This is a genomic window from Mesorhizobium sp. 128a (genome assembly GCF_053848025.1).
This window is the reverse complement of sequence record NZ_JBSPKY010000032.1, coordinates 1-44,446: the sequence shown is the minus strand read 5'-3', so window position 1 is coordinate 44,446 and position 44,446 is coordinate 1. Positions and strand designations below refer to the sequence as shown.

48 protein-coding genes are annotated in these 44,446 nt (G+C 59.0%); 23 read left to right on the top strand and 25 right to left on the bottom strand.

The features are described 5' to 3' along the window. Positions 1-1,541 precede the first annotated feature (1,541 nt). Both ACWTU9_RS31025 and ACWTU9_RS31020 read left to right on the top strand, forming a co-directional pair. Entirely contained in the window at positions 1,542-1,763 is a 222-nt protein-coding gene (locus tag ACWTU9_RS31025; RefSeq protein WP_455861641.1) for a DUF768 domain-containing protein, read from the top strand. Beyond that, positions 1,764-2,057, top strand: coding sequence for a hypothetical protein (locus ACWTU9_RS31020; RefSeq protein WP_455861640.1), 294 nt, complete (start codon positions 1,764-1,766; stop codon positions 2,055-2,057). Between the two features lie 757 nt (positions 2,058-2,814). On the opposite strand, the gene ACWTU9_RS31015 is transcribed toward ACWTU9_RS31020, so the two are convergent. Both ACWTU9_RS31015 and ACWTU9_RS31010 read right to left on the bottom strand, forming a co-directional pair. Continuing rightward, positions 2,815-3,033 (bottom strand): hypothetical protein, encoded by a 219-nt coding sequence (locus tag ACWTU9_RS31015; RefSeq protein ID WP_454589210.1) that lies wholly within the window; start codon positions 3,031-3,033, stop codon positions 2,815-2,817. Then, positions 3,026-3,220: a hypothetical protein gene (locus ACWTU9_RS31010; RefSeq protein WP_455861639.1), complete on the bottom strand. Its 195-nt coding sequence runs from the start codon at positions 3,218-3,220 to the stop codon at positions 3,026-3,028. The genes ACWTU9_RS31015 and ACWTU9_RS31010 overlap by 8 nt, the downstream gene beginning before the upstream one ends. Positions 3,221-3,500: 280 nt before the next feature. Between ACWTU9_RS31010 and ACWTU9_RS31005 the strand changes: the two genes are divergently transcribed. From ACWTU9_RS31005 to ACWTU9_RS30995, 3 genes are all read left to right on the top strand, one after another. Continuing rightward, a complete protein-coding gene (locus ACWTU9_RS31005) occupies positions 3,501-3,731 on the top strand; it encodes a DUF6894 family protein (RefSeq protein ID WP_455861638.1) in 231 nt (76 codons plus the stop codon). 73 nt (positions 3,732-3,804) lie between these two features. After that, positions 3,805-4,533 carry a Crp/Fnr family transcriptional regulator gene (locus ACWTU9_RS31000; protein ID WP_455861637.1) on the top strand — a complete coding sequence of 243 codons (729 nt, stop codon included), beginning with the start codon at positions 3,805-3,807 and terminating at the stop codon, positions 4,531-4,533. A 55-nt stretch (positions 4,534-4,588) separates the two neighbouring features. Continuing rightward, positions 4,589-5,002, top strand: a complete 414-nt coding sequence (locus tag ACWTU9_RS30995; RefSeq protein ID WP_455861636.1) for a DUF768 domain-containing protein — start codon at positions 4,589-4,591, stop codon at positions 5,000-5,002. 209 nt (positions 5,003-5,211) lie between these two features. On the opposite strand, the gene ACWTU9_RS30990 is transcribed toward ACWTU9_RS30995, so the two are convergent. After that, complete coding sequence (locus ACWTU9_RS30990) at positions 5,212-5,883, bottom strand: hypothetical protein (RefSeq protein ID WP_455861635.1); 672 nt, start codon at positions 5,881-5,883, stop codon at positions 5,212-5,214. A gap of 587 nt (positions 5,884-6,470) precedes the next feature. On the opposite strand from ACWTU9_RS30990, the gene ACWTU9_RS30985 reads away from it, so the two are divergent. Next, a complete protein-coding gene (locus tag ACWTU9_RS30985) occupies positions 6,471-6,959 on the top strand; it encodes a DUF427 domain-containing protein (protein WP_455861634.1) in 489 nt (162 codons plus the stop codon). A gap of 319 nt (positions 6,960-7,278) precedes the next feature. Next, positions 7,279-9,303 carry a sensor histidine kinase gene (locus ACWTU9_RS30980; RefSeq protein ID WP_455861633.1) on the top strand — a complete coding sequence of 675 codons (2,025 nt, stop codon included), beginning with the start codon at positions 7,279-7,281 and terminating at the stop codon, positions 9,301-9,303. A 77-nt stretch (positions 9,304-9,380) separates the two neighbouring features. Here ACWTU9_RS30980 and ACWTU9_RS30975 read toward each other — a convergent pair whose 3' ends face one another. The 4 genes from ACWTU9_RS30975 to ACWTU9_RS30960 form a co-directional block, all read right to left on the bottom strand. Continuing rightward, the gene (locus tag ACWTU9_RS30975) at positions 9,381-9,725 is read right to left on the bottom strand and encodes a hypothetical protein (RefSeq protein ID WP_455861632.1); all 345 of its coding nucleotides are present in this window, start codon (positions 9,723-9,725) and stop codon (positions 9,381-9,383) included. Between the two features lie 158 nt (positions 9,726-9,883). Next, entirely contained in the window at positions 9,884-11,674 is a 1,791-nt protein-coding gene (locus ACWTU9_RS30970) for a PAS domain S-box protein (RefSeq protein WP_455861631.1), read from the bottom strand. Positions 11,675-11,777: 103 nt separating this feature from the next. Next, positions 11,778-12,650 (bottom strand): alpha/beta fold hydrolase, encoded by an 873-nt coding sequence (locus ACWTU9_RS30965; RefSeq protein ID WP_455861630.1) that lies wholly within the window; start codon positions 12,648-12,650, stop codon positions 11,778-11,780. A 225-nt stretch (positions 12,651-12,875) separates the two neighbouring features. Continuing rightward, positions 12,876-13,148, bottom strand: a complete 273-nt coding sequence (locus ACWTU9_RS30960) for a hypothetical protein (protein ID WP_455861629.1) — start codon at positions 13,146-13,148, stop codon at positions 12,876-12,878. A gap of 810 nt (positions 13,149-13,958) precedes the next feature. Between ACWTU9_RS30960 and ACWTU9_RS30955 the strand changes: the two genes are divergently transcribed. The 3 genes from ACWTU9_RS30955 (at position 13,959) to ACWTU9_RS30945 (ending at position 15,325) form a co-directional block, all read left to right on the top strand. Then, positions 13,959-14,354, top strand: a complete 396-nt coding sequence (locus ACWTU9_RS30955) for a hypothetical protein (RefSeq protein ID WP_455861628.1) — start codon at positions 13,959-13,961, stop codon at positions 14,352-14,354. A gap of 395 nt (positions 14,355-14,749) precedes the next feature. Then, on the top strand, positions 14,750-15,127 hold the full coding sequence (locus ACWTU9_RS30950) for a response regulator (RefSeq protein ID WP_455861627.1): 378 nt from the start codon (positions 14,750-14,752) through the stop codon (positions 15,125-15,127). A gap of 36 nt (positions 15,128-15,163) precedes the next feature. Continuing rightward, positions 15,164-15,325 carry a hypothetical protein gene (locus ACWTU9_RS30945; RefSeq protein WP_454589197.1) on the top strand — a complete coding sequence of 54 codons (162 nt, stop codon included), beginning with the start codon at positions 15,164-15,166 and terminating at the stop codon, positions 15,323-15,325. A gap of 21 nt (positions 15,326-15,346) precedes the next feature. Here ACWTU9_RS30945 and ACWTU9_RS30940 read toward each other — a convergent pair whose 3' ends face one another. Both ACWTU9_RS30940 and ACWTU9_RS30935 read right to left on the bottom strand, forming a co-directional pair. After that, a complete protein-coding gene (locus ACWTU9_RS30940) occupies positions 15,347-15,574 on the bottom strand; it encodes a hypothetical protein (protein WP_455861626.1) in 228 nt (75 codons plus the stop codon). A 128-nt stretch (positions 15,575-15,702) separates the two neighbouring features. Beyond that, entirely contained in the window at positions 15,703-15,927 is a 225-nt protein-coding gene (locus ACWTU9_RS30935; RefSeq protein WP_454589195.1) for a hypothetical protein, read from the bottom strand. A gap of 533 nt (positions 15,928-16,460) precedes the next feature. Here ACWTU9_RS30935 and ACWTU9_RS30930 point away from each other — a divergent pair. The 3 genes from ACWTU9_RS30930 (at position 16,461) to ACWTU9_RS30920 (ending at position 18,292) form a co-directional block, all read left to right on the top strand. Further along, a complete protein-coding gene (locus tag ACWTU9_RS30930) occupies positions 16,461-16,697 on the top strand; it encodes a hypothetical protein (protein ID WP_454589194.1) in 237 nt (78 codons plus the stop codon). A gap of 274 nt (positions 16,698-16,971) precedes the next feature. Beyond that, the gene (locus ACWTU9_RS30925) at positions 16,972-17,304 is read left to right on the top strand and encodes a DUF768 domain-containing protein (protein ID WP_455861625.1); all 333 of its coding nucleotides are present in this window, start codon (positions 16,972-16,974) and stop codon (positions 17,302-17,304) included. Next, positions 17,285-18,292 carry a hypothetical protein gene (locus ACWTU9_RS30920; protein WP_455861624.1) on the top strand — a complete coding sequence of 336 codons (1,008 nt, stop codon included), beginning with the start codon at positions 17,285-17,287 and terminating at the stop codon, positions 18,290-18,292. Before ACWTU9_RS30925 ends, ACWTU9_RS30920 begins: the two co-directional genes overlap by 20 nt. A gap of 249 nt (positions 18,293-18,541) precedes the next feature. On the opposite strand, the gene ACWTU9_RS30915 is transcribed toward ACWTU9_RS30920, so the two are convergent. The 3 genes from ACWTU9_RS30915 to ACWTU9_RS30905 form a co-directional block, all read right to left on the bottom strand. Further along, positions 18,542-18,772 (bottom strand): hypothetical protein, encoded by a 231-nt coding sequence (locus ACWTU9_RS30915; RefSeq protein WP_455861623.1) that lies wholly within the window; start codon positions 18,770-18,772, stop codon positions 18,542-18,544. Between the two features lie 375 nt (positions 18,773-19,147). Further along, a complete protein-coding gene (locus ACWTU9_RS30910; RefSeq protein WP_455861622.1) occupies positions 19,148-19,339 on the bottom strand; it encodes a hypothetical protein in 192 nt (63 codons plus the stop codon). Continuing rightward, a complete protein-coding gene (locus tag ACWTU9_RS30905) occupies positions 19,336-19,584 on the bottom strand; it encodes a hypothetical protein (protein ID WP_455861621.1) in 249 nt (82 codons plus the stop codon). Before ACWTU9_RS30905 ends, ACWTU9_RS30910 begins: the two co-directional genes overlap by 4 nt. Positions 19,585-19,902: 318 nt before the next feature. On the opposite strand from ACWTU9_RS30905, the gene ACWTU9_RS30900 reads away from it, so the two are divergent. Further along, positions 19,903-20,409, top strand: a complete 507-nt coding sequence (locus ACWTU9_RS30900) for a YciE/YciF ferroxidase family protein (protein ID WP_455861620.1) — start codon at positions 19,903-19,905, stop codon at positions 20,407-20,409. Positions 20,410-20,418: 9 nt separating this feature from the next. Further along, the gene (locus ACWTU9_RS30895; protein WP_455861619.1) at positions 20,419-21,975 is read left to right on the top strand and encodes an FAD-dependent oxidoreductase; all 1,557 of its coding nucleotides are present in this window, start codon (positions 20,419-20,421) and stop codon (positions 21,973-21,975) included. Positions 21,976-22,157: 182 nt separating this feature from the next. On the opposite strand, the gene ACWTU9_RS30890 is transcribed toward ACWTU9_RS30895, so the two are convergent. Further along, positions 22,158-25,301: a GAF domain-containing protein gene (locus ACWTU9_RS30890; protein WP_455861618.1), complete on the bottom strand. Its 3,144-nt coding sequence runs from the start codon at positions 25,299-25,301 to the stop codon at positions 22,158-22,160. A gap of 372 nt (positions 25,302-25,673) precedes the next feature. Here ACWTU9_RS30890 and ACWTU9_RS30885 point away from each other — a divergent pair, with 372 nt between their 5' ends. From ACWTU9_RS30885 to ACWTU9_RS30875, 3 genes are all read left to right on the top strand, one after another. Continuing rightward, on the top strand, positions 25,674-25,877 hold the full coding sequence (locus ACWTU9_RS30885; protein WP_454589186.1) for a hypothetical protein: 204 nt from the start codon (positions 25,674-25,676) through the stop codon (positions 25,875-25,877). A 157-nt stretch (positions 25,878-26,034) separates the two neighbouring features. Beyond that, positions 26,035-28,683, top strand: a complete 2,649-nt coding sequence (gene ligD / locus ACWTU9_RS30880) for a DNA ligase D (protein WP_455861617.1) — start codon at positions 26,035-26,037, stop codon at positions 28,681-28,683. After that, a complete protein-coding gene (locus ACWTU9_RS30875; protein ID WP_455861616.1) occupies positions 28,680-29,708 on the top strand; it encodes an ATP-dependent DNA ligase in 1,029 nt (342 codons plus the stop codon). Before ligD ends, ACWTU9_RS30875 begins: the two co-directional genes overlap by 4 nt. 563 nt (positions 29,709-30,271) lie before the next feature. Here ACWTU9_RS30875 and ACWTU9_RS30870 read toward each other — a convergent pair. From ACWTU9_RS30870 to ACWTU9_RS30855, 4 genes are all read right to left on the bottom strand, one after another. Further along, positions 30,272-30,598: a low affinity iron permease family protein gene (locus ACWTU9_RS30870; RefSeq protein WP_454589183.1), complete on the bottom strand. Its 327-nt coding sequence runs from the start codon at positions 30,596-30,598 to the stop codon at positions 30,272-30,274. A 66-nt stretch (positions 30,599-30,664) separates the two neighbouring features. After that, a complete protein-coding gene (locus ACWTU9_RS30865; protein WP_455861615.1) occupies positions 30,665-31,855 on the bottom strand; it encodes a glycosyltransferase family 4 protein in 1,191 nt (396 codons plus the stop codon). Then, complete coding sequence (locus ACWTU9_RS30860; protein ID WP_455861614.1) at positions 31,852-32,685, bottom strand: amidohydrolase family protein; 834 nt, start codon at positions 32,683-32,685, stop codon at positions 31,852-31,854. Before ACWTU9_RS30860 ends, ACWTU9_RS30865 begins: the two co-directional genes overlap by 4 nt. Positions 32,686-33,166: 481 nt before the next feature. After that, positions 33,167-33,862, bottom strand: coding sequence for a methyltransferase domain-containing protein (locus tag ACWTU9_RS30855; protein ID WP_455861613.1), 696 nt, complete (start codon positions 33,860-33,862; stop codon positions 33,167-33,169). A 161-nt stretch (positions 33,863-34,023) separates the two neighbouring features. On the opposite strand from ACWTU9_RS30855, the gene ACWTU9_RS30850 reads away from it, so the two are divergent. Continuing rightward, entirely contained in the window at positions 34,024-34,284 is a 261-nt protein-coding gene (locus ACWTU9_RS30850) for a hypothetical protein (RefSeq protein ID WP_455861612.1), read from the top strand. 171 nt (positions 34,285-34,455) lie between these two features. On the opposite strand, the gene ACWTU9_RS30845 is transcribed toward ACWTU9_RS30850, so the two are convergent. Further along, positions 34,456-34,770, bottom strand: coding sequence for a hypothetical protein (locus ACWTU9_RS30845; RefSeq protein WP_454589178.1), 315 nt, complete (start codon positions 34,768-34,770; stop codon positions 34,456-34,458). A gap of 222 nt (positions 34,771-34,992) precedes the next feature. Between ACWTU9_RS30845 and ACWTU9_RS30840 the strand changes: the two genes are divergently transcribed. Both ACWTU9_RS30840 and ACWTU9_RS30835 read left to right on the top strand, forming a co-directional pair. After that, a complete protein-coding gene (locus ACWTU9_RS30840; protein WP_455861611.1) occupies positions 34,993-35,298 on the top strand; it encodes a DUF982 domain-containing protein in 306 nt (101 codons plus the stop codon). An 18-nt stretch (positions 35,299-35,316) separates the two neighbouring features. Then, on the top strand, positions 35,317-35,610 hold the full coding sequence (locus ACWTU9_RS30835) for a DUF982 domain-containing protein (protein ID WP_455861610.1): 294 nt from the start codon (positions 35,317-35,319) through the stop codon (positions 35,608-35,610). Positions 35,611-35,771: 161 nt separating this feature from the next. Here the strand turns inward: ACWTU9_RS30835 and ACWTU9_RS30830 are convergent, their stop codons facing one another. The 3 genes from ACWTU9_RS30830 to ACWTU9_RS30820 are packed head-to-tail and all read right to left on the bottom strand — an operon-like array spanning position 35,772 to position 39,753. Further along, positions 35,772-37,457: a family 1 glycosylhydrolase gene (locus ACWTU9_RS30830; RefSeq protein WP_455861609.1), complete on the bottom strand. Its 1,686-nt coding sequence runs from the start codon at positions 37,455-37,457 to the stop codon at positions 35,772-35,774. Continuing rightward, the gene (gene glf / locus ACWTU9_RS30825) at positions 37,454-38,584 is read right to left on the bottom strand and encodes a UDP-galactopyranose mutase (protein WP_455861608.1); all 1,131 of its coding nucleotides are present in this window, start codon (positions 38,582-38,584) and stop codon (positions 37,454-37,456) included. The genes ACWTU9_RS30830 and glf overlap by 4 nt, the downstream gene beginning before the upstream one ends. A 2-nt stretch (positions 38,585-38,586) precedes the next feature. Then, entirely contained in the window at positions 38,587-39,753 is a 1,167-nt protein-coding gene (locus ACWTU9_RS30820; RefSeq protein WP_455861607.1) for a glycosyltransferase family 1 protein, read from the bottom strand. Positions 39,754-40,041: 288 nt separating this feature from the next. Here ACWTU9_RS30820 and ACWTU9_RS30815 point away from each other — a divergent pair, with 288 nt between their 5' ends. After that, complete coding sequence (locus ACWTU9_RS30815; RefSeq protein WP_455861606.1) at positions 40,042-40,965, top strand: hypothetical protein; 924 nt, start codon at positions 40,042-40,044, stop codon at positions 40,963-40,965. A 32-nt stretch (positions 40,966-40,997) separates the two neighbouring features. Here the strand turns inward: ACWTU9_RS30815 and ACWTU9_RS30810 are convergent, their stop codons facing one another. The 4 genes from ACWTU9_RS30810 to ACWTU9_RS30795 form a co-directional block, all read right to left on the bottom strand. Next, entirely contained in the window at positions 40,998-41,873 is an 876-nt protein-coding gene (locus tag ACWTU9_RS30810) for a hypothetical protein (protein WP_455861605.1), read from the bottom strand. Further along, a complete protein-coding gene (locus ACWTU9_RS30805) occupies positions 41,870-42,268 on the bottom strand; it encodes a phage holin family protein (RefSeq protein ID WP_455861604.1) in 399 nt (132 codons plus the stop codon). Before ACWTU9_RS30805 ends, ACWTU9_RS30810 begins: the two co-directional genes overlap by 4 nt. After that, positions 42,265-42,783: a hypothetical protein gene (locus ACWTU9_RS30800; protein ID WP_455861603.1), complete on the bottom strand. Its 519-nt coding sequence runs from the start codon at positions 42,781-42,783 to the stop codon at positions 42,265-42,267. Before ACWTU9_RS30800 ends, ACWTU9_RS30805 begins: the two co-directional genes overlap by 4 nt. A 454-nt stretch (positions 42,784-43,237) precedes the next feature. Continuing rightward, on the bottom strand, positions 43,238-43,537 hold the full coding sequence (locus ACWTU9_RS30795) for a helix-turn-helix domain-containing protein (protein WP_455861602.1): 300 nt from the start codon (positions 43,535-43,537) through the stop codon (positions 43,238-43,240). 287 nt (positions 43,538-43,824) lie between these two features. Here ACWTU9_RS30795 and ACWTU9_RS30790 point away from each other — a divergent pair, with 287 nt between their 5' ends. Continuing rightward, complete coding sequence (locus ACWTU9_RS30790) at positions 43,825-44,079, top strand: hypothetical protein (protein ID WP_455861601.1); 255 nt, start codon at positions 43,825-43,827, stop codon at positions 44,077-44,079. Positions 44,080-44,446 lie beyond the last annotated feature (367 nt).

Sequence of the window (44,446 nt, the reverse complement as noted above, 5' to 3'; positions counted from 1 at the left end):
GGCGCAAACGGGATCGCAACGCATGGTGAACGGGCGGTTACTATACACAGCTCAAGTCTTGACGCTGCGTGTAAAGCACTTGCACGGCGAGGAGGATTTGCGCCACGCTACGCTGCAGGATTTTCGCAGGAGGATTGACCCCTATTTGTGCTTCTCAACGAACGCTTTGCACGCCGGGGATAGCTGATCGATCATGCTTTGAAGATCACATTTGCCGATTGGCGTCATTGGGCAAAGCCGTTTGTAATCAGGTCTGCACTCTTTGCCTTGAAAACTCTTAAAAGCTTTTGACTCGGTTACCATGGTGTTCAAAAGTATTCCCGATAGTGCCACGCCAAGGCCGACCACAATGCTTGCTCATAGCCCTCTCCCTTTGTTGCCTCACAATATCATCGCCGACAAAGCGGCGAAGTAGGCAGGCGGCCCGACTGCCGAGCGAGCGGGGTTGCTGTTGGGGCACACGGCAGCCGGGCCATGCCGGAGTCCCTTCCGGCCGCTAATCATGTGCGTATATTAGCCGCAGCGCAAATACCATTTGGTATGAGAAACTCTTACGATAGCCGGCGGCGGCGCACCAACGCATCCTGCTCGCCAGCACCAAGCCGCACCACGTCGAACACCTATCGCGCAAGGCAAGCCAATGACGGACAAGCCCGCCCCACCGTATCACCCAGCGGCGCCCGCCACCAGCAGTCCGTCGCGTGCCCCCACGCGACGGACCTTTGATGAGAGCGGCTACATCCCTAAGGAATCGGCCGCTTGTATTTGTATTGTGAACTGCGGGTCGCGTTAGCCTAATGGCGTGATCGCGTAAGTCATGGCCCTAGTGGCGTCACCGTGCCTGTGCCGTTCCACTGGATGAACGCGGCAGCTAGGCGATATCTGCGGCTGCACGATGCGCCGAACTCCTATATGCTTAGCGGAACGCATGGGAGGGAAGGATGCGCGTCACAAGCCTGTTTTTCCTATCAGCCGGCCTTACGATGCCAATTGCAGCCTACGCTCAAGGCGAAGTCTCGGTCGACGAGGGTTGAAGGTATCCATCACCTGCGGGTGTCACGATTGCCATACCGAAGGCTACAGCGAAACAGAAGGCAAGATTGATCCTGAAAAGGCTTTGATGGGCAGCTCGGTCGGCTGGCGCGGTCCTTGGGGTACGACCTATGCGACCAATCTTCGGATAGATGCTTCGGCAATGACCGAGGGTGGGTTCGTAGGGATGCTGAAGCGCATTAGAACGTCTCCACCGATGCCCTGGTACAATCTTCGAGCGATGGAGGAGAGCGATATGAAATCGCTCTATCGATACATTAGGTCACTCGGCGAACACGGGAAGCCAGCCCAAGCCGCATTCGCTCTGATAAGGACCCGACGACGCCATACGTTCAACTTGTGCCACCGCAAATGCCGAAGAACTGACAAATCTGGCAGTATTGAACGTCATTGGCTGCAGCCATTCACCATTAGCGCCATCTCCGTTAAATCATCCCAAAATCAGAAGGGCGAAGGAACCTTAGTCCAGCGGCCGAGCTTAAACTTCCATGAGCACGCGCGGCATCAACTTCCTCGATAAATGGATCTCCAGCAAGATACCGGAGACGGCCGGCGCCGACGTCATTTCTGTCGGCGGACTCACGGCTCAATTGTTCGCTGACGCAAAGGCGGCCGGCATCAGCAGCGTCGAAATCGAGAAAGAGGTCAGCAGCGTCTACCAATCCATCCTCGATGCGATCGTGCACCACGTTGCCGGCTTGGCGGACTGAGTGGCCTTGCTCTATACCGACGAAATGGGAAAAGGCTGGACCTATCAAACGCAGATCGACGCCAAGATGAAGGTCACAGCGTACTGCCACGCATGCAATCACTCCAAAACGCTTGATCTCGCGATGCTGCGCGACCAGCTGGGCCCGGATGCCCCCGCAATGGCAGACGACATCATGCCAAAACTGCGGTGCGACAAGTGCGGATCAAAGAAGGTCGGCATGATCTATGCGCCAGACGCCGACAAGGTCTCTGGCATGGGCAAGAGCCTCTATTCGAAGGCGAAAGGAACCTAGTTTCGCGAGCGAGCTTAGTTCTCCATGAGCACATGCGGGCATGCCGGAATGAGCGAGCGAGCAACCAGATTTTTGCACCTTTGGATGGAGGCACAAAGCTTGCTCGACGGCGAAAGCTATAGCCAGGCGGAGATCAATGAACTGGCGAAGCACCTCGTGAGCGAGGCCGAGGCTGATGGCATTACTGACGTAGAGATTACCGAGGCATACCGGCGTCTTCACGCTATCCTAATGCGACGACACCATCTATTGCCGACGAAGCATTAGCGTTGAGAGGCTGAGAAAAAGCCGACGTCCCAATTGGTTTTGGGGGTGGGTAAGCGCGGGACGCCGCGGACGCGCTAGAGGGGGCGGAAACGCGCGCTGGTGGGGCCTATTTCCCCCGACGGAACCTATCGCCTTCTCACGCCTTCTTAGGAGGGCCGTCTCGGCCCACCTTGGAGGCGGGATTTGGTTAGCAGCGCGGGGGTAAGGCCATGCCGAGCGGGGTTTTAATTCCGGTTACTGTGACAATCGACGGGGTCAAGAAGACGTTCCCGTCGCTCACACATTTGGCGTCCATGTAGGTTCAAATCCGGCTGCGCCGGCTGCTTGGCGTACTCGCAACCCCGACCGACCAATTCAGGACTGGGTGGACAAGCGGCTCATGCGGAAAGTCAGCAGGGCAGACAATGTTGAGTAGTCCCTCTCAGGACGGCCTGTCGACCGGCCGTTTTCCCTTCGGCGACACATAGCTCTCGACCAGAGCTCTGCATTGCTAGTCCAGCCGCCAATGTCTATTCCGCATCTCCAGCGCCTGCAGGAATGCGTTGGCGGCAGCGTCGCAAGCAACCCTCGACGGTCCATTGACAAAAAGAAGAACCTCGGCAGCCCTCTCTGTCAGTCCGTACTTTTCGGCAAAGGCAGCGACTTCGTAGGGCATCTCACCTGGAATGCTGGAGTGGCGGGGCTTTTGGTTATAGCTGAAGTCACCCACCGCGGCTCTCCTTCGGCAGGCCCAAGCCCAATTGCTGACCCTCTGCGAACGCGCGTGCATAGGACTCGATTTCGAACGTGCTGACATGCGCCTTGCCATTACGCACAACACGGACGAACCACTCGCCTAGGTTTTCTGTAATCTCGACGGAATCGGGGCAGCCGGTATCCGGCTGAAACTCAACCATTTGCTTTCCTCCCTTGCACGGCGAAAGCACCTGAGTTGACTTTCAAGCGTCCGTTTGCCTCGATGGATGCGGACGACCATCGAGTCCTATCCTCAATGTCAGTGCGGGTCGTGATCATATGTTAGGGGGATGCTAAATTAGCGTGCATTCGCCCGCCGCCTCACATATGTTGTGGCCGCCGCTAAAAAAACGTGCGCCTATGGGCAATCATCGGCAACTCTTCGAGGCCCGCCGAGACAGCGAGACAAAGTGTGCTCCCGCCAATGTCGAGGAGCTGAGAATGTCACGTTATTTCTTCCATGTTTTGAACGGCAAGGCCCTTGTCGATGAAGTGGGCGTCGAACTGATCGACTTGAATGCCATGCGAAATGAAGCCATCCGCTCTTCCGGAGAGATGCTAAGCACGGGCCAACAGACGTGGGCCGGCGAGGCCTGGCAGATGGTCGTCACCGACGAAACCGAGACCGTGGTCTTTAGTGTCCGCTACTCGGTCGACCGACATGGCTTGTAGCAGCTCGAACGATCGTTCCGTGATTTGCCAGAGCGCAGCGTGAGCGCTAAACTTTGGCGTAGGGACCTCGGCGATGACCAACGCATTCGTCCGCAAGTTGATGGGCTTCGGGCCGCTGACTGACGCCGACAGGGCGTGGCTGGAGACAGTCACCAAATCGTCTTATGAAGTCGGGACCGACACCGACATTATTCGAGAAGGCGACAATCCGGACCGCGTTCACGTCATCCTCGAAGGCTTTGCTGCGCGCTACAAGGTCACGTTCGAGGGCAAGCGTCAGCTGTTTGCATACTTAATTCCAGGGGACTTTTGCGACCTGCATGTCGCCGTTCTGCGGCGCATGGACCATAGCATCGCAACACTTACGCCGTGCGTGGTTGCGACCCTTCCCACCGCCACCGTTGCGGAACTGACGGAGACGCGACCGGCTCTGGCGCGGGCCTTCTGGTGGTGCTCGCTGGTCGATGAGGCCATCCTGCGGGAGTGGTTGCTGAACATGGGTCAAAGGCCCGCGGCCCAGGGTCTTGCCCATCTCTTCTGCGAACTCCACGCTCGCTTAGAGGCGGTCGGGCTGACAGACGACGGCCATTTCGATCTGCCCGTTACACAGGTTGAACTGGCGGACACGATGGGGTTGTCATTTGTTCACGTCAACCGGAGTTTGGCGGAGCTTCGGAAACAAAACCTCGTCACCCTGCGGGACAACAAGATTGTGATCCCGCACGTAGGCCGGTTGAAAGCTTACGCCGGGTTCGACCCGAGCTATTTGCACATTCGCGTGCCTGCCGGAGGCGACGACTAGCCGCCGGTCCACACCTATGAAAATCCCCTCAATTCAAAAGGCGAAAGGAACCTAGTTGGGGCTGTTCGCTTATGAGCAGATGAGCACACGCGGGATCAACTTCTTTGACCGATGGATGGCTGAGCACCTGCCGAACGTAATAACGGACGATCCTGTCGCTGTGAGCGACCTCGCCGACGAAATGTTCGAGGCAGCCAAGCGTGAGGGCATCGCTGCCGCCGAGATCAACGGCGAAGTCGACAGCGTCTATGCGGTTATCTTCGAGGCGATGCTTCACCGGGATGGCAGTTCGCCCGAACCCGAACTCGCCGTTTTTGACATCATGGCCGGTCGGTTATCCCAGGAAGCAAACATCTCCAAGGAGCAGGCCAGCAATCTGATCGAGCGTATTGGCACCGATTGGGAATCGCTGCTGAACGAAGCCCATTTTATGAAAGAACTTGAAGGCCGACTGGGGAAGGATCCCTAAGCGCAGCCAAACCTGCGTTCGCTCCTGGCCGTCGCGATCGGGAAGGAATGGCGTGAAAGGGTCGAACGGGCGCGCGCATAGGTAGCTTCGATGGAACTAGAGCGCAGCCCGCCCCAGCTGTCGCCGGTTTTGGATACGCTTGCGACAAGCTGGCACTCTCTCAACGCTACGGTTGGCTTAGCCGGCTGAACGAGCGCATTGTGCGCGCACTAACGCTTGCGAAATAAAACCGGTACGACGTGGTGAAAAGCGGTTCCTTCATCGCGGTGTTCGCCACCGGTGATTGCTGCAAACCATGCTGCCGCAGCGCCCAACGCGGAGCCGGCAGCAGTCGCGAAACTAAATATGGCAGTTATGTGGGCCGAAAGGCGCACCATGCTTTCGTTGAGTTGCGCGTCAGCGGGATTGACCACGGCGGCCGCGCCGTGGGCGCCAATCATCGCCAAGAAAAACGCTGCTCCGAGGGTCGCTAGAGCCCAGACTGCGATACCGTGTATGCCATCGCGGAATTCGCTTTCACTTTCGTTGCTATCGCCCCAGCGCGTGCGCATTCGTCCAGCTACGTAACCACCGGCTGCGGAACTTGCTATGGCGACGATCACTACCCAAAGCCCTGCCACCAGCACATTCCAAGAGGCGCCACCGTTAGGAAGAGTTGGAGAACCCAGCGCCAAACCAGCGCTTGACCCAAATTGCAACAGAACCACCGAAATGGCGCAAGCGATGACGCTTCCGCCAAATATGCCTCCCCATTCAAGATAGGACGATGGCGCCACTTTTGGGCTCACTGCAACGCTTTCCGTTGGGTCTATTTTGGCCATGATCTTACCGAAGTCCAAAAAATGATAGAATGAACAAAACGACCACGACGAGGCCAACAAGATAGATTATTCCGTTCACGGCATCCTCCTCCTGATTGCGGACGTCAGACAACGTGTTCGTGATGTTTTGGTTGCAATAGCGGATAACCTTGTCCTGCCGAAATCTTCGTTCGAGTTCCGCGCGGCGGTCGCGCCAGTCGGATTCCGCGTCTTGCCGCCACAGGCCCTCTGCAGGCGCCTTAAGATCGTACGCCTTAAATCGGCTCGCCAGCTCCTCCTTGACCCGATCGAACGCCGTTGTCGGCTCGGGGAAGCAGCATCTGGATTAGGTGCATGCGGCACTCGCTGAACGCTGCGAAGTCGACTGCGTTCCATTGTGATCAACGGGGCGAGTAGGGGTGCCCATCTCCCTCCGCGCGGGTGGCGCTTACTACCCGTCAGTTCATCGTCAGCATCCTAAACTTGGACAGCCTTCGGCGAGCCAGCTTGCGAGCTGCCTCGCTGCCACTCGGCAACGAACGCCAGCGTCATCAGGTCAATTAGGCCGTCAGAGGTGCCGCACACCAATGGCGACGTCGGCGCGATCCGATGCATCCGCGATCAGTCGGCGTGCAGGTGCCGTACAACTTTGCCACCTATGATTTTTGATGGTGGAACCCGACCCGTTCGCCGCGCATTTCGTTTCCACGCGCCTCAACCAAGAACGGCAGGATAGCCAGGAGATTGAAATGGAACCTACCGCTGCGTCCTCGGACCATCGCCAACATTTCATCATTGAACCGTTTGTCGGAACCGTGACTGTGCGTTTTTCCGATGCGATTGTCGCCGCAACGGACCGAGCAAAAGTGCTTAAGGAGGATGGTAAGGAGCCGGTTTTCTACGTACCATTCGAGGACATCTACTTTGATCTGCTCGAGAAGACCAACACTGTGAAAAATTTCCCGCTCAAGGGGACCGCAGCCTTTTGGCGAGTACATGCTGTCGGGAGCGCGGCGGACGATTTCATGTGGGCGTTTGAAACTCCGGAGGTAAGCGCACTGGCCATTGCAGGCCACGGTGCATTCGATGCCCAAAAGTCGCGAATCGACGCCGAGCCCGCGCAGGACAAGCGTCATACACCGCACGTTCTCGAGTAAACCGGCCTGAAAGGACCCGTTGCTGATCGATGCGTGAGGCCCGTTCAGGCCGCTACTCCCGCTCAGAGTAGCGGCTTTCCGTCTGGAGGAACTCTCTGCCCGGAGAGCCAACGGAAACGCAGTGCACCAAGTCCCCGAGATCATTAGGCGGCGATTACGCCCATCGGCCGAGGCCGGTGGCGTTTACGCGGTCTGGCCATTGATGCCTGGCTGGCCCGGCATATGCACGTTTCGAAGCAGAACCTTCATTCGCAACATCTAAATCTTTACGTTTAGGCATCGGGGTCTATGTTCGGCTTGCCAATAGGGGGAAGGGGAAGTGCCTCGTCGATCAGCTCGAGCTCATCTGCTTGGTCTCATCGCGGCTGCCGTCCTGCCCGTCTGGCTGTTCGCGGCATACCTTCTGGTAGAGTATGCTCTGCATGAACAACGCCGCTTCGAACAGGATGCGCTGCAGACCGCGCGACAGGTTTCCCTTGTGGTCGAAGCGGAACTTGTCAATCTCCAGACGATTATCGACGGCCTGTCAAAATCGGCCGCTATCGCAAATGGCGATCTGAAGGCGTTCCACGATCAGGCGAGCCGCCTCGTTCAGAGCACCAGCGCGATTGTTTCATTGCGAGATACCGAAGGCAATCAACTCGCAAACACCAAAGTTGCTGTCGGCGGATATTTGCCACCGGTCAAGCCGATTGCGCGGCAGGACCATGAGCGGCTCAAGTCCGTCGGCGTCTTGGTAAGCGATGTGTTCGCAAACCAGAATTCCGATGGGTATCGCGTAGAGGTGGCAAGACGGGTGTTGGGACCGAACGGCAAGGAGTGGCTGCTCTCGATTTCTGTGCCGACGGCCCGCATCCGTGATGTCATGCTGGCGGCGGTCCCGGACGGCTGGACGGTAGGTGTGGGTGATCGCCGGCGCCATTACGTTGCGCGTTCCAAACAACACGATGAGATGACAGGCAAGCCAGGATTGCCTGAGTATGTGCAAAAGATCGTCGGCTCTTCTGGCAGTTTTAAGTCTCGCAACTTTTTTGGCACGACACTCCTTGCCGGTTATTACCGGTCGGCATATTCGGGCTGGTTTTATACAGCCAATGTGCCGCTTTCAGATGTGCAGGCACCTCTGTGGCGCTCGCTTGAGGCAATCGGCGGGATCGGCATTGCCGCGTTGCTGATTTCTCTCGCACTTGCCTACATCGTTGGGAAGCGGCTGACCGAGGCTACGATCGATCTCGCGGGCCGAGCCGATGCCCTCGGCGCCGGGAGAAAGGTCGAGCCGATGTCCACGACCGTTGCAGAGTTCGCGACTATTTCAAAGGCGATGGTCAAAGCCGAAAAAGCCATCGCGGAGCGGACGAGAGAGCTGGAGACCGTGTTGGAAACGGTGCCTGCGGCGGTCTGGTTCACTTACGATCCTCAAGCGCGGCAGGTGATCCGAAATCGATTTGCAGCCGAGCTGATGGGGCTGCCCACGAACGAGACCCGCAGATCCTTCGGCACACCCGATCTCGTCATCGACACCGTGGCGGTCAAGGAGGGTCGCACAATTTCCCGGGAAGATCGCCCTTTGAGTCGGGCCATGCGTGGCGAAACGATCGACAATCAGGAATTCACGTACACGCTTCCGTCCGGTATGCAGCGTCATTTGCTTACCAGTGCCCGTCCCATCCTCAGCCCCGGCGGCTCGATTATTGGAGCCGTGCAGATCAGCTTGGATATCTCGGAGCGGAAGCGTGGTGAGGAGCAACGCCAGCTGTTGGTCAATGAACTTAATCACCGGGTCAAAAACACGCTGGCGGTGGTGCAGTCGATTGCCACGCAGACTATCCGCAATGCCGCTGATCTGCCGGCGGCAGGAAAGACCCTAACAAGTCGATTGATCGCGCTGGCAAAGGCGCATGACGTCCTAACGCGCAAGGACTGGAGCGGTGCCGATCTCGCCGATCTAATTGTTAACTCGGTCCAGCCTCACGCCTCGCTTGATCGCTTTCATATCGGTGGAGAGGCTGTCTGGCTTGAACCCAACATCGCCCTTTCATTCGCGCTGGCACTTCACGAGCTTGCTACCAACGCCATCAAATATGGTGCCCTGTCGAACTCGACCGGTACGGTCCGGATAAGCTGGGAGACCGTGGATAGTGAGCAGGGGCCAATGCTGAAGCTTGAATGGCGTGAAACAGGCGGACCACCTGTAGGACCGGTGGTGCGCGAGGGTTTCGGCACTCGATTGCTGACACGGGTCTTCGAGAACGAGCGGATCGGCGGCGTGGTGCTGAGCTACGAGCCGTCGGGGTTGCTTTGCGTTTTTCGCGTGAGCATGTCTGGGCGCCGCCCGACAGAATAGGACCCCGCGTCTATTCGTTATCGCCGCCATAGCGGTTAGTTGTGTGAAAAGGAGAATGCGCTAATCTCCAGCGAGGCTTAACGTCGAATATGCGCGCTTCCTACCTCGCGAAACGCTGTCGTTTCTAGCCGGCCTCTCGCCCTTGCATTCACCGTTTCGTCGCCGTAAGCGAGAAAGACGACATCGGCCAACTCAGGCGTTGGCCGGATAACGATCAGCTTGCCGGCGGTCGGCAAGGCAACGACGTTTCCGGCTGCCCCCACGACCGCCGCGCGCGCAAGCGAATTCTTCTCGGTCCATGAGAAGCCAATGCGAGTTGCCCTTGGAATCCCTCGCGCGATATCCGGATCGCAAGGCGGAGATTTTACCAAGAATCTGCCCGTGGCATCCGTGACGGATTCCACAGGCACGATCAGCGTCACGCAGACCGGATCCATCATCATTCCACAGGCAACGGCGTTGACGGGCTACCTCGCCGCAAATACTCGACGTCAAGTTGGACCGCAGGCCGCAGCAATTTACACCGAGCCCCCTCTACGCCTGGGCGGAAGCGGTGACGGTCTACGGAGCCTTCCCATTCTTAACCCTCGGCGGCAATTGAGGCCTCCACCGCAGATAGTGGTGCTTCCAACGTCCACACGATTCCATGCTCGCCATAATCGAGATTACCTTTGCCCCCAACCGCTTCGGGAGCAACCCGCTTCAGCACCACAGTTCCAAACCCACCCTGACCAATGGCCTGGACCCTTGGGCCATCTGTTTCCTTCCAGGTAAGCTGGAACATCCGCTGAGTGCCCGACCCCAAGAGGTCCCATCTGACCGAAATCGCTCCATCATCTCCCGACAGCACCCCGTATTTGGCTGAATTGGTGGCCAGTTCGTGAAACGCGATCCCGAGATACTGTACCGCATTGGGATTAAGAATAACGGAGGGTCCAGACATGGAAATTCGGCCCTCATCGCCAAATGGTTTGGCCTGCGACAGCAGAAGTTCGAAAACGGTGACGCCCTTCCAGTCGCCCGTAACAAGCAAATCGTGCGAGCGTGACAGAGCCATGATCCTCTCACGAACCTGCCGTTCGAACATTGCTGGATTTTCGGCTCGTTTGTTGGTCTCCCTGATCATCGAGAGAATCACGGAATATTGGTTTTTGACCCGATGATTGACCTCGCGCATCAGCATCCGAATGCGATGCTCGCTCTCTTTCGCTGAGGTGATATCTCGGGCGATCTTCGACGCACCGATGATCTGACCGGCCGCGTTGCGCACAGGCGATATCGTCAGCGATATTGGGAAGAGGCTACCATCCTTTCGCTTCCTAACTGTTTCGAAGCTCTCGACCCGTTCGCCGCGGCGGATGCGTTCAATGATACGGGGTTCCTCGTCCTGAAGGTCATCCGGGATTAACATCGTCACGGATCGCCCGATGGCCTCCTCGGCGTTGTAGCCGAACAGCCGTTCGGCACCGTGATTCCAACTCGTGATGATCGTGTTCAGATCCTTGCTGACGATTGCGTCGAACGAGGATTCCACGATCGCTGACAGATGATGGCGGACCTCCTCGGCGCGCTGACGGTCGGTAAGGTCAAGCAGCATGTTGACCGCGCCAGTGAGATTGCCCGTCTCGTCTCGTATAGGAGTTGGATAGGGCTGGAAAGGGAAGAAGGACCCGTCTGGTCGTTGAGCTATCGCCCGCTGGTTGTGGACCGGCCGGTTCTCTTTAAGCGCAATCGCCATCGGGCATTCGTCATGCGGCAGTTCGTTGCCGTCGGGCGTAAACAGCTTGAATGTGACGCACCATTTGTCCTTGCCGATTTCGGGCTCCCGGCCTGCAAGGTCCGCAGCGGCGCGATTGTAATAGGTGATCGTCCCATGTGGGTCGGTGGTATAGACGGCGACTGGAAGCGCATCCAAAATCTGATGATAGGCATGGTCCTTGTGCCTCAACTCGCGGCGGGTTCGCTCCAGGTCGGTTACATCGACGGTGAAGCATCTGGTGTTGATCAGTTTGCCATCGCGGAAATTGCCACTTGACGTGATTTCGACGCTCTTGATCGACCCGTCGAAAGCTCTCAACCGCGCCGGATACCTAGCAATATTTTCCCCGCTGATGAGGCGGTCCAAAATATCTTCGATCACCTCCGCATCAGGATAGAACTCGGCAATGTGGCGGCCGACATATTCCTCCGCCGGGTAGCCAATCAGATCGAGTTCCGCCTTGTTGGCGTGCAGAATGATACCATCCGCGCTGACCAGATGGAGGGCAACGGCACCGTTCTCAAAGAAATCCCTATAATCAAAGTCCCGGCCGTTCTCAGAAGTTTCACAATCCTCAAAGGCGACAACGTTGCTCAGCGGTCGTTCGCTCATCCCAATCCCTTTTCAGCTAAACCTCTGCAAACGGAGGACGGGTAAATTCGTTCCATGGATCACCGGAGTGGACTTGAGCCTGCCCAAAACGGCGCCGCGGATCCTAAGCCAGTCTGGACTGACTACAAAAATCCCTTAAGGCCGCTGCGAGAGCGGCGGGATTTTCTTCGGCGATGTGGTGCCCGCTCTTGATTCCGTAGCCGCGTACTTCCCCGGCCCAGCGCTTCCAAATTGCTACTGGGTCCCCGTAGATCTGCTCGAGGTCGTCGTCGAGCGACCAGAGGCAGAGCATTGGACAGCGGACCTTTCGACCAGCCGCTCGATCCTCGCTGTCATGATGATGGTCAATCTTTATGCCAGCACGATAGTCCTCAACCATGCCATGGACTACATCGGGATCATGAAGGAGCGACATCAAATCGTCATAGGCCTCGCGTCCCATGAGCTCCGGTCGCAGGGTGCCGTACCAGGCCATAGGGTCGGCCAGTATGGCCCGTTCTGGTTTCTCGGGCTGCGCGAAGAAGAACCAGTGGAACCAGTCGCGGGCGAATTGCCAGTCAGTACGTTCCAGATGCTCAAGAACGGGCAGCCCGTCCACAACAATCAGCTTTCGCACCACCGTGGAATGATCCATTGCCATTCTGAAGGCGACTAGACTGCCACGATCATGCCCCGCGACGAAAAAGCCGTGATGGCCCAGCCGTTCCATCAGTTCCACCAGCGCAAGGGACTTCTCCCGCTTCGATGAAAACCTACTGTTCGGATCGTCTACCGGTTGGTAGGAGCGGCCGAATCCCGGAAGGTCGGGACATACGACGCGAAAGTCTGCGGATAGCAAGTCCGCAATCCGCCCCCAAGTCATGTGTGATCGGGGATGTCCATGGATGAGAAGTAGTGGCGGCCCAGAACCTCCATGCCGTACCCTGATCGGCCCGCGTTCAGTTTCAACTCTCTCAAGGACGAAATGTTCGAACATCTACGAGTCCTCAAAGGAGACCTAAACCGAGAAGGAAACTCTCGAGACCTGTAATGGTTCTGACTGCAGGCGATAGGCCAACCAAGCCACGCACATGAGATGCAGCCCGCGCACGCTTGCTCGCTCCAGATCGTCCCGAAGTCTATTGCGACGATCATCACGCCGTTTGGCTGAGCAGGGCGCTCGGCTTGATCCGGCGGCGATCGTTGCGCCTTAGAGCCATTTTCAATTCATCGTCAGCATCCTGATCCTGGACAGCCTTCGGCGAGCGAGCTTGCGAACTGCCTCAGTTAACTGACTGTTGAACCCCTCTGCGACAAAGGCCAACGTCATCAGGTCGACCAGGAAGTCGTCAAAGGCGCCTGCAATCACCGACGACGAGGGCGCGATCTGATGCTTCAAAGATCGAGCCTCTGACAAGGCGAACTGCGTTTCCCCTGAATCGATAAGGGCTTCAAGCCTATCGAACCCCTGCATTTCTAAATCCCGTTCCGCCACGCTGTCCTAACGCGATGGGCTGAAAAAAATTCCAATGGAAAGACAAAAAATATGTCTGACTCTTTCCCCAGTACTCGCGCATGAAGACCGAGGGTTAAGGGCGTCACACATCGCGTCTACTGAGGTCCGCTCGCTCCGGCGGGCGGGCTTTTTTCATGGCTCACGGGACCTGACGCGACGTGCGGCATTGAGGGTTGGGGGCGCGGATGAACAACCCTCCGACACTCCCGAAAAGCCTGCCGGGTACTCCAAACTCGGCAGGCTTTTTTATGCGCTCTGGAACCTGATATTCAACCGCTGGTTTTTTCGCTGCAGCAACCCCTCGCCGCGGCCAAGGGAATTCCTCTTGGCCGGCCCGCATCGCAACGCCAGCGGTGCGGGCCTCCTTCATATGCCCGCACGAGACATATTTGCCGGTTGCCTTGAACATCTCGACGCCGAAGCAATTCATTTGTTGCACTGGCCCGTTCAGTGCGATGACTCCATGAGGGCTCGGACAGGCGGGCATTTTGTAGATTTGGATATTTGTTGGCGTCGCGGAACAGGGGGGAGATCCGTAGGTTGATGTGAGGCAGCGGTTCGACGTCATACTCCTCCCGCTGTCGACTGGTCCGCAAGACAGTCGGACGGCCCGCGTTTCCCTCACCAGTGGCGCGGGCCGTCGTTTTTGCACGCTAGTTACCTTCGACCTAACAAATGTGGGCGACAGGCTGCCACCCTGCTCTATTGTTGCAGACATCGCTAGATATTGAACAGGGCTCTGGCGCTTGAGAGTTCCATTGTGCTCCCGCCCCAAAACGGGAGCTTTCGATGGCTCAGCGAATGGACGACCAAATTTCCGCCTTCGAGTTTTCAATAATAAAGGATTGTTTTCGACAGATGGTGAGCGAGGGCTTGCCTGAACATAGATGGGTTTACGCTGTTGAGGATCTGGTGGGCGCCATAACTGGCTCGAACGGCGCCGACCCGGAATTGATTGTCGCCATCCTCGGTGGAAAACCGAAGCAATTGAAGCGGCGTTTTTTCGACAAGGATAGACTTGACCGGGCCGATCGGGAGTCCCGGCACATCATGGATGCCGAGCGTATTTCAAGAGAGGCGAAGACCTTCCGATTGAGGGAACAGAGGCTCGCTTTCCAGGCATTACTGTCGCCAGCTGCGCACACGCTTCTGAAGTCCACGCGCAAAATGAAGCTTTCGCATTAGAGTGCCCGCTTCCCAAGCCCGTGATACTCATATTCGGTAGGTCGGCGACTGTCGCGGCCTTGGGGTAGCTCAGTTTTGCGTCACCTGATCCAGGCTGCCTCTCCCCTTCGCAAGGTGACCGTTCGGCGACTGGCGCGAGCCGCTGCTTCGAACGGCGTGTTGGCTTCGATCGTCTGTGTCGAGACGACCTCATCGAATTCAATCTCTTCAACGCGATACCGCTTCAAGTGCCCCCCGGGCAATGAACATATAACCAGGTGCTAAAATAGCAGTCGGCAGGGCGCGAAGACACTTGCCTGAAAGTGCAATGCGTCCCTATCTCATATGTGTTTGACAGGAGCGCCGTCAGTCCCTAGGCGCTGACGCAGCAGGTATCGGGGAGGCCCGTCTTTTCCATGAAAAGGCCCGTCGTTCTGATCGTCGAAGACGAACCAATGATCGCCCTGGATCTGGAGTTCGAGCTGGTCGAAGCTGGGTTTGCAATCTTCATTGCGACGTCTTGCAAAGAGGCTTCCGAGTTCCTCTCCGACTATTGCCCCGACATCGCCGTGCTCGACGTGCGCCTCACCGACGGCGAATGTACGGAGGTCGCTACAAAGCTCGCGGTACACGGCGTACCATTCATCGTCCACACTGCATTACTTACCGACGAGATCGACGAGGTCTTCCTGCAGGGCACGGTGGTCAAGAAACCTGGCGGCACCCCTGACCTCGTCGACATGGTCAATCGCATGCTGCCGCAATCGGCCTTTTCGCGCAAAAAGGGAACTTAAGGGGGTCTTGAGTGTTCCGAAAGATCGGAAACGCTGATGACCGACGAGCCCAAACCATTGGATCCAAAAGCCGAAATCGTTCGGAAATATGCGCGCGAGCTGGGGATCACCGAGGCCCAAGTACGAGACATAATTTCCCTGGTCGGCTACAACTATGCCTCGATCGCGCGAGAGGCTCGGATCATGAAAAAGGCCTGAGAGGCCTCCCCCGTTCAAGTATCATTGAGCACTGTCCAGCTTGTCCCGATGGCTTTGGCGTTCCGCTGCCTTCAGCACGGCGTCGATCAGATCGGCTGGGCAGATTTGGCCGGGATGCAGGTCGTTGAAGACTTCAGCCACCAATTTTGGAGCCAAGCTGGCCGGATACATATCGCGCATTTCCCGCACCACATTGGTGATCGTCAGGAAGTCATAGGCATTGGCTGAAACAGATGCGGGCTTGTTCACGTGCTTTCTCTCCCAGGACGGGCGAAAGCATGGTGACCGCTTCCAAGCGCCTCGTGCCGTGCTGGATCGAGGCGACTTCGCTAAGTTATACTCATGCGCATTGCGCGCAACACCAAATGAGGGTCGCTTTAGGATTTGATCCTCGGCGGCGGTGCCATTTCGGCTATCGTCGCGTAGTGGAAGACGCGGGACTGCGCCTCGTCGACGACCCGGAACCAATGTTGCTCTGTCGTTCTGACCACAAACGGTCCGGCAACGACGTTCCCCAATGCTAGAGAGGGCGTTTCCCCCTCGCTGGTATGATGCGAGACAGACTCGCCGTCTCTCATTTCGTCGATCTCGTATTTCGGCATGGAAGTCTCCGCCACTTCAAAATCAACTTCGCCACAGGAAGATTTGTTCCGAGCCAAAAGCATTTCGGGAATCCACGTTAGCGACACAGGCCTTGGGTAGGGGGGTGCCGGAGCCGCCAGCGCAGACGGTAGGGATTTTGCCGGAGCCGCCAGGAACCGCCCTCAGGTATGGGCTTCCATCGATAACGGCGCGGGTAGTTTAGCCTCGCCTGCCGCAGGCGTTGAAATTGGACATAAGCAGCTACCGCGTGGTCGCAACGAGACCGTGATGGCCCGTTGCTTCGCAGCAGGACTTCGGCCGCTTCCCGCGACAGGCTGTGCTTTTCCATGAAGATGATTTGATCAGCCGGTTCACATCCTTGTAGGCGGCTGAGCGGCTATGGCTGCTCGTCCAAGACCACGCCCCGCTTCCAAGGGCATGAAGAGACCGGCGACTCATTGGATAAAGCGGGGGGCATCGGGCGCGTAAAGCACTTGCGCGGCGAGGAGGATTTGCGCCACGCTTCGTTGCAGGATTTCGGGGAGGAAGAATAATGGCCGTTGCCAAGAAGGACCAGGAGCGCGTCACCTATGCCTGGATGTATGGCGTTCAGGCGAACAAGGACGGCAAGGAGCGCACGGTGCCTGAATACTGGCAGGAGTTCGCTGACGCTTGGCTGCAGGGGTTCGATGGTGAGCCCATCGGCGGCGCACTGAAGCCCGTCCGCGACACGATGGAAGCGGAGATCGACACCTCGTCTTTGGAGTCCGCCGAGCGGGCGCCTGAATGACTGGCAAAAACTGAAGCTGCAATCCAGATCGACGCCCAGATGGCGGCAACCGCGCTTTGCCGCATCTCCTAATGCCACCTCAGTGGGAGGCTGACGTGGCTTCTCTCCCGCTAGGGCGAAAGCTTGGTGCCCGCTCCCAAGCGTCCGTTTGCCTCGATTGGGTGCGGACGACCTGGCGACCGTATGCTCGTCTTCAGCGCCGGCAATCACATGTGTGAACCACCTAAATCAAAAGGCTACAGGAACCTAGTTTCGCGACTGAGCTTAAGCCTCCATGAGCACACGCTGCGTCAATTTCCTGGACAAGTGGATCCCAAACAACATCCCCGAGATGGCCACGGCTGATCGCGTTTCGGTGGACGAGCTTACCCACAAGGTCATTGCAGACGCCAGCCGGGTCGGCATCAAGCGCTCTGAGAACGACGAGGCGGTGTCGAGCCTGGACCGCGTCTTGGTCGATGCGATTGTGCCCGGAATGAGCAAGCGAGCGGTTAGATTTTTCCACCTTTGGAGGGAGCCCAAAAGCACCTCGTCACGGGGGCCGAGGCTGAATGCATTGGTGATGCAGAGATTGGCGGGGGATACAGGTGGATTCGCGCGAACTTAAGACCTCGACACCAGTTGATACTGACGAAGCACGAGCGAGGAGGCTGAGAAAACGCCCCTTGCAAGGGCTGGCCGGCACACGAGACCACTCTAAGGCCGATCGAGCGGCCGTTGCCGCCTTGCTAGATCGCACTACGGAAGCCGATGTGCTGACACGGCTTAGGCTGGAATCGCCGCTCCAAGAACTTGACGCTGAGATAGCTGCGGAAGGTAAAGTGCTGGCAGAGACACACGCGTCGGTGGCATTGCTTTTTGGCGGCGACCCGGTCTCTGGATCCAGGCGCGTTGAGGCAGAGTTCGGCGCAGGCGCTGTTGCGACCTTTCAAGACCTCGTCGCAAGAGTCCTTGCTAAAAACACCTCGGGCCTAGGTGGGAAAGGCGCTGTTGTGAACAAGGCCGCAGCTGCGATGCATATTACAAACGTCGTAACGGGCTCGTTCGGATTCCTCTTGGAAGAAGTTCGGGATCACGATCGGTTATCGGACACCAATCTCAAAGACGCTGTCGAGGAAGCTTCCAAGCTACTTGACGTTTTGGGGCAGGCGGACGAGGAGCGCTTCCAAGCCACGGTTGTAGAAGCGGACCAACGGATATTAGCGACCATGCGTTTGTTCTTCGAGCTAATGCGCCAGCACGGAGCGACTTTGCGGATGGTGGCTGGAGAGAATGAATACCAACTAGGAAGCCAGTCCGTTGCGCGCGGCGCCGAGAGGGCGAGTGGGACCTCTATCGAAGAGGACCAAGTAACTCTCAAAGGGCGGCTTTCGGGAGTTCTTCCAGGTGCCCATCAATTTGAATTTTGCGCGATCGCGGGGGAGGCTCTGAAAGGAAGGGTCGATCCGGCTCGGACAGCGGCTGATCTTGAGCGATGGAACAGAGAGCTCGTCGGGGTCGATGCGACGATGGTTGGGTCAGTAAAGCGGGTAATACGTCATGGCCAGGTCGCACGCGAAAACTATGTCCTTAAGGGCCTGACCCCCGCTGAATGACTCCGTTGCGGTTCAGTTGCTAACAAAACGGCTTGCAGGCCTCAAGCCACCGAGCCAACCTGCGCGAAGGTCAGTTCATCGCGAATGTGGCTTCCTCATCGTTCGTCCGGCCCAATCGTCCCCAGTTGATGCGCTTAGAAGAACACCTGGACCAGATTCGAAGCGACTTCCTCCGCGCGGCCGACGCCATGCACAAAACGTATCCGAGATTGACGGACTCGTGCAGAATTTCAGGGCCCAACTCGGCGTTTAGTGCGCGCGCTTGGTGGGCGTTCTCGACACACCGCCGTCGACGCGATCGAGGAAGGTGTGCAGCGCCACCATCAGCGTATTGGCGCCTTGCCGGCTGAGCACAAAGGATTTGGTGCCGTCCTCGGTTAGCAGGCCAACAAGACAAGCGCTTGGGCTGTCCTTGTTGTCTAGATCGATCGTAACCCCCCTGACGGCCGGAAGGATCTCGTGGTTCGGTTTTTTGGCCATTGGTTGTGCCTTCACAAAAAAGCGTTCGACGTCACCACGACGCTCGAAACAGAAATAGTGCGACGGCTCCCTTCGCGAAGGCCCGGCCCGCTTCTTTCTTGCGCCCTGTTCGCATATGTGTCCCGTTGGTCGCGCGCTCCCGCGCAGTCTGCGCTACGCCGTCGGTGAGCTTGATCGGTTTCACTCGATCACCCAAGGCTGATGGATTTTACAAGACGGCTTGGCTGAATGGCTTTCACCGCCTGTTAGAGCCGACCGCTCGCATCTCTTCTTCTCAAGGTGCCGGCGCAAATTGACGACCACCGGCCAGCCCCGCTACGCCGGCGCCGCCAGCCGGCAACGGGCATGGTGAACGCCGGTCAGTATCCACTGGGTTCACCTGAACGCGTACTTAGACACTGTACGATTTTTCTCGTCGGTGACGCGCACCCATTGCGCTTCGTCACGGCGAGCCTTGACTTCCCTCTTGGCCCCGACTGTCGCGGCCTCCCACGGCGAGTTGGCTATGACAGTGCATTGCCAAACCGGTGCATCGCCGGCCATCTCTTCAACCACATAGCTTTTCATCCGCTCTCAACTTCGGCGGCCCCTGCTTGTTCCTGACTGCCAAACTCGCGGAGATTGGCGGCAAGGGCTTCGAGCGCTTCTACGTCGCTTGCATACGATGCTGCATGATCCGGGTACCTCAGCTGTTGCTGGCGATAGAAGGCGATCCATTCTGGCAGATCGGCAATCGGGAACGTCCCTCGCCATTGGTCTTTCACGAGCGTGAAAGTCCCTGCCGCCGAATCATACGTCGCTGTCGTTTTCATGTCGCTTTATAAGCAGACATACGGGCGCCGCCAGTCATGGGCGGATTTGCGAAATGCTGCTGGGCCACACCGCTGGCAGCCACGCATGGTGGTCATTGCCTTTACAATCTCGCGCCTGCGCGCGGAGACTTCCCTCGATAAGGCGAGCCGGACATCGGCGCGACAAGCCGCAACGAAAGAAGACGACATTCGTTCCTGTGGCGTGGGCAGTCCAGCGGCGGTCAAGCTGGGCAGTCATCAAGCCGCCGGCGGCCGGAACGGACGGTCACGCTACGCGTTCTGCTCAGATCTTTCAGCAATCCAATTGGGGAGCGCGCCATGGGCCTGTTTACGAAGGACATCAAGACTATGGACGATTTGTTCCTGCACGTTCTGCAGGACATCTATTATGCGGAGCAGCAAATCCTGAAGGCGCTCCCCGACATGGTCGAAAAGGCAACCAACCGAGATCTGACGGCGGCTTTCAAAGCGCACCTCGATGAGACGGAAAAACACGTCCAACGTCTTGAGCAGGCCTTCGAGTTGATCGGCGAAAAGCCGAAGGGAACGACCTGCCCGGCGATCGATGGCATCATCAAGGAAGCCAACGAGATCGCCGGCGAGGTTGCCGAGAAGAAGGTGCTCGACGCCGCCTTGATCACCGCGGCGCAGGCCGTCGAACATTATGAAATCACTCGCTACGGAACTCTTATCGCCTGGGCGCAGGAGAGCGGAAAGGAGGCCGTCGCCCGGCTTCTCACCACGACACTCAATGAGGAAAAAGCAACCGACAAGAAGCTGACCGGGATAGCTGAGCGAAAGGTCAACGCGAAGGCCGCTGGCTAAGGTTTTTAGATGAACGCGCGTGGTGAACAAACCCGATCGCTCTGGATGAAGATCGACGTCTATCCTGATGCGCCGAAATTCTTGGGAAAACAGAGCTGCGATACTGTGATTATTGGATCCGGGATCGCCGGGCTGTCGGTCGCGTACGAGCTTGCCAGTATTGGGCAGAAGGTGATCGTTATCGATCGCGGTCCGATCGCCGGCGGTATGACATCGCGGACGACAGCGCATCTGGCGCCGATTTGCGATGACGGCCTGAGCGCGCTGATCAACCTGCGTGGCGAAGAGACCGCTGGGCTTTTCCAGGAAAGCCAGGAAGCTGCCGTCGCGCGCATCCAGCAGAATGTCGAAGAGCTGGCGATCGATTGCAATTTTCGACGGCTGGATGCCTTTCTTTTTCCCGCGATGGGGCTCGGGCCGAAAGAAGCCCGGGATCAGCGCAAGCAGGAATTCGATGCGGCGCGAAAGGTGAGAGCGGCTGCCGAGTTGGTGACGGGCGTGCCTCTGAAGGGTTTCGAAACGGCGCCTGTACTCCGTTATCCCAACCAGGCCACCTTCCACCCGCTTCGCTATCTCCGTGGCCTAGCCACGGCGATCCGCGACAAAGGCGGCCGCATGTTTGCCAACAGCCCCGTGATCTCCGTCGAGGAATTGCGGGAGGGCGGCGTGCGGGTCTCGACGGAGAATGGCGGTGTGATCGAAGCGGCATCGGCGGTGGTCGCCACGAATTCGCCAATCAACGCTGGCTTGCAACTTCACACCAAAATGTCCCCCTATCGCACTTATGCGATGGCATTGACCCTGCCGCGCGGCCATCTCCCGGATGCGCTGTTCTGGGACACCGGCGACCCCTATCATTACGTACGGATGAATCCAGGTCCGGGCTCCGTAGATTATCTTATCGCCGGTGGCGCCGATCACAAATCCGGCGAAGCCGATGATGGCGACATCCGCTTTGAGGCGATTGAGGCATGGATACGTTCCCTCGTTCCAACCCTAGGCAAAGAGGTGGCCCGCTGGTCCGGGCAGGTTCTCGACACGATCGATTATTGCGCCTTCATCGGCCTCAACCCCGGCAGCAGGTCTCTCTATGTGGTCACCGGCGACTCCGGACAGGGCATGACGCATGGCGCGCTTTCCGGCCTGCTCCTGAAGGATCTGATTTCCGATAAGCCAAACCCGTGGGCAGCGGTTTATGAGCCATCGCGAAAGACGCCCTCGGGTGTGATCAATTATGTTCGGGAAAATCTGTCGGCTGTCAAAAATCTCGCCGGCTACGGACTATCCGGCGATGTGAAGTCAACGGGTGAGCTTGAACCGGGCCAAGGCGGGATCCTTCGCGACGGCGTTCGCAAGATTGCCGCCTGTCGCGATCTCCACGGAAAGCTCCATCTTCATTCGGCCACCTGCACCCACTCGGGATGCGAAGTCGCCTGGAATTCTACCGAGCAGTGCTGGGATTGCTCATGCCATGGCTCACATTTTGCTCTGGATGGCACAGTCCTCAACGGGCCGGCGGTGCTTCCCCTAGCGTTGGTCGACAAGGCGGGGGCAAGGCAAGTGTGATGCCGGTCGTAAGGGGGAAGCACATGGTCGAGAAGGTCACCGGTTAGCGTTGGCCTCGAGCAACAATCTCGAGCGTCTGGTCAACACCTTCCACTTCAAGGATGATGGCCTCGTCACGCCTCGCATCGGGCATAATCGACTACCGAGGCCCATAAAGCTGCCCTTGCAGGTTTTCCGATTTTCTATTTATCTAAAACCTTGCGGATTTTTTCGGCCAGTTCGTCGATGGTGTAGGGCTTGGTCAGAAGTTCCGTTCCAAAATCAAGGGTTCCATTGTGGACGATCGCACTGCGCGTGTACCCCGTGGTGTAGAGTACTTTAAGCGATGGTTGGACCACCTTCACCTTATCTGCCAGTTCGCGTCCAGACATTTCCGGCATCACCACGTCGGTAAAAAGAAGGGATGGCACCGTGCCGCCTTCCAGCGCCGCCAAAGCTTCCTGCGGGCCGCGCATTTCAAGAACGGAATACCCAAGGTTTCGAAGCGCCTCGACTGCCATCGACCTGACGCGGTCCTCATCTTCAACGACCATGATGATTTCGGCGGCGCTGCCTGTGTTTTCACTAGCTGGTATTGCGGCTTGAAGTTCGGGCTCGCTTTTATGCGAGCGGGGCAAATAGATTTTCAGCGTGGTCCCCACACCTTGTTCGGAATAAATCCTGACGCTGCCGCCGGACTGACGAACGAAGCCGTAGACTTGGCTTAACCCAAGACCGGTGCCCTTGCCGACGGACTTGGTAGTGAAGAACGGATCAAAAGCTCTTGCGATGACTTCTTTGGACATACCGATACCCGTGTCGGTGACCGACAAGAGGACATAGTATCCGGCAGGGATGCCATTTTCCCTCGCGAACCGCTCATCAACATGAGCATTGGACGTCTCGATCGTCAATTTGCCCCCAGCCGGCATGGCATCGCGGGCGTTGACGCAAAGGTTGAGCAAGGTGCTCTCCAATTGTCCGGCGTCAACTTCGACCTGCCAGAGGCCAGCAGCAAGGACAGTCTCGATCTGTATGGTTTCGCCGAGCGTGCGACCCAGCAATTCACTCATTTCCGAGACCAGCCGGTTCGGGTTCATAATCTTGGGGGCGAGAGGTTGCTGACGAGAAAAGGCGAGGAGGCGCTTGGTCAGTTCGGCCGCACGCTGCGCCCCCTCAATGGCTCCTTCGACGAACATGTTGACGTTTGTGTCGCCGCTCCTGAGCTTGCGCTGCACCAGGTTCAAGCCGCCGATGATGACGGCAAGCATATTGTTGAAGTCATGGGCAATTCCGCCCGTAAGCTGACCGACCGCTTCCATCTTCTGGGACTGGCGTAGGTGTTCTTCCGCCTTAGCCCGCTCGGCAACGGCTTCAACGACCCGCTGTTCAAGCGTCGAACTGAGGGTCTGCAGAGCCTTGAAGAGGCGGGAATTGTCGATTGCCGTGGCCGCATGCCCGGCCAGACCGAGAATGGCGGCCTCGTGTTCGGCACCGAACACGCCGGTGTCGGAATGTCCGAAGAAGAGCCCGCCCAACACTTCGCCCGAGCGGGAGGTGACCGGTACGGCCAGATAGGACCGCACGGGAAGGTGGCCCTCAGGCATTCCCTTCCTTGGGGTATTTTTTCCATATCGTGGATCCTGCAGGATATCGTCGGAACGGACGACGCCTGTGCCGCGGAACGTCGGCTCGAAGACCGCCGTGTTGCGCGGCATCGGAAAATTCTCGAAGGCCGATCTCGGTGCGCCAGATAGCGCGTAGAGCATGTAGCTGTCGCTGCTTTCATCCATGACATTGTAGAAGAATGCGCCGAACTGCGCTCCTGTGAGTTCGACCCCCACATCCGTCACGGTCTGGACGATAACGCCTACGTCCAGTTCGGCCGCGACGGTGGCCGCTGTGGCGTTTATGACCTGAAGCTGGCGTTGAACGCGCTTCCGTGACGTTATGTCGATTACCGTGCCGACAAAGCGAACCGCGCGTCCATTGTCAAAGAGCGCATCGCCGGTGGCAGCAATCCATCGCTCCTTTGCGTCCTGCAGTCCGATCGTGCGATATTCGATATCATAACGCGACGCGCCTCCCGGCTTAAGCGCCTGGCGTACGGCATTGTCAGCGCGCTCGCGGTCTTCCGGATGAAGGCCGGCCAGAAAGGTCTCTTCGTAGGAAACACTCGCCTCCGGCGGCAAGCCGAAAAGCGCCTTGCATCGGTCGTCCCAGCGTAGCGTGCCAGACACGGGATCGTAATCCCAGATACCGATTGCGGCCGCGTCTGTCGCAAGCCTCAGCCGCTCCTCCGATATCCTGGCAGCCTCTTCGGAACGGACCCGTTCAATATGGGCCCATGAGCGTTCAGTTACCTCCGTCAGCAGAGCCAGTTCGCGGTCGGACCAGACACGCGGTTCCTTGTCATGAATCGCCATCAAGGCAGCGAGCCGCCCCTGCTTGACCAACGGCATGCAGATCGTGGCCGTTATCCCGATATCCTGGAACGTCTTGGCTTCTGCCGGGTCAATCTCCAACAGGTTGTTGTTGATGATGAGCGGTCTGTTCGCACCGAGATTGTTGACCGCGAGCTTGCCGAAATCTGCAAGGCTGTAGTACCCGACGATGCTCCGCGACCCTGGCGCAGTCCAGTCGCCCCGGATCGTAAAATGGTCTTGATCGCCCTCCATGTCGGCATAGGCACAGATGGCAACCCCAAGGTGCTCCCCGAGCCGCCTGGTCGTGATCGCCATCACAGCATCGGCATCTTTCGCGAGCGCGATTTCTTTGCCCAGACTATCCAGAAACACCAGTCGTTGCGAACTCTCCCGCAGCGCTCGCTCCGCCCGCAGCCGCTCTGTCGCGGTGCGTGTGCGCTCGGCCACCTCAAAAATGAGGGCTATTTCGTCCTCGGTCCAATGCCTGGGAGCGGCGTTGTTCAGGTAAAGCAGGGCGACCACCTCGCCATGCTCGGAAATCGGCATATTGATGACAGAGCGAGCGTTTATCGCTTGGAGAGCCCAAGCGCGATCGCGGGTCCGCGGATCAGTCTGGGCATCCTCAAAGATGACGACCTCGCCGCGTTTCAGGTCTTCGATATACGATCCGTAGTCCCGAAACTGCAGCGTTCCGGCCAGGCTTTTGATGCCAGGGGCATTCCAGTCCCGATCGATCGAGATGGTTTCCGCTTCGAGGTTGATCATCCCATAGCCGGCACGGCTGACGTCGAGGTGGCGTCCCAGCAATTCGGCGGCGGCATAAGCCAACTCCGCAGGATCTTCGATCTCCCGGATACGATCGCCCAGCGCCGCCAGAAGTTCCAGGCGCAACTGCCCCGGTTGATGTGCGGTAGCCCCCATTGCTTCCCCCACCGTGGAGCGCACTCAATGCGCTGGAGTGAAAAGGGTTCCATCATGGCCGAATGCGGCCAGCCTCTGGGCTTAGACTCAAGTGACAGATGGACCTGCTCCAAAGACCCCGCGATCGCCGACGGCCGTGCTCGACGCAGAGTGGGGATCCCATCGATGGCGGAGATCGCACGAAAGACCGACTGCTGGCGATGTCGTCAGTTTTAGATAGCACCTGTTCGGCCATTGGCGCCAAAAACGCTCGCCCCGGTATAGGTTAACTCGCCTGAGCAAGCAGGGACGAAAGCGCTGCAAGCCGTCCCATTGATGAAACTTTCCAGCCTCTCGCCGGTTACTCAGCGTTGACTTGCAGGAGGATCCCATATGCCCGGATCGGGTGAGTTTGGAGGAAGCAAAGCGCCAAGAAAGCCCCGCAGCAAGCCGCTGAAGGGCGAGGACGCCGAGGTGAAGCATGTGGTCGATACACACGATGTTTCCCCAACCCAAGCGAGAGAGCTGGTACGGCGCCATGGCAACGACTGGCGCAAAATCGACGAAGCCGCGAAGTCCTACAAAGACGAAAAATGAGAATTGAGTGCTGAGAGCGACGGCCTTCGAAGAGGGCTTGGAGGCTGGCGGTAGAGGTGTGTCAATTTTGGCCTTGGTCGACATCTTCAACGCCTGCCGAACGAAATCTCACTGAGAACGTTGACTTGCGCATGGCGTCATCAGTCGGGGCTCTTCCATGAAAAAGGCCAAGCTTTCCACCTATCGGGCCAAACGGGATTTCACCAAGACAAAGGAGCCCAGCGGCGAACGCTCCATCCTGAAGTCGAACCGGCTGCGATTTGTCATTCAGAAACATGCGGCGACCCGGTTGCACTATGATCTTCGTTTAGAACTGGGTGGCGTCTTCAAGTCGTGGGCCGTCACCAAGGGCCCGTCGCTTGACCCACACGACAAGCGCCTCGCGGTCGAAGTCGAGGACCACCCGCTCGACTATGGAGACTTCGAGGGCACGATCCCGAAAGGCCAGTACGGCGGCGGCACCGTGCAGCTCTGGGACCGCGGCTATTGGGAGCCGGAGGGCACGATGTCTCCCGAGCAAGCCCTTGAGAAAGGCGACCTCAAATTCACGCTTGACGGCAAACGCCTGCATGGAAGTTTCGTCCTGGTGCGCATGAAGCACGACCGCAATGGCGGCAAGCGGACCAATTGGCTGCTGATCAAACACCGTGACAAATACGCCACCGTTGGCAATGGCGACGCCGTGCTCGCGCAAGATCGGTCTGTGGCCTCCGGCCGAAGCATGGACAGGATCGCGGCGGGCACGGGGGCCGCGCCCAAGCCCTTTATGCTGCGAGGCACCGGAGCGGAGGCCGACGCCGTCTGGGACAGCAGTCGAGGCGTTGCCGCCAAAGCGCGTGCGACGAGATCCATAAAACCGACAGCAGGCAGGGCGAAGATCCCTCGAACCTCCGGCGCGAAAATGCCCGAATTCATCGAGCCGCAGCTGTGCGAAACGCTCTCTCGCCCGCCGGCGGGGTCGAACTGGGTCCATGAGATCAAGTTCGACGGCTATCGGGTCCAGCTTCGCGTCGACGATGGCGTCGTAACGCTGAGAACCCGAAAAGGGCTCGACTGGACCGGAAAATTCGGCGCCATTGCAAAAGAGGCGGCCAGCCTCCCCAATCTCATCATCGACGGCGAGATCGTTGCACTTGGCGAGAACGGAGCGCCCGATTTCGCCGCCCTGCAGGCTGCCTTGTCGGAGCGCAGAACCAAGGATCTGATCTTCTTCGCCTTTGACCTCCTGTTTGCAAACGGCGTCGATCTGCGCAAACAGCCGCTGACAGCGCGCAAGGCGCAATTGAGCGGCATCCTGGGCGAAGCCGATCGCGGCGAGGTAAATCTGATCCGCTATGTCGAGCATTTCACCAATGGCGGCGACGCGGTGCTGCGATCCGCATGCCGCCTGTCGCTCGAAGGCATCATCTCCAAGAAAGAGGATGCGGCTTATACGTCCGGACGCTCCAACAGCTGGGCAAAGTCAAAATGCCGTGCCGGGCACGAGGTGGTCATCGGCGGCTGGTCGACCACCAACGGCAAGTTCCGGTCACTGCTGGTTGGCGTGAACCGAGGGGAGCACTTTGCCTATATTGGCCGCGTCGGCACCGGCTACAGCGAGGCGAAGGTCAAGCAGCTCCTGCCCAGGCTTAAGGCCGTGAAGGCGGCAACATCGCCATTCACGGGCGATGGCGCGCCTAAAAAGGATTCCACGATTTTCTGGACGAAGCCGGAACTCGTAGCCGAAATCGAATTCGCCGGCTGGACTGGCAGCGGCAATGTCCGTCAGGCAGCGTTTAAGGGCCTGCGCGAAGACAAGCCTGCCAGCGACGTCGAGGCCGAGCGCCCCGCCGATCCCGGGCGGACGCAGATCGCTCAGCCGGCCAGGGCGACGACCCGCACCGGAAAGAGCCCGGTCGTGATGGGGGTCATCATCTCGAAACCCGACAAGCCGCTGTGGCCGGACGCCGGCGATGGTGGGCATCCCGTAACCAAGCTTGACCTCGGCGAATACTTCGAGGCCGTTGGCCCCTGGATGATCAACCATATCAAGGGCCGCCCATGTTCGCTCGTGCGGGCGCCCGACGGGTATGCCGGCGAGCAGTTCTTCCAGCGCCATGCAATGCCCGGAACGTCGAACCTCCTTGAACTCGTCAAGGTTTTCGGTGACCACAAACCGTATCTGCAGATCGACCGTGTCGAGGGTCTGGCCGCCATCGCCCAGATCGGCGGCCTCGAACTGCATCCGTGGAATTGCCGGCCGGGCCATCCCGAAATCCCCGGCAGGCTGGTCTTCGACCTCGACCCCGGTCCTGAGGTCGACTTTTCACGAGTGGTCGCTGCAGCCAAGGAAATGCGCGATCGCCTCGAAAGACTGGGCCTGATGAGCTTCTGCAAGACAACGGGCGGGAAGGGCCTGCATGTCGTGACGCCGCTAGCGGGTCATCGCAGCAAGACGACCTGGGCCGAAGCCAAGGTCTTCGCCAGGGCGGTGTGCCAGCAGATGGCGGCCGACAGTCCCGAGCTCTACCTCATCAACATGGCCAAGAAACTGAGGACGTCGCGTATTTTCCTCGACTACCTGCGGAACGACCGCATGGCGACCGCGGTCGCTCCGCTGTCGCCGCGCGCAAGGGAAGGCGCCACCGTTTCCATGCCGCTGACATGGGGGCAGGTGAGGGCAGACCTCGATCCGCGGAAATACACCATCCGCACGGTACCGGGCCTCCTGAAGAAGACAGCGGCCTGGGCGGATTATGACGATGGCGAACGCTCCGTCGCCAGCGCCATCAAGCGGATAGGCGCGGCGGCAAGGATCACCGCATGACGTCGCTGAAACAAGGACCCTATGCGCTGCCATTGGATACCGAGCCGATGGAGGCAAAGTCGGCCGATGCCCTTCCTGATGACGCCGGCCACTGGCAGTATGAACCCAAATGGGACGGGTTTCGATGCCTGGCATTCAAGGCTGGAGACGCGGTGGACCTCAGGGCCAAATCAGGCAAGCCGCTGGGCCGATATTTTCCGGAAGTCGTCCAAATGTTGCGCGACCTTGAGGCAAGGGCGTTCGTCGTCGACGGCGAGATCGTCATCGAGGTGGATGGGGCACTTTCGTTCGACGCATTGCAGATGCGGTTGCATCCCGCCGAAAGCAGGATCCGCAAATTGTCGGCGGCAACGCCGGCGCGGCTGATCCTCTTTGACATATTGGCAGGCGCGGACGGACCGTTGATTTCCCAACCTCTTTCAGCCCGTCGCGGCGAACTGGAGCTGTTCGTGGCCAAAGCAGGGAACAAGGATATCGTGCTGTCCCGCGCCACGCGGCGCCTTGCGAGCGCGGCCAAATGGCTTGGCCAGTCAGGGCACGGGTCGACCGATGGTGTGGTCGCCAAACGCATCGACGACCAGTACCGGCCGGGCGAGCGCGCCATGATCAAGGTGAAGCGCTTGCGCACCGCCGACTGTGTGGTTGGGGGATTTCGGTATCTGGCCAACTCGCGCGACGTCGGCTCATTGCTGCTGGGGCTCTACAATGAGGATGGCAAGCTCGACCATGTCGGCTTCACCTCGACAATCGCCGCCCAGGATCGCACGGAGCTGACCCGCCGCCTGGAGGGTCTGCGGGCGTTGCCAGGCTTCACCGGCAAGGCGCCGGGCGGACCGAGCCGCTGGAGCACGGAAAGGAGCGGACAGTGGGAGCCGGTACGTCCCGAGCTCGTGGCGGAAGTACGTTTCGATCATGTTACCGGGGATCGCTTCCGGCACGGAACGAAATTCTTGCGCTGGCGCCCCGACAAGGACCCAAGGCAATGCACGTTCGAACAGATACTGGGCGAATCTTTGCGGCAATAAAATCAGTTTGAGCGACGCTTTCAAGGCCGACCCGCATTTCTGGCCTGCGCGACGCCCCCTCGAATCGGGCAGCGCGAAGGTCATGGCAGAGCGGAAGTAACGACACTGCCTCGGGCGAAGCTGGTCGAGGCAAACCGCCGCGAACGGCTTTTTGCCCCGCCACTGACAACGGTTAGCGATCGGATCGTCTAGCCTGTTGTCGCTCGGCAGAAATCGACAAGCGCACTCACCGCGCGCAATCGATCTGGCCCGGCTGTCGTCGCGATCTTGAAGATCAGTCGATCTTCGCCAGAGGAGCAATGCCGGTGCTTTTTCAGACGCGTCAAACGCTTCGGATCCGGCTGCGCGAGCTCAATGGCAATGGCTGCAGGGCCGGCGCGCTTAGGCTGGCCTTCGGCCTAATCACAACCGAGTGGCCGATCATCGTCACCAACGCGGTCTGCCCGATCTTGTCGACCTTTATCCTGCTGGATGACCCTGCGCCCGCGAGCCAAGACGGACGCGGTGGCAACCACGCTGGATCCTGCCGCGCCAACCGAAAAATGAAAACGGCTGCTGCGCGGTCAGGACGCCCCGTCGCGCTGCTCGGCATCTCGCTGCTGCTCAATCTCCTCTGGCTCTTTCTGATCGATCCTGGTCACCTCGTCCCTGGCCGCGCTGTTGGCGTGGATGAGTTCGTCCAGTTTCGCCTGGATCGCCTGCGTGTCCCGGTGCTCGGCGCGCTGGATGAAGAGCGTCATTGCCCAGGTGGCCAATGTAGCGGCGCCATGCCAGTCGAGACTGTCCCGCTCGAAAATCGCCCACAGCGCGCCATAGGTCAGCAGAATCAAAAAAGCCCAAGGCCGCGCCGAGAGCGTGCCCAGTTTTGTGAGAATGCTTCCGGCGTCCATGGTCCTGCCTCCGGTTCGATGATGAGCGGCCGTTCTATCTCGTGCGAACGATCGCTCCGGGGACGATCAGGTCACGGAATGAAGCCGGGCCTGTTCCTGCACTGGCCGCAGCATCTGGCGGAAAAGTTGGCTGGTCGCCGCGGCCGAGCGGCGAATGTCAAAATAGGTTTGGGCCCTGACGACACTCTTGGCCGACATGTCTTTCAGCCGCTTCGGCTGACCGATCAAGGCGAGCGCTGCCTGCCCCACGCCTTCCCAGTCGCCTGCGTATTCCGACACGATGCCGGGCCATTCGCTTGTCCCGATCAGAATTCCGGTTTCTCCGGTTTCGATGATTTCCGGCACGCCCCCGACCCCGATTGCCACCACCGGGACACCGGACGCCATGGCCTCCAGGATCGCCAGGGGCATGGCGTCGGCGCGCGACGTATGCAGCATCATGTCGAGCGACGGATAGGCTTGATTTGGCCGCGGCCAGAGGCCCGCCATATGGAACCGCGCGCCGATGCCTGCTCGGTTCGCCGCCTGTGTCAGCTCGGTTTCCATCACGCCAGTGCCGATCATGGCGAAGTGAATGTCGGGCCGGCGCTGCAAGATATACTCGGCCGCCTTAAGGAATTTGTCGGGACCCTTCTCCCAAGCGAGCCGACCGACAAAACCGATCAGGAAATCATCGGGGCTGATCTTGATGGCCTGACGAAAGTCGGCGCGATCAGCCGAACGGGGATGATATGTCGACAGATCGACACCATTGGGCACCAGGCTGACGGCATCGGGTGCTAGGCCGACGGCCATCGCCTGCGACCATGCTTCCCGGCACACGACAATCGTGTGGCTGCCGGTGTTGCGCACGACGCTGATTTCTTGCGGCTGCAGGCTCATGCCGTGCAGCGTCGCCACGGTGGGCGTGCCGGTCAGCTTGCCGGCGATTGCGGTCGCCGTGTGTGCGTTCATCAGGTGGGCGTGGAGCAGTTGGACGCCATGCTGTCGCACCAGCGTGCAGATAAACTCGATTGTCCGCCATGGCGGATCGTCGCGCAAAGGCGCGATGAAGACGTCGCGGCCTTCGGCGCGCAGCGCGCTGGTGAATGCGCTCTCAAAGGGACATAGCAGCGACACTTTATATTCGTTGGCTGGCAGGCAGGAGATGAGGTTGCGGACGTAATTCTCCATGCCGCCGACGATGGCATTTCCCAGGACTTCGAGAACGTGGATCTGTTCGCCAGGGTTGGCGACAATGTGCGGGGCACGTGTCATGAAGCGGGCCTCTCTGCGGCGAGGTTGCCGAGGCGGAGCCATTCCGATGCCGTATCGCTCATCATCGTACTGCGATCCGAGACGCTCACCTCAAGACGGTCGAAGATGTCGGTGACCTCGTCGATTGCCGCCCGAATATGGCTCCCCTCGCAGGGAAGGAAGCGGTCGCTGCCAAACTGGATGGAGCGCGGCCCAATGACGTCGATTGCCTTGCGAAAGACATCCTCGCGATAGATCGGTGGCGGCCCAAAAGAGATATCGAAGCGAAACTGGCTGTCAGCCGGGTCGACCCCATTGATGCGATCGATCAGACCGACGGCGTTCGCTTCATCGCACCAGGGCCAACCGAGATGCGCCAGCGTCACCCGCAGGCCAGGATGATCCCTGACGGCTTCGTAGAAGCTTGGACGGCAGTACCGACCGGAGCGGCCGTCGATGAAGATGCCGCTGTGGAACAGAATTGGCAGGTCGAGCCGGGCGGCGACCTCATAAACGCGATGGGCACAATCATCGTAAGGGTACCAACCGGTCGGCACCATCTTCAAAGCACGTATGCCGGGCAGTTCCGCGGCACGCTCGAGATCTTCGGCCGCATCGCCATGAAGCGGATTGACGACAGCAAAGCCCAGGAGTCGGTCCGTATGGCCCTTGAGCAACTGCGAGAGATATCGATTGCCCGCCCTCAACGAACCCGCGTCACCGAGCGAGTAGGGTGGCGTCAGGAACGGGGCCAGCAGGAACGCCACGTCGACGCCGGCCTCATCCAGCGTGTGCAGCACGCCGGCCGTGGTTTCTTGGCCAGACGTGTGGAGATGGGCGTCTATGATCATGGGTGGTCTCCCTGTTCGACAACGGAGAGGACCGTGCCGCGTTCCCGGAAATCGTTCGCCAACATTCTATCGAGGAGGGGCAGGCGCCGTGAAGCATGCGACAAGCCGGGAGAGGACACGGCGTCGGGGCGGGTGCAGGCGGGCCGTCCAGGATGGGACGCTGTATTCGAAGACCGCGGCGCCAGCCTCTCCGAAAACCCGCCACCAGAGCAAATGCTGGCCGCGCGACGAGCGGACCTGCGGCGATCTTTTTTCAGAGCACCAGAGGGGCCTCTGCCGTTAACCGCAAGTGTGACGATAGGTTCAGCGCCCATCATCTCGTCTGTCTGAAATTGGATCGTGCGCACAGAAGGTCCCATTGGGTCGCAATCTCGTAGTTCGAGGGAAGTTCCCTCCCGCGCACGAAAGCCTTTGACCGGACGGCGATGCCGCGCATCGTGGGAAGTCCGGCAAGGTGAGCGAGCCGGTCCGCCTTGGACGCTTACTCAATCGGAGCGGGGAAGGGCTTCCAGGCTCTTATCCCGGTGATCACGGGATATAGCGGGTCGACGACGTCGAGGTCGGAACGGTCGATTTCCTCAAAGGCCATGCCTTGCAGGAAAGCAGTAGCGGCAAGTACATTGCCAAATTGTTCGGTCACGACACGGGCGCGACCGAACCGTTCCTCGAACAGGCGCCGGGCAGCGCTCTGCGTCATGGCCCAGAACCATTTTTCAGGACCGTCATGGGCATCAATCGGGGTAATGCCGGGGACAGTCGCCAGGACGACCCCACCGGGCGACAACGCACGATGGAGCGTCGACACTACACCGTGGACGTCATAGGTCATGTGGAGCGTCTGGGTGACGATCAGGCAGTCGAAACATGCTGCCTCGATGTCTTCCTCACGCTGGAGATCGAGCATGATCGTGGCACATGGATTTGCGCTTTGCGGAGAATCGATGATGTCGGACCGCACCACGCGGTCGCCGCCGAAACGCCTTGTATAGACATCGTCGCCAATTTCAGCGACGCGGCCCTTGAAGTCTCCGGCGTGCCGGCCCAGAAAATTTTCAATGTAGTAGCGATCCAGCGGAGTGCCACGATCGCCGCCAAACGCGCGGCCAAGGGGCTCGACTGAGTCCAGGTCCCCAAGGTCCACCGTTCCTGGGGCGGGAACATGTTGGCGTAGTTTCATTGGCGGGCCTCCGTTTCGGCAGCGAGGGGAGTAAGATCCGGAGCGCATGGCCGGCGAGCAAATTGGCATACTCAACTGAACTCTGTGCCGTCTGCCTGGTTCCGGTCGTAGGCGTCTCACGCCACGCACTGCCCCGATCGCACCGGGAAGCAAAATGCCGGTTGGCGCTTTATACTCCCTTGAGGGTGGTTCATCATATGGACGGTGGCGCTGTTCTGGTCGTTGAAGACGAGGCAATGATCCTGCTCGACCTCGAATCGGCCTTGGAGGAGGCGGGCTTCGAGGTCGTAGGCAGTAAGAATGGATCCGAAGCCATCGCGGCCTTCGAGGATAGTCCTGAAAAATTCAGGCATTGCTGTCTGACATTCGCCTGGGGGAAGGGCCTTCAGGATGGGAGGTGGCACGCCATATCCGAAAGGTGAATCCTACCATCCCGGTTGTCTATATAAGCGGCGACTCTGCGATGCATTGGGGTGCAGAAGGGGTCCCGCAAAGCGTAATGCTCACCAAGCCATTCTTCATGCCCCAAATCATCGCCGCTCTTGCCACGCTTCTCAACGATGAACAGCCAACGACTTGACGCCGCAAGCATATCACTCGACTTCGCTGATATGCCGGACCAGCTTTTTCGAAGCAGGCTCGGATGATTCCGCCGGCTTTGACAGGCCAGCCTGCATCTTCAACCTTTGCGCCTTCAGCCGGAGCGTCTTGGCATCCCGGGCCTGCCGTTCGGCATCTATGACGATGCGGGCCTCCCGGTCGGCGCGAGCTATTTTCTCTCTGTCAACGCTGCGTCTCATCCGCGATCTCCCGATCGATTTTGATGAGCGAAAATGCGCAAGCGAGGCGCCTGTTCCGCAAAAAAATAATCCGGAAATGCATCTTTTGTTGTTGAACAGGAAAGACATGCCGCTCGCACACCAAGCAGCGATTTGGGGTCGAGCACACCATTCGGAGATAAGGGAGTTCGTCAGCGTCTCCTTCGACCAAAATCCAGTTCAGGACCAGTCAAAATGAAGGCAACAGTCCCTTGACCGTCAAATTGCCAGATCCCATATCGCTGCCGGGTGTGAACCACTGGACTGTTCCTCCCGATTAAACTCAATTGTTCGTTCGACTTGGAGGATCCTATGAACGATCGGTTATTCGACAGCCCTGTCTTGGTGCGTAGCGAAAGTGGCCTCGTACAAGAAATAGTCGGCATCGAGGATGCCCTGGAGTTTCTCTACGAATGGCCAAAAAATCGGCGTGGGGTAATTTACGACACTGCATTGCGCGCATGCCAGAGAGCATTTGACAGCGGCTACCCGCTACCCGCCGCGCGCCAGGCATTTTGCGGCTTTGCCAAATCGGCGAGAATCTATGACGACGTGACCAGCGCATTGCCGTGGGCGGCCACCGGTGCGCAAGGCCGTGACGGCGGGTTGGTCGTTTAGCGCAAACGGGAGGTAGCGATGCTTTCCAGACCCTTCAAAAGGCCGGTCCGCGTTTGGGTCGGATTAGGCTTCCCGCGCCAACTCAATACCGTCGCTGATGCCTACCAGTTTGCAGTGGAATGGTGTGGCAACAGTCCGGAGCAGAAAGCGGCCGTCCGCGCATGCAAAGCCGCTTTGGTCGGTGATGTGGATCCCGAGAGCGCGCGGGGCATTTTCGTGGCTTTTGCGCGGAAGAAAGACATTCTCATGGAGGAAACGACTTACCCCTCGTTCGACAGCAGATCCGCCCCCGACCCACATCTAAAGCCATAGAGGCGGCCGCCGGGGGCGGCGGCCAAGCCGGGGTGCACCTTGAATGTCTCGATCGCGGCTTCGTCACGCATCGTAACGTCGTAGAGTATTCAGCGGGCTCTCCGGCAAGGTCGCAGCCTAACGATGCGCTGGCTCCAGGGCTAGTTGACGCTTGGAGCGGATCACGCCACAAAGCTCTCCGCCTGGCCCGATCGCTGCTTGGCCGCAGGGCAAATACTGCTGAAACGATACTGGTTGCCTGGTCCAGAGTGCACCATCTCGAACGCCCCGCGCTCCCCATCGATGACCAGATCCAAAAATGCATTGCACATATCGATGGTTGGCGAACTGGCGTTGAACTGCACGTCGAGCTCGGTGTTGTCGGGATAGTGGCACACGATCCTGGTGGTCGCGCCTGCATCTCTGCGACCTTGACGTTCAACGCGGAGCGCCGCCCAGGCGTGATGATCCGCCATGAATGGTTTGACCCGGGCGGCCGTCGCGGCGACTACCCTCAGCCTGCGGAAAGCGCAGCACGCCTCGATGGTCGAGATCGTGCGGCCGAAACCCACAAGGAGGAGTGGCCGTACTTCACAGTCTGCGCAGGCATGCTCGTCTCTCCACCAGCCGCAACGATCAAGGACGGGATGGTCGACGGTTCCTCGCCTGGCCAGTTGCGCGATTGCGTGAGCAACGGCAGTGGGGCGGGCAATGCCGCACCGAACGTCAAACGCTCCGCTTTCGTAGAACCCGCTCTGCGCGGTCAGCAGGGAGTTCCAGTCCACAGCCCCGAACAGGGACCAGGCGGTCACCGCTCGAACATCTACGTCGCGAGCCCTCGCAAGTCGTGCGGCCTCCCATCCCTCGGCAAGCCAGCGGACCTGCTCGTCTCGGGTCGATCCATTGTGCAGCTCAGTGACCGCAATGGGTAGGCGGTAGCGTTGCCAGACTTCGTCGATCCTGTTGCCAAGTTGCGCATCGTGACGGTGAACGGAGCGGACCGCCGCACTGTCGACATAGGCGTCGATACCGTTGCCGCCCACCTGATCCTGTTGATGCCCTTCGACATCGTCGTCGAGCATCCGATCGCTCGTCAGGTAATAGTCAACCCCGATTGTGTCGGGCAAGCAGGGCTCGGCCGCAAGAGACGACAGGTGCGAGGCCCCGACGCCTGCTTGGAGCAGACGGTGATGGAACGGATGCCGGTGATTAACGCGCCCGGCCAGCAAATCCAGAGCGAGCCAGCGCCGTTCATTTTCATGCTCGGCCTGGTATGCAAGACGCTCGGTGGAAAAAACCCGCCCGACATCTTCTGTCTGTATCAGCAATGCCGAAGGCGTATGGCTGCGAATAGCTCTCATCGCCCTTGCTGTCGCCACGCATTGGGCGACGGTCAATTGGAAGCAGACCGCCTCGCTCGATCCATACGGATGCCACAGGCCGTAGAGCCCGCTCAGCCGTGCCGTGGTTAGCGGCTCATTGATCGGTGTGTAAAGCCTCAGCCATGGATACCGCTCGGCGACCGCCGCGGCGTAGCGCGTGAAGCGGCCCGGAAAATCGGGATCAAGAATGTCCATCCAGGGCGGTCCGCCGCCATGGTGCAAAAGGCCGGCTATCGGCTCTATCCCCAATTCCCGGAGGCGAAGCAGTCGCTCGTCCGTCCAGCTCCAGTCGTAAATGCCGGCCCGGTCTTCAACCGTTTCCCACAAGACCGGATAGCGTACTGTGCGGATGCCGAGTTCCGCTATCCGGTCAAGGTCCTCGATCCGATGCTGGTGTCCGGTTTCCGATAACTGATCGCGCACAGCGGAGCCGACGCGAACATGGCTGCACTCAACACCTCCCCACATTTCCAGCGAAGAGGTCATTCGGCGGCCTCGGCCAGCGTCGACGCTGCGGTAGCCAGCTGCTTCTGGATCCGCCCGAAGGTCGCAAGCGCCTGACCAACGACCTGATCCATATTGTAATATCGGTACGTCGCCAGCCGGCCGACAAACCAGACGTCGCGTACGTCGGACGCAAGCGCTTCGTAGCGCTTGTAGAGCACTTCGTTCTCGGCCCGCGGCACCGGGTAATAGGGGTCGCCGATATCAGTCGGATACTCGTAGGTGAGGCTGGTCTTCGGGCTCTGCTGGCCGGTGAGATGCTTGTATTCGGTGATGCGCGTATAGGCTTCGGTCTGGGGATAGTTCACAACAGCGACAGGCTGAAATTGCTCCTGGTCGAGGGTGACGTGGTGGAACCGCAGCGACCGGTAGGGCAGCGCGCCCAGCCTCCAGTCGAAATATTCATCAATCGGCCCTGTATAGATCATCCGACGAAACGGGATGCTGTCCCTGACATCGCGATAGTCCGTCTGAAGCATGATCTTGATGTTGGGATGGTCCACCATGCGCTGGAACATGCGCGTGTATCCGCCGGCCGGCATCTGCTGGAAGCTGTCGCCGAAATACCGATCGTCTCGATTGGTTCGCGTCGGCACGCGCGCCGTAACCGATTTGCTGAGCTGGGACGGGTCGACGCCCCACTGTTTTCGGGTATAGCCGCGAAAAAACTTTTCATAGAGTTCGCGGCCGACGGTGCTGACCACGACATCCTCAGCGGTGCGGTTTTCCTCGACCGCCTCGCGCCGAGAGGCAAAAAACGCTTCCAGCGTCTGCGACGTCAAGTCGAGATCGTAAAGCTGGTTGATCGTATCGAGGTTGATCGGGATTGGCAGCAGCTTTCCGTCGACCTGAGACAGGACGCGATGCTCGTATGGCCGCCAGGCGGTGAACAGGGAGAGATAGTCGACGATCGACTGGGCGTTGGTGTGGAAGATGTGAGGCCCATATCGATGAATCAGGATACCATCCTCATTGTAGCAATCGTAAGCGTTGCCGCCGATGTGGCTGCGCCTGTCGATCAGCAGGACTGTCTCATTTCGCTGGGAAGCAATGCGCTCCGCCAGCACACTCCCGGCAAATCCGGCCCCGACGATCATCCAGTCGAACATGATTAAGCACTCCGCCTGAAAGCGACGACGTTCTTCCTCGAACGAGCGTGCTGGAGATGTGCGGCCATCGCCACCCAGGTCTTCTCCCACGACATGTCGATGAGGTAAGCGTCGACACGAGACCGCAAAGTGTCACGCGGTCGCGCCAGCATGGATCGGATTTTCAGTTCGGCGTCGTTTGCATCGATGATCTCGACCAGACCTTGCGCGCCGTAGGTCCGCACCACGTCAACGATCGCGGTCGAAACCAGGGGCACGCCGGCGGCAAGAAACTCGGGCGTCTTTGTCGGACTGATATAGCGGGTGGCGGCGTTGAGCGCGAAGGGCATCCACCCTGCATCCCAGTGCCTTAGATAGTTCGGCAAATCCGCATAATCCTTGCCGCCTAGCCAGTGGATGTTGTCGGCCGTGGGAAGGCTGTCGCGATCGATCTTAACGACCGGCCCGAGCATGACGAAATGGACGTCCGGCATGTTACGCGCGACCTGGGCCACCAGGTCGACGTCGAGCCTTTCGTCTATCACCCCGAAATAACCTACTCTTGGGTTAGGAATCTGGACTTGGTCGACTGGATCCTCTCCGGTCGCCCTTGCCCGGTGAAAGTGCGTGAAGTCGATGCTGCTCGGAAACGGAAACATCGAGCGATGAAGGCTGCGCTTGGCCTCGTAAAGGCTCTGGCCGCCGGTGAAGACGACATCGGCGCGCTCAAGAAGTCTGCGCTCCATCTGCATCAGTTCCGGAGGCGCGTTCTTGAATGCGGAGAGTTCGTCCATGCAATCGTAGACACACACGTCGCAAAGCACGTGCTCGCTGAACGGCAGCGCCATCGGTGTGTAGTACCACAGCGTGAGCAGCTGCTGAGGCGTCGCGGCGACGAGCTGGTCGACGAACTTTCGCTGCATCCTCGCGGCATCGGCCGGGCCGGCTCCGACCGGCAGAATCGGCGTCACGACCGTGATGGATGGCGAAATCTGGTTGGCTCGCATCGTCGGCTGGACGACGGTCTCGACGAGCGGCTCCTCGAAGTAAACGACGTTCTGAGATTTTGATGCCAGGGTGAGAATGTGTTGAGGGCGCTGGTAGACGAAATTCCAACGCAGATGAGAGAAGCACAAGAGCAGAGGCGAGGTAGAAGTAACATGGTCTTTCGCCACGGCCGGGTTTTCCATTTTGATCATCCTTTGATTATCTGAAGAAGTTCATTGAGACGTGGCTGTACAACAAATGTTAATAGAGGCGTCGAGATGTGATGTCAGCTGAGGGCTAACTTGGCTGAGGGATACTCGTTCCGCTCTTGACCTGAATTCCGTCTGTGAACGTAACCCACTTGCCGCCGGCTCGGACACCGCACGGGGCAGGGGCGTAGCCGGGCCCATTGCGCCCTGTCGCCCAACGGTAGAAACTCATGAACCGAATCTGCGCAGCGGCAGTCGGTTCGACCGGTTGACGAGGGACTGATGTCCATCACGTTCGAGACAAACGTCTTTCCATTGTTTCAGCCGACGAACGTCGACGACGTGAAGGATCCGTGCCCCGTTTTCGATGGACACCGTTGGCACATGTTCGGATCAAGCGGGACGGTGACAAATGAAACCTGGAGTCTCCTCCACGCCACCGCACCAGGTACGGACGGGCCGTGGACCGAGCACGAACCGATAGGGCTTTCGGTCCTCGGTTCAGGTGTGGCTGCTCCCGGCGTGATCTTCGACAGCGGCGTCTTTCACATGTTCATCCAGACCGAATTCATGAAGTCGGGCGGGCGCTGCGAGCATGTCGTTTCGGACAACGGATTTGAATGGACCGCGCTCGGGCCCGCCATCCATTCGCTTCCCGATACGGATGAGGACGGCATCTACGATCCACATCCGGCCCTCATCGGTGGCAAGCGCTACATCGTCTATTCAGGCATGCCGCGGTTCAAGACCGTACCGCAGCCCGACATCTATCTCGCGCGCAGCCAATCGGATTCGTGGTTTGGACCTTGGAAGCGGGCAGGCAAGATACTCGACCATGTCGACTTGCCTCACCACAATTCCCGTGAGCAGCCCGACTATGAATGGGGCATCGAAGGCGCGCAGTTGGTTGAATTGCCGGGCGGCCGCATCCTTCTCAACGCAACATGTTTTCTTCCCGAAGGGCCACGGGGCAGCCGCCAGCGGGTCTTTTTCGCTTTAGCCGACCGGGTCGAAGGCCCCTACATCACCGTCGGGCCGGTTCTTGATCCAGGGGAGCCGGGTGAAAACGGGCACTCGACGGTCGTCATCGAGGGTAACCGGCTGGTGCTTTTCTACCAGAGCCGCAGGGCCGCAACAGGTCATCGCTGGCGGTATGGTGTCGCGAAATGCGATCTGGCAAGGCAGGCCTGGAGCAACGTCGCCTGATCGCGATCAATCAACGCTGCAACTGCCCCACGTCAATCTGCCTCACCGCTCGCATCCTTGATCTTGTTGCGGACGGCCCTTTCAGTTTTAGAGGCGGTCGTCTTGACGACGTCAGACACCGTGTCGATGATCGAAGCATCGGCGCTGAAGCCCTTTTTGTCTGCCTCGTCTTTCACTGTCTGGTAGGCTTGGGCGGCAACATCCTTGGCCTCTTCGACGCCTTGATGAAGCAGGCCGTTGGCCCTCTCGCGGACAGCGTCGCTCGTTTCCCCGAGCTGTTGATCCTCGAAATCCGTCCGCGGCAGCAATGCTCCGACCGCAGTGCCGAACGCCAATCCCAAGGCTGCCAGCACGAGCGGTTCCTGGCGCAGCATGTCCACAGCAGCAGCAGTTGCCTTGCTTGCCTGGTCAACGGTGCTCGCACCGTATTGGCTAGCGCTGTCCGAAACACTTGAAGCTGCTCCGGCCATGGACGAACTTACGCCGTCGATCGCATCTCCGACCATCGATTTTGCCTTGTCAGCGGCGCCTGACAAGGCATCGGACATGGCATCTGTCAGCCCTTCGGCGTCGGATTGATGATCGCCAGTTCCGACATCGCTCGTAAAGCCAGGGTACGTGTTCGAACGAGAGGACCCACTTGGCGCGGACGGCTTCTGCGTTCCTTGCCCTGCCATCAGCCACATCAAGCCTACGCCTACGAGGGCCACGGGAAGGGGATTGGCGCCAACCTGGGACTTGAGGGCGCCGAGCATCGAGCTGCTATCGCCACTCGTAAAGAGCCCCGAAAACTCGTCGATGAGCTGGCCGGGCGTCATCTTGTTGCGAATCGACTCGGCCGTGTCGGTAACGTTGGCCCGCGCGATTTCGGCCTCGCGTTGAAGTTCGGCGGATGTTTTCTCGATCATTTGACTTGGTCCTTGATTACCCTTGCGTCGCTCTTCAGCTGCGCGGCGGTACGATCCGGCGTTAACTCGGACGGTTTCATATTGGCGGAGCCTGTCTTCAACAGGACAACGCCGAGGACGGCGACAATGATGCCGACCACCAGTGACGACCAGCCTGGTCCAAGAGGGGTCTTCGAAAGTGCGATGACCAGGGCCTGCAGAAGAACCAACAGGGCTGCAAGCAGACAGATGGCGCCGCCCAGAACCTCGATCGCGCCCGCTCCTGCCTTTTCTGCCTTTTCCGAGAGCTCGGTCCTCAGCAACCTGCCTTCGGTCTGGACCAAAGTGACGACCTGCTGCGACAGGTCGCCGATCAGCGTCATTAAGCTGCGATCCTCCTGGCTGCCGGGGGTCATAGTGTGTCCCTCCCGGCCATCACATCGGAACCCTGGGGGCGATTTTGAGGTGCGTCGGGGGATGAGCTCTTGATGAATCGCCCCAATGCCAAACCGGCAACCATCGCGCCGCCGAAAAGCGCCGCCGGATTGCTGCCGCCGAACGCGCGGACTTCGGCCAGCACTTCTTCGAAGGGCTTGTCCTTCAGCGAGGCGGACATCCGCTCAAGACCGCCAGCCGCCTCGAGGGCGAATTTTGCCGCCGCTTTCTGGTCGCTGTTGGCAAGGTGCTCGCTGGCTGCGCGAACGGCACCGCCGAATGCCGCAACAGCACCTGTCAGTGTATACTGCGCAGCCTGAGCCTGGTCCAACAGGGCGTCCTTGCCCTCGGTGGCCACGTCTTTGGCTTTCTGCGAAATGTCTTCCTTTGCAGAGCCGAGGATATCCGAGGCTTTACGCCCCAAATCGTCGGCTAGAGCGCCGACCTCCCGCTGGGTCTGCGAGAAATCAGGGTGAGAATTCTGTTCAGCTGTCATGCCAGTCTCCCATGTCGGGCCAACCATCAGTGGAGGCCTAGAAACGAGAGGACCGCGAGCACGACGACCACCAATCCGATAAGGTAAATGACACCGTTCATGTGCGTGTTCCTCCAGACAGGGCAACTTGCCATGTCATCAAACGTTCCGGCGCTGTACCGATTATCCTTTGCTTCGTGCGAGGCGCATCGACCTTGCATCGACGCGAGAATATGCGCCTCTTCTCCGACAAGGCGGTCCTCGGCTCAGGACATATTAAAGGCCCGCGGTTATGGCGATCGATTGCTTGGCGCGAAGAGGCGCTGCTGTCGCCAATCGCAAAGTGCGATCTGTCTAATGTGCTCCGCCCCGTTTCTGGGAAAGCTTATCGTACCGGGTGGCGATGTGACGGAAAGCCTTGCGTTGGCAAAAGAGGCAAAATCAAAACCAGCGCTGCCTTTTCCGCAGCTGCAGATCACGTCCCCGTCGGTTTTGTCTGCCGCCGGCGCCACGTTCTATTGTCCGTGTGGCAACCACAATTCTGTCCTTCAGAGCCAGCCAGGGACGGGCTCCCGTCGACGGTAAAAACAATGCCCGCTCTTTCCAACGCCCGGCGGACGGCAGCGACATTATACGGTCTCGGTCTCCTGATCCCGTTCTCAAATTCGCTGATCGTCATTTCACTGAGATTGGCCTTGGCAGCGAGTCGCACTCGAGACCAATTCAATAGAGACCGTGCGGCTTTTAAATGTTCTGCTGTAAGTAGGTTGTCCATAAGGAGTCGAACATCCGAGATCCCTAGAATGTTCCGGTTGCTTGGTCATTGATAGGTCAGGCCAGTCAGTTTCAGCCAGAAGCCGCGACCCGGCGATAGGCCTCCGCCAGACGAAAAGGTGACAAGCCAACACTCCTCGAACGCGGACGCGGTGACCGGCGTGTGAAGGCGCAGCGATGTCGGTCGGCGGGGCGGCCTCGACAAGAGCAGCGATTTTCCATCGCTTTCTCGGCAACATTTCCTTCTGAAATTCGCCGAACTTTGTCTTCTATCAGTGGGAGGCTTTCTTGGCGCTGGCAGCCTTGGGCTGGCCAGATTTGCCCTTGCTCGCCGCGTCTTTGGAATGGGCTGCCATCGCCGGTCCTGATCCGGTGCTCTTCGTCACCGTGGCCTTGTCTGACGCGGCCTTTTTTGCAGCATGCGCTTCTCTCTTGGCGGGAGCCTTCTTCGGTTCCTTCGAGCTGAAAATTCCAGTGATACTGTCAATGATAGACATGGCAAAACCTCTGTTGGAGTCGAATATCAATGCAGCGCATTGCTAAACAGTTCCATTAGGCCGGCTCGACAACCCGCATCGACTATCCCAACGCTTGGACGAGCCATTCATAAGGGATGGGCACTCCGACCGACTCCTCTCCTGCAAAGCAGCCCTAGCGCGAGCCACTTGGCGCCTTCGTCCAGGCTTATTTCTACGTCTGGACTGCTGGCGTCATTGTTCCGATTGTGGATTGCCTGTGCAGGCCGTTTGTCGCCTCGATCTAGCTCGCCAGTCGAGTGCCGGAGTACGCCGAACGCCTGATTTTAGGCGGAAAAAATCTGGGGCGCCGAAGCGCCCCTGGGAGAACTAGCCTACCAACCTTGCATCGAGTACCAGTCGTCAACGTCTCTCCGGACCCGATCCTTCTCGAT

What these genes read in the sequence shown, in the direction of transcription:
- ACWTU9_RS30835 (WP_455861610.1), top strand. Translation starts at nt 35,317, where the DNA reads ATGCTTTCCAGACCCTTCAAAAGGCCGGTCCGCGTTTGGGTCGGATTA.
- ACWTU9_RS30810 (WP_455861605.1), bottom strand. Translation starts at nt 41,873, where the DNA reads ATGATCGAGAAAACATCCGCCGAACTTCAACGCGAGGCCGAAATCGCG.
- ACWTU9_RS30910 (WP_455861622.1), bottom strand. Translation starts at nt 19,339, where the DNA reads ATGAAAAGCTATGTGGTTGAAGAGATGGCCGGCGATGCACCGGTTTGG.
- ACWTU9_RS30905 (WP_455861621.1), bottom strand. Translation starts at nt 19,584, where the DNA reads ATGAAAACGACAGCGACGTATGATTCGGCGGCAGGGACTTTCACGCTC.
- ACWTU9_RS30935 (WP_454589195.1), bottom strand. Translation starts at nt 15,927, where the DNA reads ATGCCGAAATACGAGATCGACGAAATGAGAGACGGCGAGTCTGTCTCG.
- ACWTU9_RS30805 (WP_455861604.1), bottom strand. Translation starts at nt 42,268, where the DNA reads ATGACCCCCGGCAGCCAGGAGGATCGCAGCTTAATGACGCTGATCGGC.
- glf (WP_455861608.1), bottom strand. Translation starts at nt 38,584, where the DNA reads ATGTTCGACTGGATGATCGTCGGGGCCGGATTTGCCGGGAGTGTGCTG.
- ACWTU9_RS31010 (WP_455861639.1), bottom strand. Translation starts at nt 3,220, where the DNA reads ATGGTTGAGTTTCAGCCGGATACCGGCTGCCCCGATTCCGTCGAGATT.
- ACWTU9_RS30895 (WP_455861619.1), top strand. Translation starts at nt 20,419, where the DNA reads ATGAACGCGCGTGGTGAACAAACCCGATCGCTCTGGATGAAGATCGAC.
- ACWTU9_RS30985 (WP_455861634.1), top strand. Translation starts at nt 6,471, where the DNA reads ATGGTGGAACCCGACCCGTTCGCCGCGCATTTCGTTTCCACGCGCCTC.
- ACWTU9_RS30845 (WP_454589178.1), bottom strand. Translation starts at nt 34,770, where the DNA reads ATGTCTTTCCTGTTCAACAACAAAAGATGCATTTCCGGATTATTTTTT.
- ACWTU9_RS30865 (WP_455861615.1), bottom strand. Translation starts at nt 31,855, where the DNA reads ATGACACGTGCCCCGCACATTGTCGCCAACCCTGGCGAACAGATCCAC.
- ACWTU9_RS30855 (WP_455861613.1), bottom strand. Translation starts at nt 33,862, where the DNA reads ATGAAACTACGCCAACATGTTCCCGCCCCAGGAACGGTGGACCTTGGG.
- ACWTU9_RS30970 (WP_455861631.1), bottom strand. Translation starts at nt 11,674, where the DNA reads ATGAGCGAACGACCGCTGAGCAACGTTGTCGCCTTTGAGGATTGTGAA.
- ACWTU9_RS30815 (WP_455861606.1), top strand. Translation starts at nt 40,042, where the DNA reads ATGTCCATCACGTTCGAGACAAACGTCTTTCCATTGTTTCAGCCGACG.
- ACWTU9_RS30870 (WP_454589183.1), bottom strand. Translation starts at nt 30,598, where the DNA reads ATGGACGCCGGAAGCATTCTCACAAAACTGGGCACGCTCTCGGCGCGG.
- ACWTU9_RS30965 (WP_455861630.1), bottom strand. Translation starts at nt 12,650, where the DNA reads ATGTTCGAACATTTCGTCCTTGAGAGAGTTGAAACTGAACGCGGGCCG.
- ACWTU9_RS30915 (WP_455861623.1), bottom strand. Translation starts at nt 18,772, where the DNA reads ATGGCCAAAAAACCGAACCACGAGATCCTTCCGGCCGTCAGGGGGGTT.
- ACWTU9_RS31025 (WP_455861641.1), top strand. Translation starts at nt 1,542, where the DNA reads ATGAGCACGCGCGGCATCAACTTCCTCGATAAATGGATCTCCAGCAAG.
- ACWTU9_RS30890 (WP_455861618.1), bottom strand. Translation starts at nt 25,301, where the DNA reads ATGGGGGCTACCGCACATCAACCGGGGCAGTTGCGCCTGGAACTTCTG.
- ACWTU9_RS30945 (WP_454589197.1), top strand. Translation starts at nt 15,164, where the DNA reads ATGACCGACGAGCCCAAACCATTGGATCCAAAAGCCGAAATCGTTCGG.
- ACWTU9_RS30925 (WP_455861625.1), top strand. Translation starts at nt 16,972, where the DNA reads ATGAGCACACGCTGCGTCAATTTCCTGGACAAGTGGATCCCAAACAAC.
- ACWTU9_RS30830 (WP_455861609.1), bottom strand. Translation starts at nt 37,457, where the DNA reads ATGACCTCTTCGCTGGAAATGTGGGGAGGTGTTGAGTGCAGCCATGTT.
- ACWTU9_RS31000 (WP_455861637.1), top strand. Translation starts at nt 3,805, where the DNA reads ATGACCAACGCATTCGTCCGCAAGTTGATGGGCTTCGGGCCGCTGACT.
- ACWTU9_RS31005 (WP_455861638.1), top strand. Translation starts at nt 3,501, where the DNA reads ATGTCACGTTATTTCTTCCATGTTTTGAACGGCAAGGCCCTTGTCGAT.
- ACWTU9_RS30840 (WP_455861611.1), top strand. Translation starts at nt 34,993, where the DNA reads ATGAACGATCGGTTATTCGACAGCCCTGTCTTGGTGCGTAGCGAAAGT.
- ACWTU9_RS30860 (WP_455861614.1), bottom strand. Translation starts at nt 32,685, where the DNA reads ATGATCATAGACGCCCATCTCCACACGTCTGGCCAAGAAACCACGGCC.
- ligD (WP_455861617.1), top strand. Translation starts at nt 26,035, where the DNA reads ATGAAAAAGGCCAAGCTTTCCACCTATCGGGCCAAACGGGATTTCACC.
- ACWTU9_RS30875 (WP_455861616.1), top strand. Translation starts at nt 28,680, where the DNA reads ATGACGTCGCTGAAACAAGGACCCTATGCGCTGCCATTGGATACCGAG.
- ACWTU9_RS30800 (WP_455861603.1), bottom strand. Translation starts at nt 42,783, where the DNA reads ATGACAGCTGAACAGAATTCTCACCCTGATTTCTCGCAGACCCAGCGG.
- ACWTU9_RS30885 (WP_454589186.1), top strand. Translation starts at nt 25,674, where the DNA reads ATGCCCGGATCGGGTGAGTTTGGAGGAAGCAAAGCGCCAAGAAAGCCC.
- ACWTU9_RS30900 (WP_455861620.1), top strand. Translation starts at nt 19,903, where the DNA reads ATGGGCCTGTTTACGAAGGACATCAAGACTATGGACGATTTGTTCCTG.
- ACWTU9_RS30955 (WP_455861628.1), top strand. Translation starts at nt 13,959, where the DNA reads ATGGCTCAGCGAATGGACGACCAAATTTCCGCCTTCGAGTTTTCAATA.
- ACWTU9_RS30820 (WP_455861607.1), bottom strand. Translation starts at nt 39,753, where the DNA reads ATGGAAAACCCGGCCGTGGCGAAAGACCATGTTACTTCTACCTCGCCT.
- ACWTU9_RS30930 (WP_454589194.1), top strand. Translation starts at nt 16,461, where the DNA reads ATGGCCGTTGCCAAGAAGGACCAGGAGCGCGTCACCTATGCCTGGATG.
- ACWTU9_RS30950 (WP_455861627.1), top strand. Translation starts at nt 14,750, where the DNA reads ATGAAAAGGCCCGTCGTTCTGATCGTCGAAGACGAACCAATGATCGCC.
- ACWTU9_RS30795 (WP_455861602.1), bottom strand. Translation starts at nt 43,537, where the DNA reads ATGGACAACCTACTTACAGCAGAACATTTAAAAGCCGCACGGTCTCTA.